The sequence below is a fragment of the Bradyrhizobium sp. U87765 SZCCT0048 genome, from assembly GCF_018131225.1.
GTDB lineage: Bacteria > Pseudomonadota > Alphaproteobacteria > Rhizobiales > Xanthobacteraceae > Bradyrhizobium_A.
In genome coordinates this window covers 1-55996 of record NZ_JAFCMM010000007.1, presented here as the reverse complement: position 1 = coordinate 55996, position 55996 = coordinate 1, and the positions used below count along the sequence as shown (strand labels likewise).

The 55996-nt window shown below is 67.2% G+C and carries 52 protein-coding genes; 25 read left to right on the top strand and 27 right to left on the bottom strand.

Annotation, left to right across the window (positions count from 1 at the left end; genetic code table 11):
• Positions 1–223: 223 nt before the first annotated feature.
• Both JQ639_RS32605 and JQ639_RS32600 read left to right on the top strand, forming a co-directional pair.
• Positions 224–1345, top strand: a complete 1122-nt coding sequence (locus JQ639_RS32605; protein WP_211964204.1) for a branched-chain amino acid ABC transporter substrate-binding protein — start codon at positions 224–226, stop codon at positions 1343–1345.
• A 191-nt stretch (positions 1346–1536) separates the two neighbouring features.
• Positions 1537–2697 (top strand): branched-chain amino acid ABC transporter substrate-binding protein, encoded by a 1161-nt coding sequence (locus JQ639_RS32600; protein WP_211964203.1) that lies wholly within the window; start codon positions 1537–1539, stop codon positions 2695–2697.
• Positions 2698–2794: 97 nt separating this feature from the next.
• Here the strand turns inward: JQ639_RS32600 and JQ639_RS32595 are convergent, their stop codons facing one another.
• Positions 2795–3121, bottom strand: coding sequence for a GrlR family regulatory protein (locus tag JQ639_RS32595; RefSeq protein WP_211964202.1), 327 nt, complete (start codon positions 3119–3121; stop codon positions 2795–2797).
• A gap of 128 nt (positions 3122–3249) precedes the next feature.
• On the bottom strand, positions 3250–3981 hold the full coding sequence (locus JQ639_RS32590; RefSeq protein ID WP_211964201.1) for a cytochrome c biogenesis CcdA family protein: 732 nt from the start codon (positions 3979–3981) through the stop codon (positions 3250–3252).
• A gap of 155 nt (positions 3982–4136) precedes the next feature.
• Here JQ639_RS32590 and JQ639_RS32585 point away from each other — a divergent pair, with 155 nt between their 5' ends.
• Positions 4137–5135, top strand: a complete 999-nt coding sequence (locus JQ639_RS32585) for a P1 family peptidase (protein ID WP_211964200.1) — start codon at positions 4137–4139, stop codon at positions 5133–5135.
• A gap of 208 nt (positions 5136–5343) precedes the next feature.
• Positions 5344–5601 (top strand): hypothetical protein, encoded by a 258-nt coding sequence (locus tag JQ639_RS32580; protein WP_211964199.1) that lies wholly within the window; start codon positions 5344–5346, stop codon positions 5599–5601.
• Positions 5602–5679: 78 nt separating this feature from the next.
• Here the strand turns inward: JQ639_RS32580 and JQ639_RS32575 are convergent, their stop codons facing one another.
• The 3 genes from JQ639_RS32575 to oxlT form a co-directional block, all read right to left on the bottom strand.
• The gene (locus JQ639_RS32575; protein ID WP_211965074.1) at positions 5680–6819 is read right to left on the bottom strand and encodes a porin family protein; all 1140 of its coding nucleotides are present in this window, start codon (positions 6817–6819) and stop codon (positions 5680–5682) included.
• A 164-nt stretch (positions 6820–6983) separates the two neighbouring features.
• Entirely contained in the window at positions 6984–7796 is an 813-nt protein-coding gene (locus JQ639_RS32570) for an EF-hand domain-containing protein (RefSeq protein ID WP_211964197.1), read from the bottom strand.
• 172 nt (positions 7797–7968) lie between these two features.
• Entirely contained in the window at positions 7969–9225 is a 1257-nt protein-coding gene (gene oxlT, locus JQ639_RS32565) for an oxalate/formate MFS antiporter (RefSeq protein ID WP_211964196.1), read from the bottom strand.
• A 274-nt stretch (positions 9226–9499) separates the two neighbouring features.
• Here oxlT and rpe point away from each other — a divergent pair, with 274 nt between their 5' ends.
• Positions 9500–10201 carry a ribulose-phosphate 3-epimerase gene (gene rpe, locus JQ639_RS32560; protein WP_211964194.1) on the top strand — a complete coding sequence of 234 codons (702 nt, stop codon included), beginning with the start codon at positions 9500–9502 and terminating at the stop codon, positions 10199–10201.
• A 146-nt stretch (positions 10202–10347) separates the two neighbouring features.
• A complete protein-coding gene (gene purB / locus JQ639_RS32555; protein WP_211964191.1) occupies positions 10348–11655 on the top strand; it encodes an adenylosuccinate lyase in 1308 nt (435 codons plus the stop codon).
• A 55-nt stretch (positions 11656–11710) separates the two neighbouring features.
• Here purB and JQ639_RS32550 read toward each other — a convergent pair whose 3' ends face one another.
• Positions 11711–12265, bottom strand: a complete 555-nt coding sequence (locus JQ639_RS32550) for a cytochrome b (RefSeq protein WP_211964190.1) — start codon at positions 12263–12265, stop codon at positions 11711–11713.
• A 232-nt stretch (positions 12266–12497) separates the two neighbouring features.
• Between JQ639_RS32550 and murI the strand changes: the two genes are divergently transcribed.
• From murI to JQ639_RS32530, 4 genes are all read left to right on the top strand, one after another.
• On the top strand, positions 12498–13301 hold the full coding sequence (gene murI / locus JQ639_RS32545; protein ID WP_211964188.1) for a glutamate racemase: 804 nt from the start codon (positions 12498–12500) through the stop codon (positions 13299–13301).
• 111 nt (positions 13302–13412) lie between these two features.
• Positions 13413–13805: a cupin domain-containing protein gene (locus JQ639_RS32540; RefSeq protein ID WP_211964186.1), complete on the top strand. Its 393-nt coding sequence runs from the start codon at positions 13413–13415 to the stop codon at positions 13803–13805.
• 287 nt (positions 13806–14092) lie between these two features.
• On the top strand, positions 14093–14710 hold the full coding sequence (gene rpsD / locus JQ639_RS32535) for a 30S ribosomal protein S4 (protein ID WP_211964183.1): 618 nt from the start codon (positions 14093–14095) through the stop codon (positions 14708–14710).
• A 164-nt stretch (positions 14711–14874) separates the two neighbouring features.
• Positions 14875–15945 carry a threonine aldolase family protein gene (locus tag JQ639_RS32530; protein ID WP_211964181.1) on the top strand — a complete coding sequence of 357 codons (1071 nt, stop codon included), beginning with the start codon at positions 14875–14877 and terminating at the stop codon, positions 15943–15945.
• Between the two features lie 22 nt (positions 15946–15967).
• Here JQ639_RS32530 and JQ639_RS32525 read toward each other — a convergent pair whose 3' ends face one another.
• From JQ639_RS32525 to grxD, 5 genes are all read right to left on the bottom strand, one after another.
• Complete coding sequence (locus JQ639_RS32525; RefSeq protein WP_211964179.1) at positions 15968–17233, bottom strand: serine hydrolase domain-containing protein; 1266 nt, start codon at positions 17231–17233, stop codon at positions 15968–15970.
• Between the two features lie 111 nt (positions 17234–17344).
• Complete coding sequence (locus JQ639_RS32520; protein WP_211964177.1) at positions 17345–17599, bottom strand: RDD family protein; 255 nt, start codon at positions 17597–17599, stop codon at positions 17345–17347.
• Positions 17600–17779: 180 nt separating this feature from the next.
• Complete coding sequence (locus JQ639_RS32515) at positions 17780–19045, bottom strand: serine hydrolase domain-containing protein (protein ID WP_211964176.1); 1266 nt, start codon at positions 19043–19045, stop codon at positions 17780–17782.
• Positions 19026–20297: a serine hydrolase domain-containing protein gene (locus JQ639_RS32510; RefSeq protein WP_371745023.1), complete on the bottom strand. Its 1272-nt coding sequence runs from the start codon at positions 20295–20297 to the stop codon at positions 19026–19028. Before JQ639_RS32510 ends, JQ639_RS32515 begins: the two co-directional genes overlap by 20 nt.
• A 424-nt stretch (positions 20298–20721) precedes the next feature.
• Positions 20722–21057 (bottom strand): Grx4 family monothiol glutaredoxin, encoded by a 336-nt coding sequence (grxD, locus tag JQ639_RS32505; protein ID WP_211964174.1) that lies wholly within the window; start codon positions 21055–21057, stop codon positions 20722–20724.
• Positions 21058–21304: 247 nt separating this feature from the next.
• Between grxD and egtB the strand changes: the two genes are divergently transcribed.
• Both egtB and egtD read left to right on the top strand, forming a co-directional pair.
• Entirely contained in the window at positions 21305–22588 is a 1284-nt protein-coding gene (egtB, locus tag JQ639_RS32500) for an ergothioneine biosynthesis protein EgtB (RefSeq protein ID WP_211964173.1), read from the top strand.
• A gap of 97 nt (positions 22589–22685) precedes the next feature.
• The gene (egtD, locus tag JQ639_RS32495; RefSeq protein WP_211964172.1) at positions 22686–23684 is read left to right on the top strand and encodes an L-histidine N(alpha)-methyltransferase; all 999 of its coding nucleotides are present in this window, start codon (positions 22686–22688) and stop codon (positions 23682–23684) included.
• Positions 23685–23868: 184 nt separating this feature from the next.
• On the opposite strand, the gene JQ639_RS32490 is transcribed toward egtD, so the two are convergent.
• On the bottom strand, positions 23869–25059 hold the full coding sequence (locus tag JQ639_RS32490; protein ID WP_211964171.1) for a low temperature requirement protein A: 1191 nt from the start codon (positions 25057–25059) through the stop codon (positions 23869–23871).
• Positions 25060–25093: 34 nt separating this feature from the next.
• Positions 25094–25330 (bottom strand): BolA family protein, encoded by a 237-nt coding sequence (locus JQ639_RS32485; RefSeq protein ID WP_211964169.1) that lies wholly within the window; start codon positions 25328–25330, stop codon positions 25094–25096.
• A 245-nt stretch (positions 25331–25575) separates the two neighbouring features.
• Between JQ639_RS32485 and JQ639_RS32480 the strand changes: the two genes are divergently transcribed.
• The 3 genes from JQ639_RS32480 (at position 25576) to JQ639_RS32470 (ending at position 29202) form a co-directional block, all read left to right on the top strand.
• Complete coding sequence (locus tag JQ639_RS32480; protein ID WP_211964167.1) at positions 25576–25938, top strand: DUF427 domain-containing protein; 363 nt, start codon at positions 25576–25578, stop codon at positions 25936–25938.
• A gap of 156 nt (positions 25939–26094) precedes the next feature.
• Positions 26095–27267: an acyltransferase family protein gene (locus JQ639_RS32475; RefSeq protein WP_211964165.1), complete on the top strand. Its 1173-nt coding sequence runs from the start codon at positions 26095–26097 to the stop codon at positions 27265–27267.
• Between the two features lie 300 nt (positions 27268–27567).
• The gene (locus JQ639_RS32470; protein WP_211964163.1) at positions 27568–29202 is read left to right on the top strand and encodes an AMP-binding protein; all 1635 of its coding nucleotides are present in this window, start codon (positions 27568–27570) and stop codon (positions 29200–29202) included.
• Positions 29203–29223: 21 nt separating this feature from the next.
• Here the strand turns inward: JQ639_RS32470 and JQ639_RS32465 are convergent, their stop codons facing one another.
• Positions 29224–30126 carry a LysR family transcriptional regulator gene (locus tag JQ639_RS32465; RefSeq protein WP_211965072.1) on the bottom strand — a complete coding sequence of 301 codons (903 nt, stop codon included), beginning with the start codon at positions 30124–30126 and terminating at the stop codon, positions 29224–29226.
• A gap of 97 nt (positions 30127–30223) precedes the next feature.
• Here JQ639_RS32465 and JQ639_RS32460 point away from each other — a divergent pair, with 97 nt between their 5' ends.
• The 3 genes from JQ639_RS32460 to JQ639_RS32450 are packed head-to-tail and all read left to right on the top strand — an operon-like array spanning position 30224 to position 33990.
• Positions 30224–31198 carry an NAD(P)H-dependent flavin oxidoreductase gene (locus tag JQ639_RS32460; RefSeq protein ID WP_211964161.1) on the top strand — a complete coding sequence of 325 codons (975 nt, stop codon included), beginning with the start codon at positions 30224–30226 and terminating at the stop codon, positions 31196–31198.
• A gap of 53 nt (positions 31199–31251) precedes the next feature.
• Positions 31252–32451, top strand: coding sequence for an ABC transporter substrate-binding protein (locus JQ639_RS32455; RefSeq protein WP_371745022.1), 1200 nt, complete (start codon positions 31252–31254; stop codon positions 32449–32451).
• Between the two features lie 18 nt (positions 32452–32469).
• Positions 32470–33990 (top strand): acyl-CoA synthetase, encoded by a 1521-nt coding sequence (locus JQ639_RS32450; RefSeq protein ID WP_211964159.1) that lies wholly within the window; start codon positions 32470–32472, stop codon positions 33988–33990.
• 196 nt (positions 33991–34186) lie between these two features.
• Here the strand turns inward: JQ639_RS32450 and purL are convergent, their stop codons facing one another.
• Complete coding sequence (gene purL / locus JQ639_RS32445) at positions 34187–36394, bottom strand: phosphoribosylformylglycinamidine synthase subunit PurL (protein WP_211964158.1); 2208 nt, start codon at positions 36392–36394, stop codon at positions 34187–34189.
• 262 nt (positions 36395–36656) lie between these two features.
• Here purL and JQ639_RS32440 point away from each other — a divergent pair, with 262 nt between their 5' ends.
• On the top strand, positions 36657–37109 hold the full coding sequence (locus tag JQ639_RS32440; RefSeq protein ID WP_211964157.1) for a PaaI family thioesterase: 453 nt from the start codon (positions 36657–36659) through the stop codon (positions 37107–37109).
• A gap of 345 nt (positions 37110–37454) precedes the next feature.
• Here JQ639_RS32440 and purQ read toward each other — a convergent pair whose 3' ends face one another.
• The 4 genes from purQ to purC are packed head-to-tail and all read right to left on the bottom strand — an operon-like array spanning position 37455 to position 39426.
• A complete protein-coding gene (gene purQ, locus JQ639_RS32435) occupies positions 37455–38156 on the bottom strand; it encodes a phosphoribosylformylglycinamidine synthase subunit PurQ (protein WP_211964156.1) in 702 nt (233 codons plus the stop codon).
• Complete coding sequence (locus JQ639_RS32430) at positions 38153–38386, bottom strand: hypothetical protein (RefSeq protein WP_211964155.1); 234 nt, start codon at positions 38384–38386, stop codon at positions 38153–38155. The genes purQ and JQ639_RS32430 overlap by 4 nt, the downstream gene beginning before the upstream one ends.
• Positions 38387–38395: 9 nt before the next feature.
• Entirely contained in the window at positions 38396–38638 is a 243-nt protein-coding gene (gene purS / locus JQ639_RS32425) for a phosphoribosylformylglycinamidine synthase subunit PurS (RefSeq protein ID WP_211964153.1), read from the bottom strand.
• 20 nt (positions 38639–38658) lie between these two features.
• Positions 38659–39426: a phosphoribosylaminoimidazolesuccinocarboxamide synthase gene (gene purC, locus JQ639_RS32420; RefSeq protein WP_211964150.1), complete on the bottom strand. Its 768-nt coding sequence runs from the start codon at positions 39424–39426 to the stop codon at positions 38659–38661.
• Positions 39427–39713: 287 nt separating this feature from the next.
• Between purC and JQ639_RS32415 the strand changes: the two genes are divergently transcribed.
• Entirely contained in the window at positions 39714–40031 is a 318-nt protein-coding gene (locus tag JQ639_RS32415; protein WP_211964148.1) for a DUF1476 domain-containing protein, read from the top strand.
• A 130-nt stretch (positions 40032–40161) separates the two neighbouring features.
• Here the strand turns inward: JQ639_RS32415 and JQ639_RS32410 are convergent, their stop codons facing one another.
• The 3 genes from JQ639_RS32410 to JQ639_RS32400 are packed head-to-tail and all read right to left on the bottom strand — an operon-like array spanning position 40162 to position 43288.
• Positions 40162–41121, bottom strand: coding sequence for an aliphatic sulfonate ABC transporter substrate-binding protein (locus JQ639_RS32410; protein ID WP_211964146.1), 960 nt, complete (start codon positions 41119–41121; stop codon positions 40162–40164).
• 2 nt (positions 41122–41123) lie between these two features.
• On the bottom strand, positions 41124–42242 hold the full coding sequence (locus JQ639_RS32405; RefSeq protein ID WP_211964144.1) for an LLM class flavin-dependent oxidoreductase: 1119 nt from the start codon (positions 42240–42242) through the stop codon (positions 41124–41126).
• A gap of 17 nt (positions 42243–42259) precedes the next feature.
• The gene (locus tag JQ639_RS32400; RefSeq protein WP_249122878.1) at positions 42260–43288 is read right to left on the bottom strand and encodes an ABC transporter substrate-binding protein; all 1029 of its coding nucleotides are present in this window, start codon (positions 43286–43288) and stop codon (positions 42260–42262) included.
• A 183-nt stretch (positions 43289–43471) separates the two neighbouring features.
• Between JQ639_RS32400 and JQ639_RS32395 the strand changes: the two genes are divergently transcribed.
• Complete coding sequence (locus JQ639_RS32395) at positions 43472–44356, top strand: ABC transporter substrate-binding protein (protein ID WP_211964140.1); 885 nt, start codon at positions 43472–43474, stop codon at positions 44354–44356.
• Between the two features lie 184 nt (positions 44357–44540).
• Here JQ639_RS32395 and JQ639_RS32390 read toward each other — a convergent pair whose 3' ends face one another.
• Complete coding sequence (locus JQ639_RS32390) at positions 44541–45728, bottom strand: TrmH family RNA methyltransferase (RefSeq protein ID WP_211964138.1); 1188 nt, start codon at positions 45726–45728, stop codon at positions 44541–44543.
• 237 nt (positions 45729–45965) lie between these two features.
• Here JQ639_RS32390 and JQ639_RS32385 point away from each other — a divergent pair, with 237 nt between their 5' ends.
• Together JQ639_RS32385 and JQ639_RS32380 are read left to right on the top strand one after the other, a co-directional pair.
• Complete coding sequence (locus JQ639_RS32385) at positions 45966–47693, top strand: alpha/beta hydrolase family protein (protein ID WP_249122877.1); 1728 nt, start codon at positions 45966–45968, stop codon at positions 47691–47693.
• Between the two features lie 252 nt (positions 47694–47945).
• A complete protein-coding gene (locus JQ639_RS32380) occupies positions 47946–49163 on the top strand; it encodes an NADP-dependent isocitrate dehydrogenase (protein WP_211964136.1) in 1218 nt (405 codons plus the stop codon).
• Positions 49164–49257: 94 nt separating this feature from the next.
• Here the strand turns inward: JQ639_RS32380 and JQ639_RS32375 are convergent, their stop codons facing one another.
• Both JQ639_RS32375 and JQ639_RS32370 read right to left on the bottom strand, forming a co-directional pair.
• Positions 49258–49650, bottom strand: a complete 393-nt coding sequence (locus JQ639_RS32375) for a VOC family protein (protein ID WP_211964134.1) — start codon at positions 49648–49650, stop codon at positions 49258–49260.
• Positions 49651–49692: 42 nt separating this feature from the next.
• Positions 49693–50118 carry a tautomerase family protein gene (locus JQ639_RS32370; RefSeq protein WP_211964133.1) on the bottom strand — a complete coding sequence of 142 codons (426 nt, stop codon included), beginning with the start codon at positions 50116–50118 and terminating at the stop codon, positions 49693–49695.
• 188 nt (positions 50119–50306) lie between these two features.
• Here JQ639_RS32370 and JQ639_RS32365 point away from each other — a divergent pair, with 188 nt between their 5' ends.
• Entirely contained in the window at positions 50307–50912 is a 606-nt protein-coding gene (locus tag JQ639_RS32365) for a TetR/AcrR family transcriptional regulator (RefSeq protein ID WP_211964131.1), read from the top strand.
• Positions 50913–51093: 181 nt separating this feature from the next.
• Here JQ639_RS32365 and ybaL read toward each other — a convergent pair whose 3' ends face one another.
• Positions 51094–52881 carry a YbaL family putative K(+) efflux transporter gene (gene ybaL, locus JQ639_RS32360; RefSeq protein WP_211964129.1) on the bottom strand — a complete coding sequence of 596 codons (1788 nt, stop codon included), beginning with the start codon at positions 52879–52881 and terminating at the stop codon, positions 51094–51096.
• 443 nt (positions 52882–53324) lie between these two features.
• On the opposite strand from ybaL, the gene JQ639_RS32355 reads away from it, so the two are divergent.
• Complete coding sequence (locus JQ639_RS32355) at positions 53325–54314, top strand: formylglycine-generating enzyme family protein (protein WP_211964128.1); 990 nt, start codon at positions 53325–53327, stop codon at positions 54312–54314.
• Between the two features lie 66 nt (positions 54315–54380).
• Here JQ639_RS32355 and JQ639_RS32350 read toward each other — a convergent pair.
• A partial coding sequence (locus tag JQ639_RS32350; RefSeq protein WP_249158095.1) for a beta strand repeat-containing protein occupies positions 54381–55996 on the bottom strand: 1616 nt, incomplete at its 5' end.

Below are 55996 nucleotides of genomic sequence, written 5' to 3'. Positions count from 1 at the left end.
GACGGCGGCCGTCCGCACCCCGGGCGCCCGTGGCCGTCCGTCGGCAGGCCGCGCCGCTCGCTGTCGTACGCGCGTCATATCGCCGGCCAGTCCCGATAAACTTTGCGGATGACATTGTCGGCAAATCGGCCAACAATCCCGCCGGTTTTGGCGCGCCTTCGGGGCGTGGCAACCGGGTCTTGCCGCCCTCCACAGGCGCGGCAGCGATAGCAAGGAACATTCCATGACATCCCTGAAAGTTCTCGGTCTGACGCTGGGTGCAGCGCTGGCGCTGACGAGTGCGACCGTGCCCGCCGCAATGGCGCAGGACATCACCGTCGCGGTCGCCTCCTCGATGACCGGCGGCGAAGCCGCGTTCGGCCGCCAGATGCGCAACGGCGCCGAGCTCGCGGTCGCCGACATCAATGCCGCCGGCGGCGTGCTCGGCAAACCGCTCAAGCTCGAGATCGGCGACGATGCCTGCGATCCCAAGCAGGCGCGCTCGGTCGCCGAGAAGCTCGCCAGCATGAAGATCCCGTTCGTTGCCGGCCATTACTGCTCGTCGTCGTCGATTCCGGCGTCGGAGGCCTATGCAGAAGGCAACGTGCTGCAGATCACGCCAGGGTCGACCAACCCTCTGTTCACCGAGCGCAAGCTGTGGAACGTGCTGCGCGTCTGCGGCCGCGACGACCAGCAGGGCGCGATCGCCGCCGACTTCCTGGTCAAGAACTACAAGGGCAAGAACATCGCCATCCTCAACGACAAGTCGACCTACGGCAAAGGCCTCGCCGACGAGACCAAGAAGGCGCTGAACAAGGCCGGTGTTCAGGAGAAGATGTTCGAGTCCTACAACAAGGGCGACCGCGACTTCTCCGCCATCGTGTCGCGGCTGAAGCGCGACAACATCGATATCGTCTATGTCGGCGGCTACCACCAGGAAGCCGGCCTGCTGGTGCGGCAGATGCGCGACCAGGGCCTGCAGACGACGCTGATGGGCGGCGACGCACTCAACGACAAGGAGTTCGCCTCGGTCACTGGCCCGGCCGGCGCCGGCACGCTGTTCACGTTCGGCCCCGACCCGCGCAACAAGCCGACCGCCAAGGCGATCGTCGAGAAGTTCAAGGCCAAGGGCATCGATCCGGAAGGCTACACCCTCTACACCTACGCCGCGTTCCAGGTGTGGTCGCAGGCGGTGGCCAAGGCCGGCACCGCCGACCCGAAGAAGGTCGCCGAGGCGATCAAGGCCGGCAGTTGGGACACCGTGATCGGCACGCTGTCGTTCGACGCCAAGGGCGACATCAAGGCGATCGACTATGTCGTCTACAAGTTCGACGACAAGGGCAACTACGCCGAGCTCAAGGGCTGACAATCGCCCCTGCATTTTTGCACTGCACCAGCCCCGGCTCGCGCGAGCCGGGGCTTTTTGCTGCGACGACGTGCCCGCGCCGGCAGCATGCGTGCCGCAAAAATGGCGGTGACTTGGGGGGCAAATCGGTCAAGACTATCGCCAAGCTTCCCGCGCCGTGGGGGACGGGCATCTTGAGCGAGGACAAGCACATGACACACATCACGCCGTTGAAATTCAGAGCTTTCAGACGCGCCGCCGCCGTGCTCGGCGCGACCGTCGCGCTGCTGGCGACCGCCGCCGCGCCGCCGGCGCTGGCGCAGGACATCACCATCGCGGTCGCCGGTCCGATGACCGGCGCCCAGTCGCCGTTCGGTCGCCAGATGAAGAACGGCGCGGAACTCGCCGTCGCCGATATCAATGCCGCCGGCGGCGTGCTCGGCAAGCAGCTCAAGCTCGACGTCGGCGACGATTCCTGCGATCCCAAGCAGGCGCGCTCCCTCGCCGAGAAATACGCCAGCATGAAGGTGCCGTTCGTCGCCGGCCACTTCTGCTCGTCGTCGTCGATCCCGGCCTCGGAAGCCTACGCCGAGGGCAACGTGCTCCAGATCACCCCGGCCTCCACCAACCCGCTGTTCACCGAGCGCAAGCTGTGGAACGTGCTGCGGATGTGCGGCCGCGACGACCAGCAGGGCACCATCGCCGCCGAATTCCTGGCGAAGAACTTCAAGGGCAAGGCCATCGCCATCCTCAACGACAAGTCGACCTACGGCAAAGGCCTCGCCGACGAGACCAAGAAGGCGCTCAACAAGCTCGGTATCCAGGAGAAGATGTTCGAGTCCTACAACCAGGGCGACAAGGACTTCTCGGCGATCGTCACGCGGCTGAAGCGCGACAACATCGACCTCGTCTATGTCGGCGGCTACCATCAGGAGAGCGGCCTCCTGGTGCGGCAGATGCGCGACCAGGGCCTGCAGACGACGCTGATGGGCGGCGACGCGCTCAACGACAAGGAGTTCGCATCCGTCACCGGCCCGGCCGGCGCCGGCACGCTGTTCACCTTCGGCCCTGACCCCCGCGACAAGCCGACCGCGAAAGCGATCGTCGAGAAGTTCAAGGCCAAGGGCATCGATCCGGAAGGCTACACCCTCTACACCTACGCCGCGATCCAGGTGTGGGCGCAGGCCGTCGCCAAGGCCGGGACCACCGATCCGAAGAAGATCGCCGAGGCCATCAAGGGCGGCGCGTGGGACACCGTGCAGGGCAAGCTGTCGTTCGACATCAAGGGCGATATCAAGGCGATCGACTATGTCGTCTACAAGTTCGACGACAAGGGCAACTACACCCAGATCGCTCCGCCGAAAGGCTCGTGAGAAGCGCGCGCCGCCTCCGGCAGCGCATCGTTCCAATCGAAGCCGGCAGCGCCCGCTGCCGGCTTCGTCGCTGTCATCGCGGAGATCGCCCGGGAGCTTAGTCGCTGATCGGCGTGAACACGGCCTTGAGCGGCACGCCCGGAAGTTGCAGGGCGTTGCCCTCGAAATCGACGATGTCGCCATCGACCCGGCCGCGCATCACCACGGTGACGCGGTCGGAGCCGAACAGCGGCGGGAATTGCGGATCCTCGGTGTGCCGAAGCGTCGAGACGCGGGCGAGGATCTCCTCGCCATTGATCGAATAGCTGCCGACGAATGCGAACCCCGAGTTGCCGCCCCGCATCTTGCCGCCGATCGCATGCATGACGCCGCGCCCCTGGCCGTGGCTGGTGTGGAACTCGACCTTGTAAAGCCCGTCCTTCATCGTGCCCCTCGATCTCGCATCGTCCCTCGAAGCCTAAGCCCCAACAGCCGTACGAACAATCGAGCCGAGTGTTACATTCCCCGGAATGTGAATCTGACGAAAACCGCGCTACGGAATTTGTGGCACGGTCAGCCGAAATTGGCGAGCCCGGGGAATGTCTCGAGCAGCCAGATGCTGACGTTCGACACGGCGCCGGTGAGAAAGGCGATGCCCGTCAGCACCAGCAAGGCCCCCATGACGCGCTCGACCATCGCCAGGTGACGCTTCATGCGGGCGAACACGCTGGAGAACTGTTCCACCGCAAACGCCGCCAGAAGGAAGGGAATGCCAAGGCCGGCGGAATAGACCGCCAGCAGCACCGCGCCCTTGCTGACCGTGGTGGCAGACGCGGCGACCGACAGGATCGCCGCCAGGATCGGCCCGATGCACGGCGTCCAGCCGAACGCGAAGGCAAGGCCCATGACATAGGCGCCCCACAGGCCGACCGGCCTGGGGATCGGCAGCCGGCCCTCGCGCATCAGCAGGCCGATCCGCGTCAGTCCAAGGAAGTGCAGGCCCATGATGATGATCACGATGCCGGCAACGATCGACAATTCCGCTGCCCACGCCCGCACCACCGTGCCGATCAGGCTGGCGCTGGCGCCGAGCGCGACGAACACCGTGGAGAAGCCGAGCACGAACACCAGCGCCGACAGCATCACCGCGCGCTTGGACGCCTTCACCTCCTCGACCGCGACATGCTCGATGGTGGCGCCGGTGAGATACACCAGGTAGGGCGGCACCAGCGGCAGCACGCAGGGTGACAGGAAACTGATGAGGCCAGCGACAAGGGCGGCCGGGAATGTGACGTCGGTGATCATGGTGCTTCATGCCCCAGCCTCCCTTGCCGATGCAACCCCTCCACCGGGCCCGCTCAGGCCGTTGTGATCGGGCCGTGATTGCGACAGGTCGCGCGATTGACCCTGCCGCGCCGATACGGTCATCTCCGCCGGCAGAACGATCCGGGAGCGCCGCCATGAACAACCTTCTCACCGACGTCGACGGCGTCCGCGTCGGCCATGCCGACGATGCCCGCCTCGCCTCCGGCGTGACCGCCGTGCTGTTCGACGAACCGGCGGTCGCGGCCATGGACGTGCGCGGCGGCGGCCCCGGCATTCGCGAGGGCGCCCTGCTCGACGTCGCCAACACCGTCGAACGCATCGACGGCATCGCGCTGTCCGGCGGCTCCGCGTTCGGCCTCGAGGCCGGGGGCGGCGTGCAGGCCAGTCTGGCCGCCCGCGGACGCGGTTTCCGCGTCCGCGACGCCACCATCCCGATCGTGCCCGGCGCCATTATCTTCGATCTGCTCAACGGCGGCGACAAGGCGTGGGGACGGTTTGCCCCCTATCGCGATCTCGGCTACGCCGCCGCGGAAGCCGCCGGCAAGTCGTTCGCACTCGGCAGCGTCGGCGCGGGCCTCGGCGCCACGACGTCGACCCTGAAGGGCGGCCTCGGCTCCGCCTCGGCGATCACTTCCGACGGCGTCACGGTGGCGGCGCTCGCCGTCGTCAACGCGGTCGGCACCGTCACCGTCGGCGACGGCCCGTGGTTCTGGGCGGCGCCGTTCGAGATCGGCGGCGAATTCGGCGGCCGCGGCCTGCCCGACCGCTTCACCCCGGACATGCTGCGTATGCGGCTCAAGGGCGCGCCCGCCGCGACCGCGGTCGAGAACACCACGCTCGCCGTCGTCGTCACCGACGCCGATCTGACCAAGCTGCAGGCCAAGCGTCTTGCGGTGATCGCCCACACCGGATTTGCGCGCGCGATCTATCCGGTGCATGCGCCGCTCGACGGCGACGTGGTGTTCGCGGCGGCCACCGGACGCAAGCCGATCGATCCGCTGTATGGCCTCACCGAACTCGGCGCCGTCGCCGCCAACGTGCTTGCCCGTGCGATCGCGCGCGGTGTCCATGAGGCCACCGCGCTGCCGTTCCCGGACCAGCCGCCGGCCTGGCGCGATCGTTTCAGGGGCTGAGTCGGCGTCGGCACATCTCATGCGTAGCCGATGCGCCATCCGCTCGAATACCTAGCCGTGCGTCACCGCGGTGTGGAAACGCCGCCTTTTCGTCATGGTTTTACCAGCGAGGTTTAAGGTTAGTTTTCCGTTTGCGTTGCTGCACGAGTTGTTCGGACTAAAGCTCCACGCCGCACGAGATCGCATCGTGTAACAGTGGAGAAACGTCATGAAGAAAACGCTTTGTCTGGTCGTTCTCGCGTCGGCTCTCATCAGCGCTCCGGCGTTCGCAGGCCCGCGCGGCCTCGGCGTCAACGCGTCCATTCTCACCGGCCGCGGCGGCATCCTGGGCCTGCTCGACGGCCGCGGCGGACTGGCGATCAACGCCACCGTCGGCACCGGCAAGGGTGGCATTCTCGGCGCGGTGCTCGGCCGCGGCGGACTGCTCGGTGGTCTGCTGGGCGGCGGCTGCGGCTGCGGTCACTGACAGGCCGTCCACGGCCGCGCGGGCGCTCCCCCGCCCGCGCGGTTTTCGTGACGTTCCGCCGGCCTCCGGCGAGCCTCGTCACGATCCCTTCGCGCCCCCCGTCGTCGCCACCGCCGCCTTGTCGTTGCCGGCGAATGGCGAGAAGCGCTTGGTCAGCGACGACGTCACGATCACGGCGTTGGCGCGCTCGCCGGAGATCAGCGTTCCCATCGCATAGGTGACGTCGAGCCCGACCGTGAAATCGTTCGGCAGATCATGCGACACGCCGGCCGCGATGGTGCTGGTGCGCTGCACGAACGGCGAATCCAGGTACTCGATCGACGAGTAACCGAGCGCTCCCGACAGCTTCCAGGTATCGGCCGCCTGCCATGACGCGCGCGCCAGCAAATTGGTGTCGATGGTGATCGGCGAGATCGGAAACGTCGTTTCGTTGGCGCGCCGCGACGCCGACAGCTCGACCGTGAACGGTTTCGGCCGCCAGGTAATATTGGCGTCGAACATCGTGCGGTTGACGTTGCTGAAATCAACGTCGTGCCAGCGCCCGAACAGCTGCGAAACCGAGGCGAACGCCGTCAGATCGTCACTGTTGTATTTGGCGAACAGGAACGGCTCGATGCGCTCGTTGTCGCGGCGATAGCCGAAGTCGTCGAACTCCTGGGCGTAATGCCGAACCGACAGGTTGACCGACGTGCCGATCTCGAACTTGTCGCGGACATACGAGACGCCGGGAATCACGGTGCCGCGCAGGTACTGCTGCGGCGCCGGCAGGAAATCCTGGAAGATCGCGTTGGTCTGATTGAGGCTCGACTGCGCGCCCTCCGCGGTGACGAACACCTTGATGGCATCGACCTTGGCCTCGGCCCGGAACGATTGCACGAGATCCTGCGAGCGCAGGTTGTAGGTGCTGGTGTCGGCGATGGTCGTCGTCGAGCTGAGGTTCAGATTGTCGTCGCCGACCATGCCGCGCAGGATGACCTTGCCGGACAGTGCCGGCGTGACCAGGCGATTGGCGTAGTTGGTGGTGCTGGCCTCGGCGGCGACGCCGACGCTGTAGCCCTCGTCCTTGTGGGCAGCGGCGAGCGCGGTATCGGTGCCGATGAAGGCGCTGCCGCCGACGCCGCTGTAGGTCGAGAATTCCGGGTTGGTGTCGTAGCCGCCACGCAGCTTGAGCGTCGCGATGAAATCGTCGGTGGCGACCGCGGAAGACGTGCGCAGCATTCCGACCAGCAACACCGACACCACGACGAACCGACGCTGCACGTTCGTACTCCTCGCATCCGCCGGACCATTACCGGCCCGCGTGGTTACGAAGAGCTAAATTTGGCAACGAAGTACGGGATCGTGCGGAGGGAGGCGGCGTGTGATTACCGCCGCCTCAAAGCTCACGCGTTGACGGACACGCCCTGCGTGGCCGAAGCGGACAGCGCCTTGGCCTGCCGCTGGATCATCTTCTCGATGAAATTGTACGACGAAGCGGCATTGCTGCTCGCGCTCGCGGTGGCCGCCGTCGTGGTCGAGACCTTCGAGCCGTCGGCATAGCTGATGGTGGTGGTGACCGATCCGTCGGCATTGGTGGTCGACGTCGTGGTCGCGCCCTTCGACGATCCCGCCGAGCCGCTGCCGCCTGCGCCGCCATCGGCATCACCGCCGCCCTGCGCTCCGCCCGCCCCCGCTGCGCCGCCGCTGTGCATGTGATGATGGCCGCCGCGATGCCCCGCGCCCTGCAGCGCCGAGGCGAGTTCGCTCTGGCTCACCGAACCATCGCCATTGGTGTCGAGCTTGGCGAACACGCTGTCGGCGGCCGCGATGTTGGTGCCGCCGGCGCCGAGATCGGCTTCGAACTCTGCCTTGCTGATCTGGCCGTTGCCGTCGTTATCGAGCAGCGAGAACAGGTCCTTCAGCGCAGCGGACGGGCTCTGCGACGATTGCGACGCATTGGCGCCGCCGTTCTGCGCGGCCTGCAGCAGCGCCGCGTAGGTGTCCGACGACAGCACGCCGCTCTGGCTGCTGGTGCCCGTCATGGTCGACGTCGCCGATGATGACGCCGTCGATGCAGACGACGACGAGCCAGTCACGGCATCGAGCAGGCTGGAAATCGGCGACGCCGATGCGCCGGCCGCACCCGTGGATCCGCCGCGCTGCAGCGCCGTCAGCAGATTGACGGCACCGGATGCAGCTCCGATAGCACCCAACATGACTCAAACCCCCAACGCATGACCTCAGACGAGAGCGTCCTCGCCAAGCGTCGAGCAAGTCCCATGCCGGCATTGCCGCAGTTGAAAACGCTGGTCTTTTCCCTGCCGGGCGGCGGCGCACGCCCGGCAACTTCTGCCGCGCATGGCAGAACTTGCCGACCGCACTTCCCGCTTAACCGCGCGCGAGATAGCGCCTGCGCATCGGCTTCAGCACGAAGAACGCCAACAGTGCGGTGATCACGTCCATGGCGATGATCAACGCGAACACCGGCAGCCAGCTGCCACCGGCGACATAGATCATTGCCGCCACCGGCCCGCCGAGCACCGAGCCGATGCCCTGCGCCATGTAGAGGAAGCCATAGTTGGTGGTGGCGTGGCGGGTGCCGAAAGTGTCGGTGAGCGTCGAGGGGAACAGCGAGAAGATCTCGCCCCAGCCGAAGAACACGACACCAGAGAGCAGAACGAACATCGCCGCGTTGTCGCGAAACTGCAGCAGCAGGGCGATCGCGGCGGCCTCGAGCAGGAACGCGATCAGCATGGTGGTCTCGCGACCGATGTGGTCGGACACCCAGCCGAAGAACGGCCGCGTCAACCCGTTGGTGATGCGGTCGAAGGTCAGCGCGAACGGCAGCGCCGCAAGCCCGAGCACGAGCGTGTCGGCGACGCCGAACGATTTGCTGAAGGCGGCGAACTGCGAGATCACCATCAGCCCGCCGGTCGACATCATGGTCATCATGGCGAACATCAGCCAGAACACCGGCGTCTTCAGCATCGCCAGCGGCGGCACGTCCGGCGCGCCGGCCGCGGCCGCGGGCGACGCGGTCTCGACCTCGCCGGCGGCGGGCTCGCGCAGGCCGAGCGCCGCCAGCGCCCCGACCGCCCCGAGGATCAGGCCAAAGGTGACGAGCGTCGGCTGGTAGCCGGCGCTCTTGATCATGCCGTCGATCGGAAAGGTGGTGAGGATGGCGCCGAAGCCATAACCGGCGGCGACCACCCCGGTGGCGAGGCCGCGCCGATCCGGGAACCAGCGCACCATCAGGCCGACGATGCCGACATAGACGATGCCGGTGCCGGCCCCGCACAACAGCCCGTACGTCAGATAAAGGCCCCAGATGCCGTGAATCTGGGCAGAGGCGACCCAGCCGAGGCCACTGAGCAAGCAGCCCGCGGTGATCAGCAGCCGCGCGCCGAACCGCTCCACCAGCCAGCCCTGCAGCGGCGACAGCCAGGTCTGGAGCACGATGAGCAGCGAGAAGGTGACCTGGATCGCCGGCAGGTCGGCACCGGTAGCGCCTTGAAAAGGCTTCACAAACAACGTCCAGACATATTGCGGGCTGCTGATCGCCATCATCGCGACGAGCCCGAGACCCAGCTGGATCCAGCGGGTTTTCGGCAGGTCGGCGGCTAGCGGCTGAGTGATCACGCTCATGGGAAACCTCTCGATGGTCGGGGACCTCATGGGTTCCATCGCAAGCCGTGTGCCAGCTGGCATGCGGCATGGCAGGGTGGCGGAATGCCAGACAAAACCCCGCGCGCGGCAATTTCTTCACTCGCCGGCCGGGCCCGCGCGCATTTTTCTGTCCGCAGGGGAATTTCGGGCCCTCGTGGCCCTGCGATCTGTGCATGTCCGCCCGGCCGCGTTTGCCCCTGCCCGTTCCGCATGTTAGGCGGTGCCGTACCGCAAAAACCCCGGAAATCCGTCGATGTCGTCCCAGCCTGCGGCCCGCCCGCTGATCATCGCGCCATCCATCCTGGCGTCCGATTTCTCCCGTCTCGGCGAGGAAGTCCGCGCCGTCGACCAGGCCGGCGCCGACTGGATCCACATGGACGTGATGGACGGGCATTTCGTGCCCAACATTTCGTACGGCCCCGACGTGATCAAGGCGATGCGGCCGCACACCAAGAAGATCTTCGACACCCACCTGATGATCGCGCCTTGCGATCCCTATCTCGAGGCCTTCGCCAAGGCCGGCTCCGACCACATCATCGTCCATGTCGAGGCCGGGCCGCACCTGCACCGCTCGCTGCAGGCGATCCGCGCGCTCGGCAAGAAGGCCGGCGTATCCCTCAACCCGGCGACGCCAGTGTCGAGCATCGAGCATGTCGTCGACATCCTCGATCTCGTGCTGGTGATGTCGGTCAATCCCGGCTTCGGCGGCCAGGCCTTCATTCCCGCGGCGATCGAGAAGGTGCGCCAGGTGCGCGCGCTGACGGCCGGGCGCCCCATCGACATCGAGGTCGACGGTGGCGTCACGCCGCAGACCGTCGGCGCCATCGCCGCCGCCGGCGCCAATGCCTTCGTCGCCGGCTCCGCGGTGTTCAAGGGCGGCACGGTGGAGGCCTACAAGGCCAACATCGCCGCGATCCGCCATGCCGCCGCCGAGGCGCGCGGCGAGGTCGCGTAAGTTGCGTCCCCATGGCGAGGGGCCGGGCGCAAGCCCGCTGTCCACGCCGTGAGACGGAAAGAGGACGTTCTGCACGGGCCTCATCCTTCGAGACGCGGCCTTGCCGCTCCTCAGGATGAGGATCAGACTACACCCAGGAGTTCACCATGATCCCGCGCTATACCCGCCCCGAAATGGCTTCGATCTGGGAGCCGCAGACCCGCTTCAAGATCTGGTTCGAGATCGAGGCACATGCCGCCGACGCCATGGCCGAGATCGGCGTCATTCCGAAGGACGCGGCGAAGACGATCTGGGCGAATGCGAAGGACGCGGTGTTCAATGTCGCGCGCATCGACGAGATCGAGCGCGAGACCAAGCATGACGTCATCGCGTTCCTGACCCATCTCGCCGAGATCGTCGGCCCCGAGGCGCGCTTCGTGCACCAGGGCATGACGTCGTCGGACGTGCTCGACACCTGCCTCAACGTCCAGCTGGTGCGCGCCGCCGACATCCTGATCGCCGACGTCGACAAGGTGCTGGCCGCGCTCAAGACCCGCGCCTTCGAGCACAAGATGACGCCGACCATCGGCCGCTCGCACGGCATCCATGCCGAGCCGGTGACCTTCGGCCTCAAGCTCGCCTACGCCTATGCCGAGTTCTCGCGCGCGCGCGAGCGTCTCGTCGCCGCCCGCAAGGAGGTCGCGACCTGCGCCATCTCCGGCGCGGTCGGCACCTTCGCGCAGATCGATCCGCGCGTGGAGGAGCATGTCGCCAAAGCCATGGGCCTGGCGCCGGAGCCGGTGTCGACCCAGGTGATCCCGCGCGACCGCCACGCGATGTATTTCGCCGTGCTCGGCGTCGTCGCCTCGTCGGTCGAGCGTCTCGCCACCGAGATCCGCCACCTGCAGCGCACTGAAGTCCTGGAAGCCGAGGAGTTCTTCTCCGAGGGCCAGAAGGGCTCGTCCGCGATGCCGCACAAGCGCAACCCGGTGCTGACCGAAAACCTCACCGGCCTGTCGCGCATGGTGCGCGCCTATGTGACGCCGGCGCTGGAGAACGTCGTGCTGTGGCACGAGCGCGATATCTCGCACTCCTCCGCCGAGCGCATGTTCGGCCCCGACGCCACCGTGACGCTGGACTTCGCGCTCAACCGCCTCGCCGGCGTGATCGAGAAGCTGCTGATCTATCCGCAGAACATGCAGAAGAACCTCGACCGCCTCGGCGGCCTCGTGCATTCGCAGCGCGTGCTGCTGGCGCTGACCCAGAAGGGCGCCAGCCGCGAGGAATCGTACAAGCTGGTGCAGCGCAACGCGATGCCGGTGTGGCGCGGCGAAGGCGACTTCAAGACGCTGCTGAAGAACGACGCCGACGTGAAGACGTACCTGTCGGACGCCGACATCGACGAGAAGTTCGACCTCGGCTACCACCTCAAGCACGTCGACACCATCTTCAAGCGGGTGTTCGGCAACGCCTGAGCGCCTTCCGACGGCGGCTCCGCGCCGCCGTCGCAGGAGGGTCTGCGGCCGGCGCCTACGCGCCGGCGCGATCGCCGAGCATGCGCCTGAACACGCCATCGCGCCTGATGAAATGATGGTAGAGCGCCGCCGTGACGTGCAGCACGATCAGCGCCAGCAGCGCATAGGCGAGATAGATGTGCCAGTCCTCGAACAGCGCCGCATTGGCGCGGTTCTCCGAGGTGAACTGCGGCACGCGGAACAGGCCGAACCAACTGGCATAGTCCGGCTTGTGGGCGCCCGAGTGAGCCCAGCCGAGCAGCGCCACCAGCATGGTGATGAGATAGAGCGCGCCATGGTTGACATGCGCAAGCTGCCGCTCCCAGCGCGGCGTGTCGCCGGACCGCTCCGGCGGCGGGCTGACCGCGCGCCAGATCAGCCGCAGCGCCATCAGCAGCAGGATCGCGTAGCCGATGTCGGCGTGGATCGACCGGTGGAAGAAGCGGTCCGGCCGGGCCGCCATATGGTTCATCCACCAGCCATAGGCGAGCATGCCGATGATGGCGAAGCCCAGGATCCAGTGAAAGGCGCGGGCCACGGAACCCCACGCGGCAGTCGTGTTCTTCATCATCGGATCAAATCGCTGCTGAAAAAGGATCGCCGCCCCCGGCGGACAGACGACAAGCCACAGCCCGGAGCAGCCGGCAAGCCGTGGAGCTGGAGCCGTCATTTTGAATCGTTCCAAATCGACGCTTGAAGGCCGCAGAAGGCGGCGGAACAACGGCAGTTCGCCGCCGCGCCGGACAACCCTGCGCCGCGCTATGACAACTGTCTCGTAACCCGGCTTCGGCTACAATGGGCCCGTGTCCAGCGCGCCCCATATCCTCGTGTTCGATTCCGGTCTCGGCGGCCTCACGGTCTACAGGGAGATCGTCAAGGCGCGCCCTGACGCCGCCTATACCTATGTCGCCGACGACGCCTTCTTCCCCTACGGCCATCATACCGAGGACGAGATCGTCGGCCGTGTCGTGCCAGTGGTCGGCGAACTCATCGCCCGGCATGCGCCGGATGTGGTGGTCATCGCCTGCAACACCGCCTCGACCCTGGTGATGCCGCACCTGCGTGCGGCCTATGCGACGCCGTTCGTCGGCACCGTGCCGGCAATTAAGCCGGCCTGCGCCTCGTCCCGCACCCGCCGCGTCTCGGTGCTCGGCACCCGCGGCACCGTCCGCCGCGAATACACCCAGAGCCTGATCCGCGACTTCGCCGGCGACTGCGAGGTCACCCTGGTCGGCGCCGCCCATCTCCCGGCACTGGCCGAAGCCGTCCTGAACGGCGATGCGGTCACCGACGCCGCCATCGCCTCCGAGGTCGCGCCGTGCTTCCGCGACGGGCCGGCCCGCACCGACACCGTGGTGCTGGCCTGCACCCATTTTCCGCTGCTGCTCGACCGCCTGGAGCAGCTGGCGCCGTGGCCCGTGGACTGGATCGACCCTGCCCCGGCCATCGCCCGCCGCACCGCCGACCTGCTGGCGAAGACCGCGCCTGCTGGCGCCACTCGTCCGGCCCTTCCCTCGCGCTTCTTGTTCACCTCCGGCAAGGCGCCCTCGCCTCCGCTCGCGCGGGCGCTGGCGCCGCTGTTCGATCAGGCCGTCGCCGCCGCCTGATCTCCGTGCTCCCCGCTCGACGGGACCGCGCGCCGCGCCTCCGCGGCCTTGCCCGGCAGCGAAACGCGCTGCTAGCCTTCTGCCCGCATGAAATGGCAGGGAGGCACACCAATGCGGAAGACATTGCTGATCGGACTGGCCGTCGTAACGGCCGTGGCGGCGACGAGCATCGCCATGGCGCAGCAGGGCGGCATCAAGCGCACCCCGCTGCAGAAGGTCGAATTCCCCGACGGCTACAACACCGTCACCGGGATCGCCGAGATCCAGCCCGGCGGCACCGCCGGCCGGCACACCCATCCCGGCATCGAGACCGGCTATATCCTGGAGGGCGAAGCCGACCTCGTCATCGAGGGCCAGCCGGACAAGCATCTCAAGGCGGGCGATTCCTATGCCATTCCGGCCGGCGTGGTGCATGACGCCAAGGTCCATGGCGACAAGGCGCTGAAGGTGCTCGGCATCTACATCGTCGACAAGACCAAGCCGCTGGCGACCCCGGCGCCCTGAGGCCGGTTCCCGCGCTCCCAAAGGGGCGATTCCCGGCCGAAAAAGCCGCCAAAGCCGCTGATTTCGCTCGATTTTGGCGGGTTTCGGGACCGGTTTCGGTTGACCCTGTCCGGCTTTTCTCCTAAACACCCCCTGCTCGCGGGCCGTTTCGGCCCGCGAAGCGTTTCGCGACCCGTGGTCCGCTTCCATCGCTTTTGGAGGCCGGCCTGTCGGCACAGGGCTTTCAGCCCGGTGCACAGGAGGGCGCGATCCTCAAAATCCTTGAACCAACGCATCATGAGGACGCGATGACAAAGCGCAGTGAGTCGAAGTACAAAATCGATCGCCGTATGGGCCAGAACATCTGGGGCCGCCCGAAGAGCCCCGTCAACAAGCGCGAATACGGCCCCGGCCAGCACGGCCAGCGCCGCAAGGGCAAGCTCTCCGACTTCGGCGTGCAGCTGCGCGCCAAGCAGAAGCTCAAGGGCTACTACGCCAACATTTCCGAGCGCCAGTTCCACGCGATCTACGTCGAGGCGACCCGTCTGAAGGGCGACTCCGGCGAGAACCTGATCGGCCTGCTCGAGCGCCGCCTCGACACCGTGGTGTACCGCTCCAAGTTCGTCTCCACCATGTTCGCGGCCCGTCAGTTCATCAACCACGGCCACATCAAGGTGAACGGCAAGCGCGTCAACATCGCCAGCTACAAGGTCAAGGTCGGCGACGTCATCGAGGTCAAGGACGCGTCCAAGCAGCTCGCCATCGTGCTCGAGGCCAACCAGCTCGCCGAGCGTGACGTGCCTGATTTCATCGACGTCGATCACAACAAGCAGACCGCGACCTTCGCCCGTATCCCGGGCCTGTCGGAAGTGCCGTTCCCGGTGCAGATGGAACCGCACCTGATCGTCGAATTCTACTCGCGCTAAGCGCGAACGATCCGGATCGAAGCAAGGCCCCGGTTTCGCCGGGGCCTTTTTTCTTGGCTGGCCGGCCGCGCAGTGCGCGCCCCCGCCCGCTTGATCGCTCGGCCGCCTTCACGCTAAGCATGCCGCTGCGCCGCCCCGTCGGCCGCGCAGATGCGAGCATCGCCATGGCCTATACGCCCCTCGCGCAGGATGCGCACCTGCCACCGATCCGCATCAACCTGCTGTCGGATACCCAGACCCGTCCGACGCCCGCGATGCGCGAGGCGATGGCGCGCGCCGAGGTCGGCGACGAGCAGCTCGGTCTCGATCCCACCGTCAACGCCCTGTGCGAACGCGTCGCCGCCCTGCTCGGCAAGGAAGCGGCGGTGTTCATGCCGAGCGGCACCATGTGCAACGTCGCCGCGCTGCTCGCCCACGCCCGCCCCGGCGACGAGGTCATCGCCCACGAGACCGCGCACATCCTGACCAGCGAAGGCGGCGCCCATGCCGCGTTCGGCGGCCTGCAGATCCTGCCGCTGCAGGGCCCGCGCGGCCAGTTCACGACCGCAGCGCTGCAGGCGGCGCTGCGCACGCCGTCGCGCTACGCGCCGCGCCAGCGCGTCGTCAGCGCCGAGCAGACCGCCAACATCGGCGGCGGCACCGTCTGGCCGCACGACGAGCTCGCGGCGGTGGCGCGCCTCGCACAGGCCCAGGGGCTTGCCACCCATCTCGACGGCGCGCGGCTGCTCAACGCCTGCGTCGCCACCGGCATCGCCGCCCACGACATGGCCACGCACTGGGATTCGGCGTGGATCGATTTCACCAAGGGCCTCGGGGCGCCGCTCGGCGCGGCGCTGGCCGGCTCCCGCGACTTCATCGACGAGATCTGGCGCATCAAGCAGCGTCTCGGCGGGGCCATGCGCCAGGCCGGCCTGTGCGCCGCAGGCTGTCTGCATGCGCTCGACCATCACGTCGGCCGCCTCGCCGACGACCATGAGCTCGCCCGCCGCCTCGCCAGCGGCCTTGCGCAGATCCCCGGCTTTCATGTCGAGGCGCCGGAAACCAACCTCGTGTTTTTCGACAGCACCGCGAGCGGCCTGCCGCCGCAACAGCTGATCAACGCGTTGCGCCGGCACGGCATCCTGATGGCCCTGCTCGGCGGCCGCATTCGCGCCTGCACCCATCTCGACGTCACCCGGGCGATGGTCGAGGAGACGCTCGACGTCATCCGCACCCTGGTGCGCGAGGAGACCTGACGCGGCGAGGCGTGAAAACGCCCTACGGTTCGAGCGCCTCGTAGATCATCTTCTTGAGCTCCTGGTGGATGCGGCCGCGCTGCGACGGCGACTGCACCATGAACACCACGAACATGTCGTTCTTCGGGTCGACGAAGAAGTAGGTGCCGCCGGCGCCGTCCCACTTGAACTCGCCGATCGAGCCCGGCGGATCGCGGTCGCCGCGATCGATGCGCACGCCGAAGCCGAGGCCGTAGCCGAAGCCGTCGCCTGGAAAATAGAACGGCCCCTTGCGCACCTGCGTCGCCGGCGCGATGTGGTTGGTGGTCATGTTGCGGAACGCGGCTTCGCTCATGTAGCGACGACCATCGAGTTCGCCGCCATTGGCAAGCATCTGGGCGAAGCGCGCATAGTCGGTGACCGTCGACACCATACCGCTGCCGCCCGCCTCCCATGTCGTCGGCTGGCGAACGTCGCGCTCCAGCGCCGCAACGAACGTCTTGTCGTTGGGCAGGGGTTCGGCGATCAGCGGAAATCTGGCCGGATCGGCGACATAGTAAGCCGTGTCCGTCATGCCGAGCGGATCGAGCAGCATCGCCTTCTCGGTCTCGTACAGCGACTTGCCGCTGATCACCTCGATGACGCGCCCCATCACGTCCATGGAATGGCCGTAGTCCCAGATCGTGCCCGGCTGCACCTCCAGCGGCAGCTTCGCGATACGGTCCGCGAAGGTGGCGTTGGTCAGTTCGGGCCGGAACAGGTTGGCCTCGCGATAGGCCTTGCGCACCAGCGTGTCGCCGTAGAAGCCGTAGGTGATCCCCGACGACTGCCGCAGCAGATCCTCGATGGTGACGGGACGATCCGGTGGCACGAGGTCGAGCTTCGCCGTGCCGTCCGGCTGCCTGGTTTCGACGCCGACTTTGACGTCCGCGAACGAAGGGATGTACTTCGACAGGGGATCATCGAGCTTCATCTTGCCCTGGTCGATCAGCATCACCGCGGTGACCGCGGTGATCGGCTTCGACATCGAGAAGATGCGGAAGATGGTGTCAGGGCTCATCGGCAGCCTGGTGGTGACGTCGCGCACCCCGAAGCTCTTGAGATAGACCGGCTTGCCATGGCGCTGGATCAGCACGATGGCGCCGGGGATCTTGCCCGACGACACCTCGTTGTCGAAATAGCTGTCGATCTTGCCAAGGCCGGCGGCCGAGAAGCCGGCGGTGGAACCGGACGGCGCCTCCGCGAGGACCGGCCCCGCCAGCAGCGCCACCACAACCGTCACGACAAACGAGATCACGCGCCGCCGCATTCGCCGCCGCTCCTCCAGTTGCAACCTCCCGGCCCGCAGGGGGCCGATGCAAAGGATACCGGCGCAGCGAGAGAACGCAAGAAGCGCGCGCCCCGGCGCAGCCGCGCGGCGTCAGCGAATCCCCAGAAGGCGCTGGAAGACGGTGCCGCCGAGATAGCGCGGGAAGACGATGAAGTAGAGAACGATGGCCGCGAACAGCACGAACGCGGGTCCGCCGCTCAGCTTGAAGCCGCCGTCCGTCAGGCCGCCGGTGAGGTAGCCGATCACGAAACCACCGCCGATGAAGACCAGCAGGAAATCGAGGATCGCGGCGAACACCTTGCGCCATGTCGAAACGGGTTTGGTCGTCGTGGTGGTTTCAGTCATGCCTCAGCTCTCCCTGCCCCGATCGCATCAATGCGCCGGCCGCGACCGCGCGCCGTGATGCCGATCGTTCCTCGGACACGATTGGAAACAGGACTCGTCGCGTCCAGCCGCCCGCGAGTGGAGCAGTTGCCCGCCGCCCTGTCATCCGCAATCTCGGCGGCGTGTGCCGGCAACCGGCTGCTACTTCTCGAACGCACCGTAGATCAGGCTTTTGAGCGCCGATTCGATCGGGCCGCGCTGGGTCGGCGTCTGCACCATCAGCAGCACCACCATGTCCTCCTGCCGATCGATCCAGAAATAGGTCCCGGCGGCGCCGCCCCAATCGACCTGGCCGACCGAGCCGGCCCACGGGCTGACACCCGCATCGGTGCGCACGGCAAAGCCGAGACCGAAGCCGAACCCCGCGCCGGGATAGTAGAACAGCCACGGCCTGACGCCGGCCGCGGGCCCGATGCTGTCCGCCAGCATGAAGTCGACCATGCGCGGGCTGAGGTAGCGGCGGCCGTTCAGCGTGCCGCCGTTGAGCAGCATCTGGAAGAAGCGCGCCAGATCCGCCGTGGTCGACACCATGCCGCTGCCGCCGGATTCCCAGCGCTTGCGGATGCGCGGGTTCTCGTGCACCGGATCGCTCGGCAGCGGCTCGGCGACCTTGTCCTGCTGGGCCGGCTCGGTGACATAGAAGCCGGTGCCGGTCATGCCGAGGGGACCGAACAGGCGGTCCTGCTCGAACTCGCGCAGCGACTGGCCGGAGACCACCTCGATGACCCGCGCCAGCACGTCGAAGGAATAGCCGTAGGCCCAGGTCGTGCCCGGCTGATAGGCGAGCGGCAGCTTCGCGATGCGACGGGCAAACTCGGCGTTGTCGAAATCGCCGGCGAGGATGTCGGCATCGATGTGGTTCTGCTTGATCGGGCCGAACACGACATAGTCGTAGACGATGCCGGACGAATGGCGCAGCAGGTCCTGGATGGTGATCGGCCGCTGCGCCGGCACGAGATCGAGCACCGCCTGACCATCGGCGCCGGTGCGCTCGACGCCGACCTTCATGTCGGCGAACTCGGGAATGTACTTCGACAGGGGATCGTCGAGCGACAGCCTGCCCTCCTCGACCAGCATCATCGCCGCCACGGCGGTGATCGGCTTCGACATCGAGTACAGACGGAAGATGGTGTCCGTCGTCATCGGCCGGCGGGTGGTGACGTCGCGTACGCCGAACGTCTTGAGGTAGGCCGGCTTGCCATGGCGCTGGATCATGACGATCGCGCCGGGGATCCTGCCGTCCGTGACCTGCTGGCGGAAATAGGCGGTGATGCGATCGAGCCGCTGCTGCGACAGCCTCAGTCCGTCCGCGCAGGCGCAGCCGGCCCATCCGACGATCAGCGCCGTGGCGACAGCCGCAGCCCGCATCAGGCGGCGCGACGCCGCCTCACTTCTCGAACGCGCCATAGACGATGTTTTTCAGCGCCGAGCGCAGACGGTTACGGTTGACGATGGTCTGCGCCATGAACACAACGAACATGTCTTCCTTCGGATCGATCCAGAACGTCGTGCCGCCGACGCCCGACCACGACATCTCGCCGACGCTGCCGGGCAGCGGTGCGACGCCGACCTCGGTGCGCACCGCAAAGCCGAGCCCGAAGCCGAAGCCCGGCCCCGGCAGATAATACGGCCCGGGCACGATGCCGGGGCCGAGATGGTTGGCGCCCATGAACGCCACCGTCTTCGGGCTGAGATAGCGCTTGCCGTCGAGCGCGCCGCCATTGAGCAGCATGCGGGCGAAGCGGGCGTAATCACCGATGGTCGACACCATGCCGCCACCGCCCGACTCCCACTTCTGCGGCACGCGCGGATCGTTCATCTCGGCATCGTTGCCGATATGGCGGTCGTTCGGAAACGGCTCGGCGACCAGCCCCTGCTTCGCCTTGTCGGTGACGTAGAAGCCGGTGTCCTTCATGCCGAGCGGATCCAGCAGCCGCTCCTTCTCGAATTGATAGAGCGACTTGCCGGACACCACCTCGATCACCCGTCCCAGGATGTCGGTGGAATGGCTGTAGTCCCAGGTCGAGCCCGGCTGGTAGGCGAGCGGCAGCTTCGCAATGCGCTCGGCGAACTCGGCATTGTCGAAATCGCCGGAGAACACATGGGCGTCGACATACATCTTCTTGACCGCGCCGACGCCGAAGAAGCCGTAGGTGATGCCGGAGGTGTGGCGCAGCAGGTCCTGGATCATGATCGGGCGCAGCGGCGCGACGAGATCGACCACCGGCTTGCCATCCTCGCCCTTCTTTTCGACGGCGACCTTCACATTGGCGAAGGCAGGAATGTACTTGCCGAGGGGATCGTCGAGGGAGAGCTTGCCCTCCTCCACCAGCATCATCGCCGCCACCGAGGTGATCGGCTTCGACATCGAGTAGATGCGGTAGATGGTGTCGGCGGTCACCGGCGCCTTCGTCGCCGGGTCGCGCACGCCGACGAGATCGACATAGGCGAGCTTGCCCTTGCGCTCGATCAGCACCGCCGCGCCCGGCAGGCGCTGCGCGGCGATCTCGCCCTTGAGATAGCTGTCGATACGCTGAAGCCGCTCGCGCGACAGACCGGCGGCTTCCGGAGCGAGGCGCGGCGCGACATCCGCCCGCGCGGCCGGGCCGGCCAGCAGGAGCAGCACCGCTGCCAGTGGCAGCAGACCTTTGTACAGCATCGTCATCTGGTGAAGCTCCCCGAATCCCGGTCTGTCGCCCAAGTTTGACCAGAAGTGTATCGACCGTGGATGACGGCGCAAGCAAAGCGGCGAGGCGCCCATCACACGCGCCATGGCGACGTCGCGACCGCGGTGCAGCAACCGTCAGCCGCACCGCAAGCGTATCCGCGCCGCGCAACTTTCACCAAGACCTCGCCGCGCGATCCGTTCGATGGTGCGCGCGACCGGCGCGGCCCGAGGGAGGCCGTGGCCATGCGAGGCAGCGATGGGACGAGGCGACCGCGAACGTCACGCAACGAAGTGCGAGGGGACCGCACATCGGGCGCGGCGGGCCGAAGCCACCGCCCAAAAGCATCGGGCCGCGCCGCGATGGTCGATCGCGACACGGCCCGGACAATGCGACGTCAGACGTCGAAAGCGCGGCTCAGCCCGCAGCCTGATGCAGCGTCACGCCCTTGTCGGTGAACAGCTGCTGCAGCTCGCCGGCCTGGAACATCTCGCGGACGATGTCGCAGCCACCGACGAACTCGCCCTTGACGTAGAGCTGAGGAATGGTCGGCCAGTTCGAATAGTCCTTGATGCCGTTGCGCAGGTCGGACGATTCGAGGACGTTGAGGCCTTTGTAGGGAACGCCGATGTGGTCGAGAATCTGGACCACCTGGCCCGAGAAACCACATTGCGGGAACTGCGGCGTGCCCTTCATGAACAGCACGACGTCGTTCGACTTCACTTCGTTATCGATGAATTGCTCGATGCTCATGATCTCGTCCTTGTGCGCCGGGACCAACGGACCGGCCTACTGACTGATATATGTAGCAAAAACGCCTCCGCCGCCCAAATGTTTTCCCGGCCGCGGGGGCTTCGCATGGCTGCCCCGCCCCCACCTGTCCCCCAAAAGATCGCAGGGCCGCCCCTTCCCTTACCGGCGCCACCTCCTATCTACCGAAACACCTTGCTCCGGAACCGAGCCCCGGCAGCCACGTTCTTCTCCCAAATCGGAGTTCTGCGTGACGAAAGCAGCCACGACCGCCGCCCCGGCCCCCCGCTCGCCCGTTTCCGGCCTGTCCCCGTCGCCCTTCCTCGATGAGGGGGCGTCCGGCCGCTCCCTGGCGGCCAGCCTGATCGAGGCCTTCCGCACCGTCCGGGACGAGACCGAGCGCCGCGCCGCGCCGCTGTCGGCGGAGGACCAGACCGTCCAGTCGATGCCCGACGCCAGCCCGGCCAAGTGGCACCGCGCCCATACCACCTGGTTCTTCGAGCAGTTCCTGCTCGGTGAGCACTGCAAGGGCTACGTGCCGTTTCATCCGGACTACGCCTACCTGTTCAACTCCTATTATGTATCGGCGGGCCCGCGGCACGCCCGCAACCAGCGCGGCCTCCTGACCCGCCCCGGCGTCGAGGATGTCGCGGCCTATCGCCGCCATGTCGACGCCGCCATGGTGCGCTTCCTCGCCAGCGCCGATGACGCGACGCTGGGCAGGATCGCGCCGCTGATGGAGGTCGGGCTGAACCACGAGCAGCAGCACCAGGAGCTGATGCTCACCGACATCCTGCACGTATTCGCCCACAATCCGATTCCGCCCGCCTACCAGCCGGGCTGGACCTTCCCCGCGCCGCGCCGCGACGGCGCCGCCGAAGTCGCGCTGACCGAAGGCATCCACAGCATCGGGCACGCCCCCGACACCTTCCACTTCGACAACGAACGCCCCGTGCACCGTGCCCTCGTCGGCCCGGTGAAGCTTGCCCGCAACCTCGTGACCAACCGTGAGTGGCTCGCCTTCATGGCCGATGGCGGCTACCGCACGCCGACGCTGTGGCTGATGGACGGCTTTGCCGCGGTCACCAGCGAGGAATGGGACGCGCCGGGCCACTGGCGGCAGGTCGACGGCGCCTGGCACATCATGACGCTGGGCGGCCTGCAGCCGGTCGATCCCGACGCGCCGGTCTGCCATGTCAGCTATTATGAGGCGGACGCGTTCGCGCGCTGGGCAGGCAAGCACCTGCCGACCGAGATGGAATGGGAAGTCGCCGCCCGCGCCGGCCAGCTCAACGACGCCTTCGGCATCGTCTGGCAGTGGACACGCAGCGCCTATGCCCCCTACCCGGGCTATCGCGCCATCGAAGGCGCGCTCGGCGAATACAACGGCAAATTCATGGTGAACCAGCTGGTGCTGCGCGGCTCCTCGCTCGCCACGCCCGAGGGCCACAGCCGCGTCACCTATCGCAATTTCTTCTATCCGCACCACCGGTGGCAATTCACCGGGCTGCGGCTTGCCGATTACGTCGTCTGAGGGAGACGCCAGCGCCACGCGGAACGGCGTTCCGGCGGTGCTGCGCACTGAGAAAACGACAACGGCGCCGGCCAGGCGCCATGTGGGAGAGATTGCGATGAACATGCATTCCAGCGCCGCGGCCGCCTGTCCGTTTGCCGGCAAGGACGGCTCCGCCGACACCGCCTTCGCCGACGATGTCGTCGCCGGGCTCGGCCAGCCCGAGCAGAAAGTGCTGTCGCCGAAATACTTCTACGACGCCGCGGGCTCGGCTCTGTTCGAGCAGATCACCGTGCTGCCGGAGTACTATCCGACCCGCACCGAGCTCGGCATTCTCAAGGCGCGCGGCAAGGACATCGCCGCGATCATTCCCGATGGCGCGGCGCTGATCGAGTTCGGCGCCGGCGCCACCACCAAGGTGCGCCTGCTGCTGGAGCGCGGCCGGCTCGGCCGCCGCCTCGGCGCCTATGTCCCCGTCGACATCTCCGGCGAATTCCTCGCCGGCCAGGCGCGCGATCTCCGGCATGACTACCCTGCCCTGACGGTGCTGCCGGTGGTCGCCGACTTCACCACGGCGTTCGCCCTGCCCGCCGAGGTCGCGGCGATGCCCAAGGTCGGCTTCTTCCCGGGCTCGACCCTCGGCAATTTCGAGCCGGACGAGGCCCGCGCCTTTCTTCGCAGCGCCCGCGCGCTGCTCGGCGCCGGCGCCATCCTGATCATCGGCATCGACCTGGAGAAGGACGAGACGCTGTTGCGGGCCGCCTACAACGACGCCGCCGGCGTCACCGCGCGCTTCAACCTCAATCTGCTGGTGCGCATCAACCGCGAGCTCGGCGGCAATTTCGATCTCTCCGGCTTCACCCATCGCGCCGTCTACAACCACGAGCGCCATCGCATTGAGATGCACCTGATCAGCCGCAAGGCGCAGACCGTGCGCGTGCTCGGCCACAGCGTTCCGTTCCGCACCGGCGAGACCATCCACACCGAGAACAGCTACAAATACAGCCTCGACCGCTTCAGTGCGCTGGCGCGCAGCTCGGGCTGGCGCACGCAGCAGTCATGGACCGATCCGGACGCGATGTTCTCGGTGCATGCGCTGCGGGCCGAGGCGGACTGATCGCACGACAGCATGAGACGTTTTTCTCCGTCATGCCCGGGCTTGTCCCGGGCATCCACAACTTAAGGGCACCTCAGTAAGAAAGACGTGGATGGCCGGGACAAGCCCGGCCATGACGAGTTCAACAGCAATTGCCGCGTTTCATGGCTGCTTTCGATTCAGCCTCTCAGGGGAAATTCCGCCCTCAGGTGCGGCCGCCCGGCTCCGCGCCCGTCCCCAGCGAGATCGCCTCCCAGGTCGCGACCACGATCAGCACCACGGTCGTCAGCACCGACAGCACCAGCGGCGACATCAGTTCGCCGCCGGCGGCGAGCGCCAGCAGCGCGGCGATGCCGACGACATGCGACGGCTGCCAGTGGCCGCGGATCGTGCGCTTGAACAGGATGGTGCCGATCAGGAACAGCAGCGGTCCGCCGACCACGCTGAGAATCGTCTTGAGGTCGGTATGGCCTTCCGGATGGGCCAGCACCAGTTCGTCGGCCACCGCCGACATGATGATGCCTGCCACCATCGGCATGTGAAAGTAGGTGTAGGCGAGCCGCGCGATGCGCCCGGGATCGTTGGCGCTGGAGATGCGCTCGGCCCCCGCCTCCGCGCCCTTGTGAAAATAGATCCACCACATCGCGATGCTGCCGACGAACGAGGCGACGAAGGCGGCGATGGTCGGCCCCGACCAGGCGAGATCGGCGAAGGTCGCGCCGGTGACCACGACCGACTCGCCGAGCGCAATGAGGATGAACGCCGACGAGCGCTCGGCCATGTGACCGCCCTCGACATTCCAGTCGTCGATGGTCGAGGCGCCGAGCCAGGGGGTGCGAAAGCGCGACACCGGGCCGAGGTACTCGATCAGCACCGCCAGCGCCCACAGGACCAGCCGCGCCTGCGGGTCGGCGAGGCCGCCCGCGATCCACAGCACGCCGCTGACCGACAGCCACGCCAGGATACGGATGAAATTGCGCCGCATGCCCTGCTCGGAGGCCGGCAGCAGCCACAGCGTCACCGCCGAGCGGCCGACCTGCATGGCGGCAAAAGCGACGCCGAACGCCAGTCCCCGCGCGTCAAACGCCGCCGGCAGCGACGTCGACAGCACGAGGCCGCCGAGCATCAGCAGAAACAGCAGGATGCGCACGGGCGTGCGGTCCGGGTCGAGCCAGTTGGTGACCCAGGAGGTGAAAATCCACACCCACCACACTGCCAGGAACAGCACGGTGACCCGTGCGCCGCCGAGCAGCGAGAAATCCTTCAGCAGGGCATGGGAGATCTGGGTGACCGCGAACACGAACACCAGGTCGAAGAACAGCTCGACCGCGGTGACGCGGCTGTGCTGGTGCGCCTCGCGCACCCGCAGCACCGAGCGGCGTCCACCCTCGTTCATGCCGTGCGGCGGCCTGCGGCCGCTCCGCGCGAGCTCACGCCTCAGGCGTCCCGGTCTGCAGCGCCAGGGCATGCAGAACGCCGCCCATCTGGCCCTTCAGCGACTGGTAGACGATCTGGTGCTGCTGCACCCGCGACTTGCCACGAAACGATTCGGAGATGACGGTCGCGGCATAGTGATCACCGTCCCCCGCAAGGTCACGGATCGTGACCTCAGCGTCGGGAATGGCCGCCTTGATCATGGCCTCGATATCCCGCGCATCCATAGGCATTTCTGAGTACTCCAGCGATCGCCCTGCGGCCCCGTGCCGCGCCTGATCGCAGCCAAATTTAACGCGATCGGCGGGCCCCGTCACGTCTTCCGGACCCCCTCGGAGGTACTATATCCACGGTCTGCGTGGTCGCACCCCGTCCCCGCCCGGGGACGGGACAGCCGCGCCCGGCTTCCAGGATCGTTTCCCTCCTCAAACCGCTCCAGAACCGCCTCCCAAAAAAGCATCAGGACAGGCCTTCCCTCATGAAAGTTCCCGGCCCCGACCATCCCATCACGATCGCGTCAAACCCCAACCATGTCCGGGTCTCCGTCGGCGAAACGGTGGTCGCCGAGACCGGCCGTTCGCTCACCCTGAAAGAGGCGAGCTATCCGGCCGTCGAGTACCTGCCACGCGAGGCCGCCAACATGGCGCTGCTGACGCGCACCAACCACACCACGCACTGCCCCTATAAGGGCGACGCGAGCTATTTCAGCATCACCGTGGACGGCAAGACGCTGGAGAATGCGATCTGGACCTACGAGCAGCCCTATGATGCGGTTCGTGCCATCGCCGGGCATCTCGCCTTCTATCCCGACAAGGTGACGATCCAGCAACTGACCAACTGATCGCGATCGGTCCGCCGCACGTCCTGCCGGCGGATGCCACGTCATCCGCCGGTCATCGGTAATTGTGCCTGGTGCGCACGGGGCTTGCGTTTCGGCTTCCGCACCCGCATGGAGTCCCCTAAGGTCGAACCATCAGGCAGGGGGAAGCGGCAAGCCATGTCCGATCGCAATGCGGCGCTCGATCGCGCACGGACCTTCATCACGGTTCTGGTGCTCGCCAACCACACGGTGGTGGCGTATACCGCGTTCGGCCGCTTCTATCCCAACCACTATCTGTGGTCGACGGCGCCGATCGTCGACGCGCAGAAGTGGATCGGCTTCAACCTGCTGACGCTGTTCAACGACGCCTTCTTCATGTCGTTGATGTTCCTGCTGTCGGGACTGTTCGTGTGGCCGAGCCTGCAGCGCAAGGGCGTCGGGCATTTCCTGCGTGATCGCGCGCTGCGTCTCGGCGTGCCGTTCCTCGCCGCGATCCTGCTGCTGATGCCGATCGCCTACTATGCCTCCTTCAGCCTGACGCCGGCAAAGCTGAGCTTCGGCGAGTTCTGGCTGCAGAATGTGCGCAGCGGCATCTGGTTCGATGGCCCGACCTGGTTCATCTGGTTCCTGCTGCTGCTCGACCTCATCGCGATCCCGGTCGTGCTGCTGGCGCCGGGACTGATCACCGCCATCAATCGCCTGTCGACGGCCTCGACCGCGCGGCCCTGGCTGTTCGTCGGCGCGCTGTTCGTCGCCTCCGCCATCGCCTACGTGCCGATGCTCTTCCACTTCGGCGCGGTGAGCTGGTTCAATTTCGGGCCGCTGCAGGTGCAGGCAAGCCGCGTGGTGCTGTACGGCGTGTTCTTCTTCGCCGGCATGGGCATCGGCGCCGCCGACATCGACAAGGGCCTGCTGGCGCGGGCCGGCCATCTCGCACGCCACTGGTGGGCCTGGGTGGCCATGGCGGCGGTGGCATTCACCGCGCTGACCGTGCTGATCAACTTCCGCCGCATGCGCCTCGGCAATCTTGCCGGCGCGCCGCCGTTCTGGTGGCAGAGCAGCTACGGCGTGGTCTATGCGCTGGCCTGCGTCACCATCAGCGTCGCCATCCTGGCACTGTTCCTGCGCTTCGCGCAGGGTGAGAAGAACCTGCTCGATCCGCTGCGCGCCGACGCCTACGGCATCTACGTCTTTCACTATATCCCCTGCCTGTGGCTGCAATACGCGCTGCTGCCGAGCACCATGCATGTCAGCCTGAAGGTGCTGATCGTGTTCGTCGGCACGCTGGCATCGAGCTGGGCGGTCACCGCCGCGCTGCGCCGCATCCCCGGCGCGACGCGCATCCTGTAGATCGCCTCCTTCAGATCGCATCCCGCAGACAGCGGTGCCATGGCGCGCAGCCGGCGCCGGATGGACGAATATTCCACGCCGTCCATCGTCTGTCCGCGCCGCGAAATTAAGGCTGCCGCGCGCGTCGGCTGACCGATTGCCGCAGCGTTCCCGTCGTCAGCAAGTCGGACTTCACTTCGCCTCCCGCTTCGGCTAGGCACTCCGCAATTCTCCCGTCCGGGCGTCACCGACCGGACGAATTCACGACATCGTCCCGCAGCCGCGTCACGCGGGGCGCCGACCATCAAGGATTGAGCTTCGATGACCAGGCACTGGCTGACCAGCTACGGCACACAGATCCCGGCCGAGATCGATGCGGATGCTCATCCTTCCGTGCTTGCCATGCTCGAGCAGGCGATGACGCGCTATGCCGACAGGCCCGCCTTCCGCTGCTTTGGCCAGACGCTGACCTATGCCGACATCGACCGCCTGTCGCGCGACTTCGCGGCCTTCCTGCAGACGACGCTCGGTGTCCGCAAGGGCGACCGCGTCGCGGTGATGCTGCCGAACCTGCCGGCGTTTCCCCTGGCCATGCTCGGGATCATCCGGGCCGGCGCCATCCAGGTCAACGTCAACCCGCTCTACACGCCGCGCGAGCTCGCCCACCAGCTCAACGATGCCGGGGTGAAGGCCATCGTCGTCTTTGCCGGCGTCTCGGCGACGTTCGCCGAGATCATCGGCCAGACCGGCGTCGAACATGTCATCACCGTCGGCCTGACGGACGGCACCGCGGCGCAGCTCGCCAGTCCGCCGGTCGATGCGCGGCTCGGGAATGCGACCGCGTTCGCGCAGGCACTGACCAAGGGCGCGACGCTTCCCCTGGCGTCCCCGCCGCTCACCGGCGACGACATCCTGTTCCTGCAATACACCGGCGGCACCACCGGGCTTTCCAAGGGCGCAGCGCTGTCGCATCGCAACCTCGTCGCCAACACCGAGCAGTACAGGGCGTTCATGCCCGATGCCCAAAGCCCGGGCGAAGAGATCATCGTCACGGCGCTGCCGCTCTATCACATCTTCGCGCTGATGGTGAATTTCATCACCTACTTCTCGCTCGGCGCGGACAACTGGCTGGTGCCCAATCCGCGCGACATGGCGGGATTCATCGACATCCTGAAACAGGCGCGCCCCACCGTCCTGACCGGCGTCAACACGCTGTTCGCCGGCCTGCTGATGCAGCCCAACATCGGCGAGGTCGATTTCTCCCGTCTCAAGGTCGCGATCGGCGGCGGCGCCGCCGTGCTGCCGACGACGTCGGAGAAGTGGAAGCAGCTCACCGGCAAGGACATCCTCGAAGGCTACGGCCTGTCGGAGACTTCGCCGGTCCTCACCCTCAACCCGATGACGCGCGAAGGCTTTTCCGGCACCGTCGGCCTGCCGTTTCCCTCCACCGACATCAAGCTGCTGGGCGAGAACGACGTCGAGGTCGCCCTCGGCGAAGCCGGCGAGGTCTGCGTGCGCGGGCCGCAGGTGATGCGTGGCTACTGGCAGAAGGACGACGCCAACGCCGCGGCCTTCACCGCCGACGGCTATTTCCGCACCGGCGATGTCGGCGTGTTCGATCGCGACGGCTTCCTGCGGATCGTCGACCGCAAGAAGGACATGATCATCGTCTCCGGCTTCAACGTCTATCCCAACGAGATCGAGGCGGTCGCGACCGCCTGCGCCGGCGTCGCCGAATGCGCCTGCGTCGGCCGCCCCGACGACAGGACCGGCGAAGCGATCGTGCTGTTCGTGGTGAAGATGCCGGGCGCGGCCGTGACCGAGGCCGACGTGATCGCCCACTGCCGGCGCGAACTGACGGCCTACAAGGTGCCGAAGGAAGTGCGCCTGGTCGAGGCGCTGCCGAAATCCAACGTCGGCAAGATCCTGCGCAAGGACCTGCGTCCGCTGGTCTAGCGCGCGTTCTCTTGTGATGGACTAGCCGGGTGTCGCGACGCCGCGCAGGCGGTCGCGGTCGAGGCGCGCGCAGGCGGTGACGAAGTCGATCACCGCCCGCATCGGCGCCAGCTCGACGAGATCGGGATGCGCCAGCAGCCAGATGTCGGAGAGGCCCGCGAGCTTGTTGGGCGCGACGCGGACGAGATCGTCATGGGCGTCGCCGACGATGCACGACATCGCGCAGATGCCGATCCCCGCCCGCACCGCCGCCAGCATGTCGGACTGCGACGAGCAGCGCATCACCACCGTGGCGCGCCGCGCGACATGGTCGCTCCAGCGCCCGAGCTCGGCGTTGGAGGCCTTGTCGGCGAAGCCGATGATGTGGTGGCCGCCCCAGCCGTCGCGGCTCGCGGGCAGCGAATGCCGCGCGACATAGGCACGCGACGCATAGAAGCCGACGCCGAGGCGCGCGATCTTGCGGCCGATCAGGTTCTCGTCGCCCGCCTGAAAGATGCGCAGCACGATATCCGCCTCGCGCCGCCGCACGCTGACCGGAAAGGGATGGGTGACGAACTCGATCTCGACGTCGCGATGGTCGGCGAGAAAGGTCGCCATGTGCGGCATCAGCCAGTAGGCGGCGAGCGTCGGGCCGATCGACAGGCGGACGCGGCCACGCGCCCGCGTGCCGCGCGCCGATACCTCGGCCTCGGCGCGCAGCGCGGCGGCGGCCATCACCTCGGCATGCTCGCGCAGCCGCTCGCCAGGGGGCGTCAGCACCAGCCCGTCGTTGCCGCGGGCGAACAGCTTGGTGCCAAGCTGCGTCTCCAGCGCGGCCACCGCCCGGCTGACCGTCGGGTGGCTGGCGCGCAACCGCCGCGCCGCGCCGAGATAGCTGCCCGCCTCCGCCACCGCCAAGAAGGTGCGGCACTGCTCCCAGTCCATCGCCATTGTACAAATCCGATGCCAACTCTGTTCAAATTCGAACACAGCGGGGGCGTCCGTCAAGGCTAGACTGCGCCGCAACAGACCAGGAGGAACCATGACCCTGCCCGCTTCGCTGCACGGAAAACTCGATCTGCCGGTGGTCGGCTCGCCGCTCTTCATCGTCTCGGGCCCCGAGCTCGTGATCGCCCAGTGCAAGGCCGGCATCGTCGGCTCGTTCCCCGCCCTCAACGCCCGCCCGGTCGAGAAGCTCGACGAATGGCTGAGCCGCATCACCGACGAGCTCGGCGAGTATCAGGCCGCGAACCCGGACAAGAAGGTCGCCCCCTACGCGGTCAACCAGATCTGCCACGCCTCCAACGACCGCCTGATGAAGGACATGGAGACGTGCGTGAAGCACAAGGCGCCGATCATCATCACCTCGCTGCGCCCGCCGGCGGAGATCGTCGAGGCCGCGCACTCCTATGGCGGCGTCGTGTTCCATGACGTCATCAACGTCAAGCACGCCCGCAAGGCCGCCGAACAGGGCGTCGACGGCCTGATCCTGGTGTGCGCCGGCGCCGGCGGTCATGCCGGCACGCTGTCGCCGTTCGCGCTGGTGCGCGAGGTCAAGCAGTGGTTCAAGGGCACCATTCTGGTGTCCGGCGCGATCTCCGACGGCTGGGGCATCGCCTCCGCGCTCGCGCTCGGCGCCGATCTCGCCTACATGGGCACGCGCTTCATCGCCACCGAGGAGGCCAACGCCGACGCCGCCTACAAACAGGCGCTGATCGACTACGCCGCCCACGACACGGTCTACACCAACCTGTTCACCGGCGTGCACGGCAACTATCTGGGACCATCGATCGCCGCCGCCGGCCTCGATCCCGCCAACCTGCCGGTCGCCGACAAGTCGAAGATGAACTTCAGTTCCGGCGGCAACATGAAGGCCAAGGCCTGGCGCGACATCTGGGGCTCGGGCCAGGGCATCGGCCAGATCACCGACGCGCCGCCGGTGGCGGATCTGGTGGCGCGCCTCAAGCGTGAGTTCGGCGAGGCGACCGACGACTTCGGCCGGCGCGCCATCGCCTGACCAGGCCGGCCCGCACAAGCGGGCCGGTTCAATCAAGAAACATCGAGGGAGAACTGACCATGGCAGCCGCTTTGCTGCGAACGATGACGCTCGGCCTGATCGCCGCCTGCGCGATCGCGACCGCCCGCGCCGACAACGGCCCGACCGAGATCCGGATCGGCCAGACCCTGCCCTACAGCGGCCCGCTGTCCGGCTTCGGCGCCATCGGCCGCGTCCAGGAGGCGTACTTCGCCAAGATCAACGCCGAGGGCGGCATCAACGGCCGCAAGGTCAGGTTCATCAGCCTCGACGACGCCTACTCGCCGCCCAAGACCGTGGAGCACACCCGCCGCCTCGTCGAGCAGGACGAGGTGCTGCTGATGTTCGGCGCGCTCGGCACCGCAACCAACAACGCCGTGCACCGCTACCTCAACGGCAAGAAGGTGCCGCAGCTGTTCGTGCTGAGCGGCGCGGCGAAGTGGAACGATCCCAAAGCGTATCCCTGGACCATGCCCGGCATGGCCGCCTACGCCACCGAGGGCGTCGTCTACGCCAAGTATGTGCTGCAGGCCAAACCCAATGCCAAGATCGCGATCCTCGCCCAGAACGACGACTTCGGCCGCGACTATGTCGGCGGCTTCAAGCGCGCGCTCGGCGACAAGGCGGCGTCGCTGATCGTTGCGGAGGCGAGCTACGAGCCGACCGCGCCGACCATCTCCTCGCAGCTCGCGGCCCTGAAGGCGTCCGGCGCCGACGTACTGTTCGGCGTCACGCTCGGCAAGTTCACCTCGCAGATGATCAAGGGGGTCGCCGAGATCAACTGGAAGCCGGACCTGTTCTTCGTGCCGACATCGGCATCCTCGATCACCTTCCTCGAGCCGGCCGGCCTCGACAATGCGGTCGGGCTGATCTCGTCGAGCTATGCCAAGGATGTCGGCGATGCCCAGTGGGCCGAAGCCACCGACGTCCGCGATTATTTCGCCTTCATGAAGCAGCACATGCCCGCGGTCGATCCGCGAAACGGCAACTATGCCACCGGCTACACCAACGCACGGCTGCTGGTGGAGGTGCTCCAGGCCTGCGGCGACGATCTCAGCCGCGACAATGTCCTGCGTCAGGCGACAGCCTTGCGCGAGCAGCAATTGCCGCTGCTGCTGCCGGGGATTACCGTCTCCACGGCGTCGGACGACTATCTGCCGTTCCAGACGCTCCGGCTGCGCCGCTTCGACGGCAAGAGCTGGATCGGCTTCGGCAACCTGATCGACGATCGCTAACGCAAGGGCGCGCACGACATGATCATCAGCGGCGAACGCAGCATCGATACCCCGACCATCCAGGCCCGTATCGCGCGGGCGGCCACCGGCTTCAATAGCCTCGGCCTCAGCGACGGCCGCCCGGTCGCGCTGATGCTGCGCAACGACTTCGCGCTGTTCGAGGTGTCGAGCGCGGCGGCGGCGCTCGGCTCGCCGGTGGTGCCGATCAACTGGCATCTCAAGGCGGACGAGGTCGGCTACATCCTCGCCGACTGCGGCACCGACATCCTGGTCTGCCATGCGGATCTGCTGCCGCAGATTCGTGACGGCCTGCCCAAGCGCTTGCAACTCCTCGTGGTGGCGACGCCACCGGAGATCGCCGCCTGCTACGGCGTGTCGCCGGAGCAGTGCGCGGTGCCCGACGGCTGCGTCGACTGGGACACCTGGCGCGACGGCCATGCGCCGTGGAGCGCGGCGCCGCTGCGCGCCTCGCCGATGTTCTACACCTCCGGCACCACCGGGCGGCCGAAGGGCGTGCGGCGCGCGCCGATGCGGCCCGAGCAAGCCGCGGCCGCCGAGCACATCAGCGGTATCACCTATGGCGTCAAGCCCAACGAAAACCAGATCATCCTGATGAATGGGCCGATGTACCATTCGGCGCCTAATTCCTATGGCATGCTCGCGTTCCGCCACGGCTGCACCATCGTGCTGGAGCCGCGGTTCGATCCAGAAGACCTGCTGCAGCTGATCGAAAAGCATCGCATCACCCACATGCACATGGTGCCGACCATGTTCGTGCGGCTGCTGCGCCTGCCCGACGAGGTCAAGACGCGCTACGACCTGTCGTCGCTACGCTTCGTCGTGCATGGCGCCGCGCCCTGCCCGATCGAGGTCAAGCAGGCGATGATCCGGTGGTGGGGCCCGGTGATCAACGAGTACCTGGGATCAACCGAAACAGGCATTCCGGTGTGGCACAACTCCGCGGAGGCACTGGCCAAGCCCGGCACGGTCGGCCGCGTCATCGAGGGCGGCGTGGTCAGGATCTATCGCCCCGACGGTACGGAATGCGCGGTCGGCGAGCCCGGCGAGATCTACATGCGCCAGACCGCGATCTCCGACTTCGACTATCACGGCAAGACCGGAGCCCGCGCCGCCGCCGGCCGCGACGACCTTGTCAGCGTCGGCGACGTCGGCTTCTTCGATGCCGACGGCTACCTGTTCCTGTGCGACCGCAAGTCCGACATGGTGATCTCCGGCGGAGTCAACATCTATCCGGCCGAGATCGAGAACACGCTGATCGGCATGGACGGCGTGCGCGACTGCGCGGTGTTCGGCATTCCCGACGAGGAGTTCGGCGAGCGACTGTGCGCCTATATCGAGCCGGAGACCGGCGCGGAGCTGACGGCTGCCGCCGTGCAGGATTATCTCAAGCGCCGCCTCGCCAACTTCAAGGTGCCGCGCGAAGTCAACTTCATCGCCGCGCTGCCGCGCGAGGCCAGCGGCAAGATCTTCAAGCGCAAGCTGCGCGCACCGTACTGGGAGGGGCGGACGGGGGCGTGAGGATTGGGCTGATCGGGAAGTTCGATCAATCCGAAACGAAGCGGTCGCTACTTGAATTCGTCATGCCCGGGCTTGTCCCGGGTATCCACGTCTTCAGAGCATGTCAGCACAAAAGACGTGAATGCCCGGCACAAGGCCGGGCATGACGGAGAAAACTGACGCGCTGCGTTCTGACTGCACTCGGACGAAGAAGAATTTACGCCTTGCCCGCCATGTACTCCGGCAGCCAGCGCTCGAACGAGACGTTGAGCTGCTTCACCGGCACTTCGCCCTCGCCGGCGATGGCCAGCGTATCACCGCCGGTGGTGCCGATCTGCAGGTACGGCACCTCGACCGCCTTGAGCTTGGTGAGCACGCCGAGCAGTTCGCTCTGCGGCACGGTGACGATGTAGCGCGCCTGGTCTTCGCCGAACCAGAAGGCGTGCGGCACGAGGCCTTCGGGCGCCGCATCGAGGTTGGCGCCGATGCCGCCGGCGATCGCCATCTCGGCGAGCGCGACCAGGAGACCGCCGTCGGCGATGTCGTGCACGGCGGTCGCCGAACCCGCATGGATCATGCCGCGCACCACGTCGCCGTTGCGCTTCTCGATCGCGAGATCGACCGGCGGCGGAGCGCCCTCCTCGCGACCGCAGACGTCGCGCAGATACGCCGACTGGCCGAGCCAGCCTTCGGTGGCGCCGATCAGCAGGATCGCTTCGCCCTTGGCCTTGAACGCCAGCGTCGCCGACTTGGTGAAGTCGTCGAGCACGCCGACGCCGCCGATCGACGGGGTCGGCAGGATGCCGCGGCCGTTGGTCTCGTTGTAGAGCGAGACGTTGCCGGACACGACCGGGAAGTCGAGCGCGGTGCATGCCGCCGAGATGCCGCGCAGGCAATACACGAACTGGCCCATGATCTCGGGCCGCTCGGGATTGCCGAAATTGAGGTTGTCAGTGATCGCCAGCGGCCGGCCGCCGACGGCGGTGATGTTGCGCCAGGCTTCCGCCACCGCCTGCTTGCCGCCCTCGAACGGATCGGCCTCGCAATAGCGCGGCGTGACATCGACGGTCAGCGCGAGACCCTTGGGGCCGTCGGCGACGCGCACCACCGCGGCATCGCCGCCCGGGCGCTGCAGCGTGTTGCCGATGATGACATGGTCGTACTGCTCCCACACCCAGCGCTTGGAGCAGAGGTCCGGCGTTGCCAAAAGCTTCTCCAGCGCGGCGAGCGGCGCCAGCGGCGCCTTGACGTCGCGGGCATGGATCACCGGCAGCTTCGGGCTCTCGACGAACGGGCGGTCATAGAGCGGCGCCTCGTCACCAAGCTCCTTGATCGGCAGGTCGGCCATGACGGCGCCACCATGCTTGATGACGAAGCGCTTGCTCGGCGTGGTGTAGCCGACGATGGCGAAGTCGAGGCCCCACTTGCGGAAGATCGCTTCCGCTTCCTTTTCCTTCTCGGGCTTGAGAACCATGAGCATGCGCTCCTGGCTTTCCGAGAGCATCATCTCGTAGGCACTCATGCCGGTCTCGCGGGTCGGCACCGCGTCGAGATCGAGGTCGACGCCGAGGTCGCCCTTGGCGCCCATCTCGACCGCCGAACAGGTGAGGCCCGCCGCGCCCATGTCCTGGATCGCGATGACGCAGTCCTTGGCCATGATCTCCAGGCACGCCTCAAGCAGCAGCTTCTCGGCGAAGGGATCGCCGACCTGCACGGTCGGGCGCTTCTCCTCCGACGCGTCGTCGAACTCGGCCGACGCCATGGTGGCGCCGTGGATGCCGTCACGGCCGGTCTTGGAGCCGAGATAGACGATCGGCATGTTCACGCCGGACGCCGCCGCATAGAAGATCTTGTCGGCGTCGGCGAGACCGACCGCCATGGCATTCACGAGGATGTTGCCGTCGTAGCGGGTGTGGAAGCGGGTCTGGCCGCCGACCGTCGGCACGCCGAACGAGTTGCCGTAGCCGCCGACGCCGGCGACGACGCCGGACACCAGATGCCGCGTCCTGGGGTGCGACGGGTCACCGAACGACAGCGCATTGAGGCAGGCGATGGGACGCGCGCCCATGGTGAAGACGTCGCGCAGGATGCCCCCGACGCCGGTGGTCGCGCCCTGGTACGGCTCGATATAGCTGGGGTGGTTGTGGCTCTCCATCTTGAAGACCACCGCCTGGCCGTCGCCGATGTCGATGACGCCGGCGTTCTCGCCCGGTCCCTGGATCACCCACGGCGCCTTGGTCGGCAGCCCGCGCAGGTGCTTGCGCGACGACTTGTACGAGCAGTGCTCGTTCCACATCGCCGAGAAGATGCCGAGCTCGGTGAAGGTCGGCTCGCGCCCGATCAGCTTGAGGATGCGCTCGTACTCGTCGGGCTTGAGGCCGTGGCTGGCGACGAGTTCGGGGGTGATCTTGGGTTCGTTGGACATGCTCTCGCGCGCGCTGGAGGGGTGTCGGGCGTCAGTGTGGATTGTCTACAACTATGCTGACAGTCAACATATTTGGCCCCTGTTTACGGGCATCGGAAGGGCCGGAAAAGGGCTTTCTGCCCCCCGTTTTCCGCGGGCCGGCCAAATCTGGGGATCGGACCGGATCGGGCTGTTTGCACGGGGGCCGGTATCCAGATTATGACCTGCGGCGACCGCCGCGCGCCCCTTCGGGGACCCGGCCCAAGGCCCCAGGGAGAGCCCCTTGAACCTCGTTCCACCGACCCCGTCCCACCGGACCAGCATCACCGCCACCGAGGGCGAGTTCGCCGGCTGGTCGACCTGGAGCCGCGACACCTTCGAATCGCACAACGGCCCGTTCTGGCAGATCGAGGAGAACGGCCGCGTCCGCTGCGCTTTTCGGGTCGAGAAGAAGCATCTCAACGGCCTCGGCCACGTCCATGGCGGCTGCTTCATGACCTTCGCCGACTACTGCCTGTTCGCCTTCGCCCGCCGCGAATTGCAGGGACCTGCGGTGACGGTGGCGTTCAACGCCGAATTCCTCGATGCCGCCCAGGAAGGCGAGCGCATCGAGGCCACCGGCGAAGTCACCCGCGCCGGCGGCTCGCTGATCTTCCTGCGCGGCATGATGACCAGCGACGGCCGCCCGCTGCTGAGCTTTTCGGGAACGATCAAGCGGGTCAAACGGCGCACCTGAAGGTGCACCTTTGCAGGTGAAGCGGCGGGCGTGAGGAGCGCCGGCTCTTCCCCGGCATAGTGATCTGAAGTTCGATGCGTGATCCGTCACCCTGAGGTGGCCATGCGCTGCATGGCCCTCGAAGGGCGACGGCCCGAGCAGCAGCTTGGGGGCCGTTCATCCTTCGAGGCTCGCTTCGCTCGCACCTCAGGATGACGGGCGCACTTCAGGATGACGGGGTGTGCGGCCGGCAGGAGCCACTCAGGACGACAACTCGTCCTCCGCGATCGCCAGCAACTTGCGGGCGCATTTGCGCGCGCATCATCTGGCGCAGCGGGCACCGGGCGCGACGCCCGGCAGCGGAACTCACGCCGCGTGGTCGAAATGCGCCGCGAGGCCCGCGAACAGGCCACGGCCGTCGGTGCAGCCCATGATCTCTTCGACGTGATTCTCCGGATGGGGCATCATGCCGAGCACGTTGCCCTTGTCGGAGACGATGCCGGCGATCGAGGCCGCCGCACCGTTGATGTTGTGGAGATCGCCGACCTCGCCGGAGGCCGAGCAGTAGCGATAGAGCACCCGCCCCTCGCCTTCGAGACGCTTGAGCGTCTCCTCGTCGGCGGCGTAGTTGCCCTCGCCATGCGCCACCGGCACGCGGATCACCTGGCCGGCGTTGTAGCCGCGGGTGAACGCCGTGTCGGAGCGCTCGACACGCAGATGGACATCCTTGCAGATGAACTTCAGGCCGGCGTTGCGCATCAGCACGCCCGGCAGCAGGCCGGACTCGCAGAGAATCTGGAAGCCGTTGCAGACGCCGAGCACGAGGCCGCCCTTCGCCGCATGGGCGCGCACCGCATCCATCACCGGCGCACGCGCCGCGATGGCGCCGCAGCGCAGGTAGTCGCCATAGGAGAAGCCGCCGGGCACGACAACGAGGTCGGTGCCCGCCGGCAGCGCGGTGTCGGCGTGCCACACCATCGCGGGCTCGTGGCCCGCGATCAGCTTGAGCGCCCGCGCCATGTCGCGTTCGCGATTGATGCCGGGGAAAACGAGGACGGCGGATTTCATGACGTGGGCATATCACTCAGTTCGAGGCGGGCTTCGATCCTCTCCAGGCGCGTCTCCTGCCGAGCCAGCGTCTGGTAGACGTTGCCGATATCCTGCTGAACGGCCACGAGGTGTCCCCGCATGGCCTGCAGTTCGTTCTTCATCTCATCGACCTTGTGGTCGATGCGGCCGAGACGCTCCTGCATCTGCTTGAGCGTCTCATAGATCAACTGGTTAGTGATCTCTGCCATGGGAGACCTTCAGCCCACCACCTCGACGCGATAGTTCTCGATCACCGTGTTGGCGAGCAGCTTGTCGGCGGCTTCCTTCAGCGCCGCCTCGGCCTTGGCCGAGTCGGCGCCTGCCAGCTCGATGTCAAACACCTTGCCCTGGCGCACGCTGGCGATGCCATCGACGCCGAGCGACTTCAGCGCGCCCTCGATGGCCTTGCCCTGCGGATCCAGAATGCCGTTCTTCAACGTGACGGTGACACGAGCCTTCATCATTTCAATCCCAGTTGTCTTCAGCCCTTGACCAGCACCGGGCCGGTGCCCGCCGGCCGCTCGTTCTCGCCCATGATGCCGAGACGCTTGGCGACCTCGGTATAGGCTTCGAGCAGGCCGCCGAGATCGCGGCGGAAACGGTCCTTGTCGAGCTTCTCGTTCGACTTGATGTCCCACAGACGGCAGGAGTCCGGCGAGATCTCGTCGGCGACGATGATGCGCATCATCTCGTTCTCGAACAGGCGGCCGCACTCCATCTTGAAGTCGACGAGGCGGATGCCGATGCCGAGGAAGAGGCCAGTGAGGAAATCGTTGACGCGGATGGCGAGCGCCATGATGTCGTCGATCTCCTGGGGCGTCGCCCAGCCGAACGCGGTGATGTGCTCTTCCGACACCATCGGGTCGTTGAGCTGGTCGTTCTTGTAATAGAACTCGATGATCGAGCGCGGCAGCTGCGTGCCTTCCTCGATGCCGAGGCGCTGCGACAGCGAGCCGGCGGCGACGTTGCGCACGACGACCTCGAGCGGCACGATCTCGACTTCGCGGATCAACTGCTCACGCATGTTGAGGCGACGGATGAAATGGGTCGGCACCCCGATGTCGTTGAGGTGCTGGAAGACATATTCGGAGATGCGGTTGTTGAGGACGCCCTTGCCCTCGATCACCTGGTGCTTCTTCGCGTTGAACGCGGTGGCGTCGTCCTTGAAGTGCTGAATCAGGGTTCCGGGTTCCGGTCCTTCGTACAGGACCTTGGCCTTGCCTTCATAAATGCGACGCCGACGGCTCATTGGGATGTACCGTGTGTTGTTGAAGTCCATGGATGAGATAGGCTCCGTGTGAACTAGACCCGCGGCGGAGCTGCCGCGAGGACCCGGAACTCGGGAAACAGAACGAGAACTGGACTTGGGGGCAAACTACCTGATTGCCCCCTGCGATACAATCGACGGCGACCATTTTGCGGCAGTTTTACCGCCTTCGCTGCGACTGATTGCCGGCTGTCTACGCCAGCGACATCTCGCTAATAAGACAAGCGAAATCGGGCCGAAGCGGCCCTACCTGCAACGGGATTCATATCATGACGACGTTCGACGAGCGCAAGGACGGCTTCGAGAAGAAGTTCGTCCATGACGAAGAGCTCAGGTTCAAGGCGGAAGCCCGCCGGAACCGGCTGCTCGGCCAGTGGGCCGCTGAAAAACTTGGCAAAACCGGCGATGACGTCGCCGCCTACGCCAAGGACGTGGTCGCGGCCGACTTCGCCGAGGCCGGCGACGGCGACGTGCTGCGCAAGGTCGCAGCCGACCTCGCCCCGACGGGCGTGACCGAAGCGCAGGTGCGCGCCAAGATGGACGAGCTGCTGCAGCTCGCCGTTACCCAGATCAAGGCCGGCAACTGACCGCCGGTGCGGGCGGGCGATTCGGGCACTCCATGGCCCGCGTCGCCTGCCCGCCTTTACCGACCGCGCGAGCGGAACCGATCATCCCCCGGGACGCACCGCGCCCCGGGGGATGACGTTTGGGGCGCCGTCAGCGGACGTCGACGACGTGGCCGCGGATGTCGGCGGGCTTGGGCAGCAGCTTCTGCGACACCAGCCAGTCGTTGAGGCTGTCGAGCGCCGCGAGTTCCCGCTCGCCGATCACCACCGGCTCGCTGATCTCGTAGTTCGCGACCCGGCTCGCCACCGCCGGACTGAGCTTGAGCTCCTGCACCCACAGCTTCGCCGCTTCCTCGCGGTTGGCCTGCGCCCACCGCGCCGACGCCTGCAGCTCCGCCAGCACCTCGCGGATGATTTCCGGATGGGCCTTGGCGTAGGGCGTGCGCACCGCATAGACCACCGCGTTCTGCGAATTGATCTCCTTGGCGGTGGCCAGCACCCGCGCGTCCTGCTCGAGCAGCGCGATCGGATAGAAGATGCTCCAGGCCGACCAGGCGTCGACATGGCCGTTGTTGAACGCCGCCGCCGAATCCACCGGCGTCAGGAACGCGCGCTTGACGCCGTCCGACGGCACGCCGGCCTTCTCCAGCGCCTTGGTGAGCTGATAGTCGCCGGTGCCGCCACGGTTGACCGCGATGGTCTTGCCGGCGAGATCCTTCAGCGACTGGATCGGCGAGCCGTTCTTGACGATGATGCCGGAGGAATCGCCGAAATCCCACTGATAGGCGAACAGCGAAATCTGCGCGCTGCCGACCACCGAGGAGATCGCCGCGCTCGACGAGCCGACGGTGATGTCGATGGAATCGGCGTTGAGCGCCTCGGCCGCCGGCGCGTAGGCGTTGAACGGGCCTGCCCATACCACCTTGACGTTCTTGGCGGCGAGACGCTGTTCCAGCGTCCCGCGCAGGCGGCTCACCGACAGCGGCTCGGGGCCGCGCAGGAAGCCGATGCGCAGCGTCACCGGATCGGCGGCGTGCGAGGCCGCGGTCATGGCAGACAGAGCGAGCAGCGCGCCGGCAAGGCGCGCCAGCGGGCGGAAACGGATCGTCATCGTCATCCTCGGGCAGCGTTGGCGAAGGGTCCAAGATCGAGGCGCGGCTTGCGCACCGCCTCGCGGTCGAACGGCAGCAGCGGCAGCAACAGGTCGGCGACGCGGTACGTCTCCTCCAGCAGCGGCTGGCCCGACACGATGAAGGTGTCGAAGCCGATGTCGCGGTATTCGAGCAGCCGCGCCGCCACCGTCTCCGGATCGCCGACGATCGCGGTGCCCGGGCCGTTGCGCACGAGGCCGAAGCCGGCCCACAGGTCGGGATAGATCTCCAGCTCGCGGGCGTCCTTCGGCTTGCGGTCGCCGACGATGGCGCGCATGCGCGCCTGTCCCACGGAATCCGAGGTGCGGTTGCGCGCCTGCGCCACCGCGACGGTGGCGTCGTCCATGCGGTCGAGCAGCCACTGCGCCGCCGCCCACGCCTCCTCCTTCGTTTCGCGGACGATGAGGTTGAGGCGGATGCCGAACTTGACGGTGCGGCCCAACGCCCGGGCGCGCTCGCGCACCGCCTTGATCTTCTCGGCCGCCTGCGGCGGCGGCTCGCCCCAGGTGAGATAAGTATCCGCGTGGCGCGCGGCGACGCTCAGCGCCGGCTCCGACGAGCCGCCGAAGAACAGCGGCGGATACGGCTTCTGCACCGCCGGCAGCTTGAGCTGCGCGCCCTTGAGATTGACGAAGCGGCCATCGAAGTCGACGACCTCGCCGGACATCAGCCGCCGCCACACGCCCCAGTATTCGTCGGTCAGGGCGTAACGCTCGTCGTGGTCGAGGGTGATGCCGTAAGGCGGCATCTGCTTGTTCTCGCCGGTGACCATGTTCAGGATCAGCCGGCCGCCGGAGAACTGGTCGAAGGTGGCGGCCTTCTGCGCCAGCATCAGCGGCGCGACGATGCCCGGATGCACGGCGATGATGAACTTCATCCGTTTGGTTACTGGGATCAGCGACGAGCCCAGCACCCAGGCGTCGTGCTCGCCGCCGCCGGTGGCGAGCAGCGCGCCGGTGAAGCCGAGATGATCGACCGCCCGCGCCACCTGCGCGAGATAGTCGTAGTCGATGGTTCGGCGCCCCTTCTCGCTCCAGGGATAAGGGCCGTCCTGCGGGATCAGATACCAGTAGATGTCCATGTCAAAGCTCCTTGCGGTCAGGCCGTCGCGCGCGCCGGCGCTTCGCCGGCGACCAGCGCCAGCGCGAGCGGCAGCGGCCGCGGGTCGATCCAGGCGGCGACGTCGAAATCGTGGGTGATGAAGCCGTGGCGCAGCAAAAAGTCCTTCTGCCGCGCAAGGCCGTCGCGGCGCAGCGGCGACAGGTCGAGGCCGAAGTTGCGGTGCGCGATTTCGCCATAGGCGGCGCGCGCCTCCTCGCTGCTGCGGCCGACCTCCTTGCCGATGATGGCGAACACCTCGTCCGGGTGCTGCGCCGCCCAGTCGGCAGCGCGGATCAGCGTCGCGAGATAGCGCGCGACGAGATCGGGCCGCTCCTCGGCAGTGCGGCGGTCGACCGTCACCGGACGTGGATTGCCGTTGTTGACCCGCACCAGCGGATCGGCATGCCGGCCGAGATCGACCAGCACGCGAAAGCCACGGTCGCGCGCCGAGCCGAGCCCGGGCGCACCCTTGGCGTAGACCGCATCGACCTTGCCGTCGGCGAGCGCCCGCGCCTCGCGCTCATAGAAGCGGCCATTGGCGACGTTGGCGCCGGAGAACGCCGGCTGCTCGCTGGTGATGTCGTGCAGCGTGACGTCGGCGAGCGTCAGGCCGCCGAGATCGAGCGCGGTGACAATGCCGCGCAGCGACATCGCACGGGCGAAGTCGATACGTTCCCCATCCTGACGCGGCACGCCGATCGTATGTCCCTTGAGATCGGCGAGCGTGCGGATGGGAGAATCCTCGCGCACCAGGATCGCCTGGAACTCGTCGACCCAGGTCAGCGCCACCACCACCGTGTCGCGCCCCTCAGACTTCGCCCAGATCGCCGGAATGTTGCCGCCCTCGCGGAATAGCCCCGGCAGGGTGTGGCTGAAATGGGCGATCTGCACCCGCGGATCGTCGGAATCGCGGATCGACGACAGCGCGATCCCCGAGCGCGCGAACTCCTCGCCGAGCCAGCCGAGATCAAGTGCAATGCCGGAGGCGGTCGGAACAGGACAACGCGTGTACCAAAGCTCCGTCAAAGAGATGGATTTTTCCGCGCCGCCGTTTCCCGTATTCAAAGCCGCTGCCGTCATGAGATCTCCTGATGTCACGCAACGAAAGACTACCAACCCGGTAGACAATTTCGATGTGAAAAAATAGTGTCGTCACGATCTTTTTCCGGCAGCGACGCAAGGCCGCCGCCGACAATCAGGAAAATCTCGATGTCTGAAACGCTTCGCATCGGCGTGCACGCCAACAACCCGACGCTGCTTGTCGCGAGCCGCACCGGCGAACTGGAGAAGAAACTTTCACCGCTTGGCGTCAGTGTGGAATGGCATCACATCGCGGCGGGCGCGCGCACGGTGGATCTCGTCGGCGCCAACATTATCCAGGTCGGCGGCACCGGCTCGACGCCGCCGATTTCGGCGCAGGCGCGCGGCCTGCCGCTGGTCTATCTCGCGACATCAGCCGCGCGTCCGGTCGGCGGCATCTATGTCCGCCATGACAGCAAGGCGCAGGCGATCGCCGATCTCGCCGGCCGCCGCATCGCGCTCGGCGTCGGTTCATGGCTGCAGGCGCTGCTCGCCACCGCGCTCGACCGCGCCGGCCTGACCTGGAAGGACATCGTGCCGCTCGACCTCACCGAGACCGAGGCGCGCGCCGCGCTGCTCGCCGGCGACATCGACGCGTGGGTGTCCGGCGGGGCGCTGAAGGACGGCGCCGATCAACTGCGCGTACTCGCCAACACGCAGGACCTCGTGTCCAATCCGTCGGTGTTCTTTGCCCACCGCGATCTCGCCGACCGCCGCCCCGAGGTGCTCGCGGCCGTCGCCGCCGGCCTCGACGCCGTCGACCGCTGGATCGCCACCCATCCGGCGGAAGCCGCCGCGCATCTCGTCGCGGCCGCGCGTGGACCGCTGACGGCAGAGGAGTGGCAGGCCCACATCGCCAAGCGCCCGTGGGGCCTGCAGCCGATCGACGACGCCTTCATCGCCGATCAGCAGCGTGCCGCCGACATCTTCCACCGCTTCGGCCTGCTGCCGCGCGCCATCGACGTTCGCGATGCGGTGCCGCCAGCGCCGATCGCCATCGAGCGCGCGGCCTGAACGTCACGGCCACGGCGACGTCCGGCGACAGACGCCGGGCGTCTCCGCCTGCGGTCGCCCGCACCGCGCGTCGGGTCATCAGGGCTCTCTCCTCATCGAGGGGTCGAGAAAGAACCCTGGTCGCACATCTTTACAGCGCTGCGAACGCGGCGCGAGGTGTCCGGTCGGCACGATTCAGGATGCGTTAACCCTGCGCGTCCGCGGCGAGACGCGCCAGCACCGCCTCGAGATCGGTCTCGATGTCGGCGGCGGCGACATGCATGACACGGTAGTCGCGCTCGCCGAGCCAGATCTTGCGCGCGTCGCGTTCGGCGGCGATCGCCGGCGGATCGTCGGCGTTGACGATCTCGATGACGAGGCGGCGGGGAAACGACACGAAGTCGGGAATATGACGCCCCACCGGCGTCTGGCGCTTGAAGTGGCCGGCGAAGCGTCGGTCGGAGCGCAACGCCTCCCACAGCAGCCGCTCGGCATCGGTGGGATTGCGGCGCAGCAGCCGCGCCAGCCCGCGCAGCGAGCCGCCGTCGTCCGTGGCCTTGCTGCTCTGCTCGGCGATCAGCGCGCGCAGCCGTGTTGCCTGGCTGCCGTCGAGCACGCCGCCCTTGGCCGGGCCCTTGCGCCCCTCGGCGATCGAAAGAATGACGCCATGCAGGGTGTTGATGTCCTGGGTGGTCGGCTCCATGCGGGTGAAGATGTTGCGCAGGTTCACCAGCATGGTGTCGCGCTTCTCCGGCGGCCGCAGGAACTCGACCTTGTCGAGTTCGGCGACGAGGTTGTCGAAGAAGGCGCCGAACTGCTCCTTGCCGGCGCGCGGACTGTCGTCGGGCGTGCCGTGCGGCAGCGCCCCGCCGGTCGACTGCTTGAACCACTCGTAGCCGACCAGCAGCACCGCCTGGGCGAGGTTGAGCGAGGCGAACGCCGGGTTGACCGGGAAGGTAATGATGCGGTCGGCGAGCGCGACCTCCTCGGCCAGCAGGCCATAGCGCTCGCGGCCGAACATGAGGCCCGCGCCGCCGCCGCCGGCGACATGACCGATGATCTCCGCCGCCGCTGCTTCCGGACCGACCACGGGCTTGGCCTGGTCATGGGCGCGTGCGGTGGTGGCGAACACCAGGTTGAGATCGGCGATCGCCGCCTCGACGGTGTCGAACAGTTCGACATGGTCGATGATGTGGTCGGCGCCAGCCGCCGCGCGGCTCGCCGGCACGCTCGGCCAGCCGTCGCGCGGCTTGACGAGGCGCAGCCGGCTGAGGCCGAAATTGCCCATGGCGCGCGCCGCCATGCCGATGTTCTCGCCGAGCTGCGGCTCGACCAGAATGACGACGGGACCGGCGCGGTCCGGCGCGGTGGGGGGTGTCTCGGCTGCCGACATGCCGGCTCACATCCTCGGGGGTCAGGGGTTGGGTCGTTCAGGCCGTCTCGATTGCTCTTTTTGACGAATTTCTCAAGCCCGTCCTGATCGTTGGGGAAAGTTGTTGAATCTGAAGCGGAACTTCAACGGTTGGTTGAGAAACGCCATTGCCCGCACGAATCTTTCGGATACGCTTGGAACCCAACGCAAAGTGAAACCGCAGGCCACCACGGGCCTGCCCGGGGACGGGGACAAAAAATGGGCAGCATGGGACGCCGCTGGGGCTGGCTGGTCGCCGGCGTGGTGCTGATCCTGATCGGCGGGTTGATCGCCCACCTGACCCAGACCGCGGGCGGCATCCGCATCGAGGATGTGCGTTTCGCCGGCGCCAAGGGCAACACCATGAGCGCCCTCGTCTACATCCCGCCGGGCGCCACGGCGCAGACCCCCGCCCCCGGCATTCTCGCCGTGCACGGCTACATCAACTCCCGCGAGACCCAGGACGGCTTCGCCATCGAGTTTGCCCGCCGCGGCTATGTGGTGGTGGCGCTCGACCAGACCGGCCATGGCTACAGCGATCCGCCGGCCTTCGCCAACGGCTTCGGCGGCCCGGACGGCCTCACCTACCTGCGCAGCCTGCCCTATGTCGACAAGGCCAATATCGGCCTCGAGGGCCACTCCATGGGCGGCTGGACCGTGCTGGCCGCCGCGGCGGCGATGCCCGACGCCTACAAGGCGATGGTGCTGGAGGGCTCGTCCACCGGCGCGCCGTTCGCCAAGGACGGCACGCCGGAATGGCCGCGCAACCTCGCGCTGGTGTTCGCCCAGTATGAGGAGTTCTCGACGCTGATGTGGGGCGTCGACCGCGCGAAGAATGTCACCGCGAGCCCGAAGCTGCAGACGCTGTTCGGCAGCGGCGGACCGGTCGAGCCCGGCAGGGTCTATGGCGACGTCGCCACGGGCAACGCGCGCGTGCTCTACACACCGGCGATGACCCATCCGGCCGAGCACATCTCGCACGAGGCGATCGGGTACAGCCTCGACTGGTTCGCGAAAACCCTGCAGGGTGGCACGCCGCGCCCGTCGAGCGACCAGATCTGGCTGCGCAAGGAGATCGGCACGCTGATCGCGCTGCTCGGCTTCGTCGCGCTGCTGCTCGGCGTGTTCGACGCCCTGCTGGCGCTGCCCGGTTTCGCGCCCCTCGCCGCGCCGGCCGGCGGCCCCGCCGCCGGGGAGCCGCCGTCCGACCGCCGCTGGTGGACCGCGTTCTGGCTGTCCGCCCTGATCCCGGTCATCACCTATTATCCGGCGCTCGCGGTCGGCGGCACGGTGGCGACGCCCTCGCAGCTGTGGCCCCAGGGAATCACCAACCAGATCGTGGTGTGGGCGCTGGTCAACGCCGTCATCACCTTTGCCCTGATGCGATTCGCGCCGGAACGGCCGCGCCGCGCCGTGCTGCTGGTTCCGACCGTGCTGATCGCGCTCGGCACGGTCGCGGTCGGCTATCTCGCACTTGTGATCGCCGACCTCGCCTTCAAGATCGATCTCCGCTTCTGGGTGGTCGCGCTCAAGCTGATGAGCCCCCGGCAATGGCTGATGTTCCTGATCTACCTGCCGCCGTTCATCGTGTTCTTCGTGATCGCGCTGCATGTCCTGCATCGCAATTTCAGCCGGCCCGGACTCGGCTGCGTGCGCCATGCCGCGACGCTGGCGCTGGCGCTCGCCAGCGGCTTCATCGTCCTGCTGGTCCTGCAGTACGGCACGCTGTGGCTGACCGGAAAGCTGTTCAATCCGCTGCCGGACGCAGGCTTCGTGCCGCTGGCGACCATCGTCGCCATCCAGTTCGTGCCGCTGCTGGGGGCTGTCGGCGTGGTCGCGGCGCACACCTGGCGGCGGACCGGATCGAGCCTGCCCGGCGCGCTGATCTGCGCCCTGGTGGTGACCTGGTATGTGGTGGCGGGAACGGCGACCCAGGCGGCGTTCTGAGCCGCAGAAACGCGGCGGAGATGCCTATCCTGTGCGCTTCCGCCGGCCGGATTGGGGTGCTATAGCGCGCGCGTTAAGACTCTGGAGCGTGATGACCGGGGCCGGATCGGCTCCGTCCCGCCACACGCGGCGGGCGGTAGCCGGCCGATCATTTCTTCGCGGCGTGCCCGGCGCGCCGCGGAATGATGCCTTCCTGCGATCGCACGCTCCGGTCCCGCCCCAACGCCCCAGCTGAAGAAGGCCCGATCTCCCATGGCGAAAATCAAGGTGACCAACCCCGTCGTCGAACTCGACGGCGACGAGATGACCCGGATCATCTGGCAGTACATCAAGGACAAGCTCATCCTGCCGTTCCTGGATGTGAACCTGATGTATTTCGACCTGGGCATGGAGCACCGCGACGCCACCAACGACCAGGTGACGATCGATGCGGCGAACGCCATCAAGAAGGTCGGCGTCGGCGTCAAGTGCGCCACCATCACCCCGGACGAAGCGCGGGTGAAGGAGTTCGGCCTCAAGGAGATGTGGAAGTCGCCGAACGGCACCATCCGCAACATCCTCGGCGGCGTCATCTTCCGCGAGCCGATCATCTGCAAGAACGTTCCGCGCCTGGTGCCGGGCTGGACCAAGCCGATCATCATCGGCCGCCACGCCTATGGCGACCAGTACCGCGCCACCGACATCAAGTTCCCGGGCAAGGGCACGCTGACGATGAAGTTCGTCGGCGAGGACGGCACCGTGATCGAGCGCGAGGTGTTCAAGTCGCCGGGCGCCGGCGTCGCGATGAGCATGTACAACCTCGACGAGTCCATCAAGGACTTCGCCCGCGCCTCGCTCAACTACGGCAAGATCCGCAATTATCCGGTCTACCTGTCGACCAAGAACACCATCATGAAAGTCTATGATGGTCGCTTCAAGGACATCTTCCAGGAGATCTACGACAGCGAGTTCAAGAAGGACTTCGAGGCCAAGGGCCTTACCTACGAGCACCGCCTGATCGACGACATGGTCGCCTCGGCGCTGAAGTGGTCCGGCGGCTATGTCTGGGCCTGCAAGAACTACGACGGCGACGTGCAGTCCGACACCGTGGCGCAGGGCTACGGCTCGCTCGGCCTGATGACCTCGGTGCTGATGACCCCGGATGGCCAGACCGTGGAGGCGGAAGCTGCCCACGGCACCGTGACCCGCCACTACCGCGAGCACCAGAAGGGCAAGGAGACCTCGACCAACTCCATCGCCTCGATCTTCGCCTGGACGCAGGGCCTGTCCCACCGCGCCAAGCTCGACAACAACGACGAGCTGGCGACGTTCGCCAAGACGCTGGAGAAGGTCTGCGTCGACACCGTCGAGGCCGGCTTCATGACCAAGGACCTCGCGCTGCTGGTCGGCGCCGAGCAGCGCTGGCTGTCGACCACCGGCTTCCTCGACAAGGTCGCCGAGAACCTGACCAAGGCGCTGGCGAAGGCGTAACGCCCTCCCCGCCGCGACGACGAAGGAGAGCCCCGGCGCACCGCGCCGGGGCTTTTTGTTGGGCGTTTTTGTCAGGCATGGGCGTCGGTCGCGATCACGCTGGCGCGTTGAGCATCCACTGCACGCCGAAGCGATCTGTGAACTTGCCGTAGAAGCCCCAGGGCTGCACGCCGAGCGGCGTGGTGACCGTGCCGCCATCGGACAGCCGCGCGAACAGCGCTGCCATGGCGTCGCGATCGTCCAGGGTGAGAAAGTGCGCCGAGCCGCGCATCGGTTCGGCGTCGTGGTTGTCGGAGGCATAGAACAGCACGCCCGGCCCTTCGAACCGCGCATGCATCACCTTGCCGCGCATGCCTTCATCATGCAGCGGGCCGCCGCCATCGCCATGGCGGACCAGCTCGGTGACGCGGCCGAGCCCGCACGCGGTGTAGAACGCCAGCGCCTCCTCGCATGCGGTGGTGAAGAACAGATAGTTGGCGAGCTGCATCGCCCCTCCTCTCGTCTCCGGGTCTGCCGGACCGACGGCGCGCTACGACGCCGCGGCGTGCTGCAATGCGCCGACCAGGTCGTCGTTGGTGTAGGCCTGCCCCGCGATCCCCCATGCGCCGTCCTCGGCATAGACGATGTTGGTCCAGATCCGCTCGCGCGGCAGCCGTCCGCCCGCGGCACGCTCGACCACGTCGGTCGCCCTGGCGATGAAGGCCTGACGCGCCTCGGCGGTGGCCAGCGCGATGCCCGGCAGCTTCAGTTCGACGAACGCCACAGGGGTCGCCTCGCCGCCGGCGAACAGATGGCGCTGCGGCAGCACATTGATGCTGCCGACGACATTCGGCGTCATGAAACGGTTGCCGCGAAGGCCGCCAACGGTCAGCAAGGCATCGGTCAGGCCGGCGAAAGCTTCGGCCTCGGCCGCGGGAGACAGCAGCCCCTCGGGCACGGTCAGGGTGATCGGCATGGACATCCTCATGTTGTCGTCTTGGTGAGTGGGCGCGGCCGGACTATATAAATAGCGACCGCTCTCTATTGATAGAATCTGGTTGCTCTCTATCGCAAGCAAAAAGAGAGCAATCACTCTTTATTGATGCGCCGGACTCGGTTGACCCCGGGCAACGCCCCCCATCTGACGATTCATGTGACGAGACCATGCGCTACAGCAGCGAACACAAGCAGAAGACCCGGGCCAGCATCCTGGCCGCCGCCGGACAGCTGTTCCGGAAGGAAGGCTATGGCGGCTCCGGCATCGACGGCCTGACCAAGGCCGCCGGCGTCACCAACGGCGCGTTCTACGGCCACTTCCGCTCCAAGGGCGACGCCTTCCGCGCCGCGGTCGCGAACGGGCTGGAGGAACTGCGGCTGGCGGTCGGCCAATTGAAAGCGGACGGCGGACCCACCTGGGTAAAAAACTTCGTCGACATCTATCTCGGCGCCAAGCGCACCTGCGATCTCGGCGAGAGCTGCGCGCTGCCGAGCCTGACGCCCGACGTCATCCGCGCCGATGTCGACACCCGGACCACCTATGAGGCCGAGCTGAAGCGCCTGATCGCCGAAGTGGCTGATGGCCTCGGCGGCGCCGAGGCGCAGCGCAGCGATGACGCCATCGCCCTCCTGGCACTTCTCACCGGCGGCGTCACCCTCGCCCGCGCCGTGCCCGACAAGGCGTTCGGCGAACGGATCGCGGCCATCGTGAAACAGCGCGCGCTGGCGATGACGCGGCAGCGGGATACAGCGGCGCGCGACGAGAGAGCTTGACGTCGAGACGTTGGACGATGTGATCCGTCACCCTGAGGCGGCCGCGCTTTGCGCGGCCCTCGAAGGGCGACGGCCGACGCCTGAAACACAAACGCCTGAAAAACAGACGCCTGAAACATATGGGCCGTTCATCCTTCGAGGCTCGCTTCGCTCGCACCTCAGGATAACGGGACACGATCCGCTACGCCGCCGATGCACCTGCGGCCGAAGCCCCGACGGCCGACGTCGCCGGTGATGCCGCGGGCGGCGCGTCCGGCGCACCCGGTGTTGCCGCCGGCCCCGGGACGCGCGCCGCGTTCGCGACCTGTGTGATCATCGCCTTGGCGATCTCGAGTTCGCCCATGATCACCGAGTTGGCGCCATGATGGGTGAGATGGGCGATCTCCTCCTCCGAATGAGCGCGCGCGATGATCGGCAGCGTCGGTGACAGCGCCCGCGCCTTGGCGACGATCTGGCCGCCCTCGAAGGCGTTGGGGATGGCGACCAGCAGCGCGCGCGACGCCGCGACATTGGCCGCCTCCAGCATGCCGCTCCCCGCCGCATTGCCGGTGATGACCTCGATGCCTTCGCTGCGCAGCCGCTCGACCGCGCCCGGCGAATCCTCGATCACCAGCATCGGCGTCCCGGCGCTGCGCAGCGCCGTGCCGACGGCGCGGCCGACACGGCCGTGGCCGACTAGCACGACGTGGTCGGCGAGCGCGCTGGCCGGCAGCGGATCGCGCGGCGTTTCGGGCTTGGCGACGGATTTGGCGGCCGCAGGCTGCGCCGGCGTCTTCGCAGCCTCACGCGCGAGGAAACGATCGAGCACGGCGAAGCACACCGGGTTGAGCAGGATCGAGACGATCGCGCCGGCGAGCACGAGGTCGCGCCCTTCCGCCGGCAACAGCGCGAGGCTGACGCCGAGGCCGGCGAGGATGAAAGAGAACTCGCCGATCTGGGCGAGGCTTGCCGAAATCGTCAACGCAGTCGAGGTCGGGTGGCCGAACAGACGCACGATGAAAAACGCCGCAGCCGACTTGCCGAGCATGATGATCAGCACGGTGGCGATCAGCTCCAGCGGCTCGCGCACCGCGATCGCCGGATCGACCAGCATGCCGACAGAGACGAAGAACAGCACCGCGAAGGCGTCGCGCAGCGGCAGCGTCTCCTGCGCCGCGCGATGGCTGAGCTCGGACTCGCTGAGGATCATGCCGGCGAAGAACGCGCCGAGCGCGAACGACACGTCGAACAGCACGGCGGCGCCGAACGCCACGCCGAGCGAGATCGCGAACACCGCCAGACGAAACAGTTCGCGCGAGCCGGTATGCGCGACGTAATGCAGCATCCACGGAATGACGCGGCGGCCGACCACCAGCATGAACACCACGAAGGCGGCGACCTTGCCGAGCGTCACCGCGAGCGGCCACGCCAGCGCCGACAGGCTCGTGGTCGCGGCCTCACCCTTGAGGATGCCGGCGAGCGCGGGCAGCAGCACCAGCGTCAGCACCATGGCGATGTCCTCGACGATCAGCCAGCCGACGGCAATGCGGCCGCGCTCGGTATCGACGAGGCGGCGCTCCTGCAGCGCGCGCAGCAGCACCACGGTGCTCGCCACCGACAGCGCAAGGCCGAATACGACCCCCGCGCCGATCGACCAGCCCAGCGCATGGGACAGCCCGATGCCGAGCAGGGTCGCGACCGCGATCTGGGCGATGGCGCCGGGAATGGCTATGGCGCGGACCGACAGCAGGTCCTTGAGGGAGAAGTGCAGCCCGACGCCGAACATCAGCAGGATGATGCCGATTTCCGCGAGCTCGTTGGCGAGGTTCTGATCGGCGACATAGCCGGGGGTGAACGGCCCCATGATCACGCCGGCCATCAGGTAACCGACCAGCGGAGAAATCCGGAAGCGCTGCGCAAGTGTGCCGAGCGCGAAAGCGAGCACGAGACCGACGACAATCGTCGACATCAACGGGGTGTCATGATGCATCCATGGCCCTTGAACATTTTCGAAATGTGGGATCGGCCCCCCGCCCGCGCAGAGCGCGACGGAAGCACGAAAGTCGTTATCGCGGCATTTGGCCCGTGCGACAATTGCGCCATGTGCCGCGCTTGAAAATCAGCATCGCTGACAGGTTCGGCCGGTGAACGCGCGCCGCGCTGGCCGGCCAGATTCCGTCACGGGATGACCTGAAAACGCACACAGTTCACCGCGTGGTCGCGCCGTCCGCAACGCGTGCGGACGCGCCCCTTCATCACGCCGACGCGAATGTGGATCGGCCTGCCCCACCTCCTCTCCCACGCTGCCTGTCGCGATCGGTGTCACTGCGACAGTCCGTCGCGACCTGCCGCGAGGCGCAGCCCGATCGAACCCGCCGGCAGGCCGTCGCGACACAAGGAGCGCGCGAAGCCCACGGCAGCAGAGGTCGGCACATGATCGGACAACGGATCGCAACCATGGGCGCCCTCGCGCTCCTGGCCGTCGCGGCCAGCGCGCCCACCGTTGCGGCCAGGGCGAAGCCCCATCGCACGCCCGCGCATTCGTCCACGGAGACGGCGACGAAACCGCCCGCCGCGCCACCGCGCCAGATCCAGCCCTGGGGCGCGACACCGTTGTCGGCGGAGGTCGAGGCGACGCTGAGGCCGAAGGACAGCTTCAAGGAATGTCCGGAGTGCCCGGAGATGGTGGTCGTGCCCAAAGGCAGCTTCATGATGGGCACGCCGGCGAACGAAGTCGACCGCAACAAGGGCGAGGATCCCGTTCACCGCGTCACGCTCACAAGACCCTTCGCGGTCGGGCGCTTCGCGATCTCGTTCGACGAATGGGACGCATGCCTCGCAGATGGCGGCTGCAACGGCCGGCGCGGCGACGATCACGGTTTTGGCCGCGGCCGCATGCCCGCGCACGGCCTCAGCTACACCGACGCACAGGCCTATCTTTCGTGGCTGTCGAAGAAGACCGGGCGGACCTATCGCCTGCCCAGCGAATCCGAACGCGAGTATGTCACCCGTGCCGGCACCACGACGCCGTTCTGGTTCGGCAAGACGGTCGGTCCGCAGGACGCCAACTACGACGCCTCGATCCCCTATGCAGGCGGCCCGCGCGGCGAACGCAGCAAGAGACCCAGGCCCGTGGATTCCTACGCGCCCAATCCGTTCGGGCTCTATCAGGTCCACGGCAACGTCTACGAGTGGACGCAGGACTGCTATAACAAGCGCTATACCGAGGATACGCCCGCCGACGGCGCGCCGTGGCTGGAGGGCGACTGCTCCCGGCGCATGGTGCGCGGCGGTGAATGGGGCTGGTCAGCCAACATCATGCGCTCGGGCGCCCGCAATGACTCGCGCGCCGACTCCGGCGCCGGCCCCTACGGCTTCCGCGTGGTGCGCGATCTCAACGCGCTGCAGCGAGGCAAGCCGTGACGCCGGGCACCACCGCGATCAGTGGCGCGGCTGGCCGCTGTCGCCATGCCGGACGGCCCTCACCTTTCAGGGCTGGCGCGGGTTGACGACGCCGCATGTGCCCGCACCGGGAAAGCAGACCACGACATGGTCGAACCGGCGATCTTCGAAGACCACGCCGGTGCCGGACGAGACGACGTCCACAGTTGCCGGCTCCGGCCGGCCACCGCCCGCCGCAGCGATATCGAACGTCTCACGCACGAAGGTGCTCGCCAGCGTGGAAGCGTCCGAATTCGTCGGCGCGGTCACTGTCCACAGTCCCGCTTTGCGGGCGACGATGGTGTAGTTCGGATTGCTCGACACACCCACGACGTTCAGCACATACGGGCTGCCGGCGACGCTCGAGGTGCTGTTGATATCGAACGAGTTGGTCAGTCCTGTCAGCACCGCGATGCTTTCGCCGTTCTGCAGGCCACTCGCGGAAAGCCCGGGGTTCGCCGGCGAGGTTCCGAACACCGAGGTCCCCCCGAGCGCGGTGACGACGACCGGCGCCGGCAACACCCTCGCGGTGCCGGTTCCGCCGACAACCGTATAGTTGCTGTCGGCCACCGAGAGGCCCGCGGTGTTCAGCGCCTGGAGGCCCGCGCTCACGTTCGGCGACGCCACCGAGCCCGCTCCGCTGAGGCCGATGGACGCCGCCGTCGCGCCCGCCAGGCCATTGGTCAGCGTCAGGCCGCTCGCCGCCACTGCGGTGCGGCCGTCGTAGACCTTCGATCCCGTCAACGTCACCGCCAGGGGATTGATGGTGAAGCTGCCGGACGCCCCGCTCAGCGTGTAGTTGGTGTTGCTCAGCGACAGGCCGGTGACATTCAACGCCTGCGTCCCCGCGCTGACGTTGGCGGACGCCACCGAACCGGTCCCGCCAAGGCCGATGGACGCCGCCGTCGCACCTGCGACGCCATTGGTCAGCGTCAGGCCGTTTGCTGCGACCGCCGTACCGCCGTCATAGACCTTCGATCCCGTCAGCGTCACAGCCAGCGGATTGATGGTGAAGCTGCCGGACGCCCCGCTCAGCGTATAGTTGGTATTGCCGAGCGACAGGCCGGCGAGGTTCAGCGTCTGCGTGCCGGCGCTGACGTTCGCCGAAGTCACCGAGGCGCTGCCCGCGAGCCCGATATTGTCCGAGCCGATCCTGTTGGACGCCGAGAGGCTGCTTGCGGCCACCGTCGTGGTGCCGTCATAGCTGCGCGAGCCGGCCAGCGTCACCGCCAGCGGCGTGATGCTCGCCGTTCCGGAGCCGCCAGTCACGGTGTAGTTGCTGTCGGTCACCGACAGGCCGGTGGTGATAAAGGTCTGCGCGCCGGCACTGACATTGGCGGATGCCACCGAACCCGATCCGGACAGGCCGATCGAGGTCGCGGTTGCGCCCGCGACGCCGTTGGTCAGCGTCAGGCCGCTTGCCGCGAATGCCGTGCCGCCGTCATAAACCTTCGATCCCGTCAGCGTCACCGCCAGCGGATTGATGGTGAAGCTGCCGGACGCCCCGCTCAGCGTGTAGTTGGTATTGCCGAGCGACAGGCCGGCGAGGTTCAGCGTCTGCGTGCCGGCGCTGACATTGGCCGAGGCCACCGCGCCGCTGCCGGTGAGCCCGATGTTGTCGGTCCCGATCCTGTTCGAAGCCGTCAAGCTGCTGGCGGTCACCG

What these genes read in the sequence shown, in the direction of transcription:
- oxlT (WP_211964196.1), bottom strand. Translation starts at nt 9,225, where the DNA reads ATGAGCGTGATCACTCAGCCGCTAGCCGCCGACCTGCCGAAAACCCGC.
- JQ639_RS32385 (WP_249122877.1), top strand. Translation starts at nt 45,966, where the DNA reads ATGGGCAGCATGGGACGCCGCTGGGGCTGGCTGGTCGCCGGCGTGGTG.
- JQ639_RS32525 (WP_211964179.1), bottom strand. Translation starts at nt 17,233, where the DNA reads ATGCGGCGGCGCGTGATCTCGTTTGTCGTGACGGTTGTGGTGGCGCTG.
- JQ639_RS32415 (WP_211964148.1), top strand. Translation starts at nt 39,714, where the DNA reads ATGACGACGTTCGACGAGCGCAAGGACGGCTTCGAGAAGAAGTTCGTC.
- ybaL (WP_211964129.1), bottom strand. Translation starts at nt 52,881, where the DNA reads ATGCATCATGACACCCCGTTGATGTCGACGATTGTCGTCGGTCTCGTG.
- purL (WP_211964158.1), bottom strand. Translation starts at nt 36,394, where the DNA reads ATGTCCAACGAACCCAAGATCACCCCCGAACTCGTCGCCAGCCACGGC.
- JQ639_RS32485 (WP_211964169.1), bottom strand. Translation starts at nt 25,330, where the DNA reads ATGCCTATGGATGCGCGGGATATCGAGGCCATGATCAAGGCGGCCATT.
- rpe (WP_211964194.1), top strand. Translation starts at nt 9,500, where the DNA reads ATGTCGTCCCAGCCTGCGGCCCGCCCGCTGATCATCGCGCCATCCATC.
- purS (WP_211964153.1), bottom strand. Translation starts at nt 38,638, where the DNA reads ATGAAGGCTCGTGTCACCGTCACGTTGAAGAACGGCATTCTGGATCCG.
- JQ639_RS32465 (WP_211965072.1), bottom strand. Translation starts at nt 30,126, where the DNA reads ATGGACTGGGAGCAGTGCCGCACCTTCTTGGCGGTGGCGGAGGCGGGC.
- JQ639_RS32575 (WP_211965074.1), bottom strand. Translation starts at nt 6,819, where the DNA reads ATGCTGCGCACGTCTTCCGCGGTCGCCACCGACGATTTCATCGCGACG.
- JQ639_RS32475 (WP_211964165.1), top strand. Translation starts at nt 26,095, where the DNA reads ATGTCCGATCGCAATGCGGCGCTCGATCGCGCACGGACCTTCATCACG.
- JQ639_RS32605 (WP_211964204.1), top strand. Translation starts at nt 224, where the DNA reads ATGACATCCCTGAAAGTTCTCGGTCTGACGCTGGGTGCAGCGCTGGCG.
- JQ639_RS32540 (WP_211964186.1), top strand. Translation starts at nt 13,413, where the DNA reads ATGCGGAAGACATTGCTGATCGGACTGGCCGTCGTAACGGCCGTGGCG.
- JQ639_RS32550 (WP_211964190.1), bottom strand. Translation starts at nt 12,265, where the DNA reads ATGATGAAGAACACGACTGCCGCGTGGGGTTCCGTGGCCCGCGCCTTT.
- purC (WP_211964150.1), bottom strand. Translation starts at nt 39,426, where the DNA reads ATGAGCCGTCGGCGTCGCATTTATGAAGGCAAGGCCAAGGTCCTGTAC.
- JQ639_RS32395 (WP_211964140.1), top strand. Translation starts at nt 43,472, where the DNA reads ATGTCTGAAACGCTTCGCATCGGCGTGCACGCCAACAACCCGACGCTG.
- JQ639_RS32460 (WP_211964161.1), top strand. Translation starts at nt 30,224, where the DNA reads ATGACCCTGCCCGCTTCGCTGCACGGAAAACTCGATCTGCCGGTGGTC.
- JQ639_RS32380 (WP_211964136.1), top strand. Translation starts at nt 47,946, where the DNA reads ATGGCGAAAATCAAGGTGACCAACCCCGTCGTCGAACTCGACGGCGAC.
- JQ639_RS32515 (WP_211964176.1), bottom strand. Translation starts at nt 19,045, where the DNA reads ATGGCGCGTTCGAGAAGTGAGGCGGCGTCGCGCCGCCTGATGCGGGCT.
- JQ639_RS32520 (WP_211964177.1), bottom strand. Translation starts at nt 17,599, where the DNA reads ATGACTGAAACCACCACGACGACCAAACCCGTTTCGACATGGCGCAAG.
- JQ639_RS32595 (WP_211964202.1), bottom strand. Translation starts at nt 3,121, where the DNA reads ATGAAGGACGGGCTTTACAAGGTCGAGTTCCACACCAGCCACGGCCAG.
- JQ639_RS32490 (WP_211964171.1), bottom strand. Translation starts at nt 25,059, where the DNA reads ATGAACGAGGGTGGACGCCGCTCGGTGCTGCGGGTGCGCGAGGCGCAC.
- JQ639_RS32375 (WP_211964134.1), bottom strand. Translation starts at nt 49,650, where the DNA reads ATGCAGCTCGCCAACTATCTGTTCTTCACCACCGCATGCGAGGAGGCG.
- JQ639_RS32370 (WP_211964133.1), bottom strand. Translation starts at nt 50,118, where the DNA reads ATGCCGATCACCCTGACCGTGCCCGAGGGGCTGCTGTCTCCCGCGGCC.
- JQ639_RS32365 (WP_211964131.1), top strand. Translation starts at nt 50,307, where the DNA reads ATGCGCTACAGCAGCGAACACAAGCAGAAGACCCGGGCCAGCATCCTG.
- JQ639_RS32600 (WP_211964203.1), top strand. Translation starts at nt 1,537, where the DNA reads ATGACACACATCACGCCGTTGAAATTCAGAGCTTTCAGACGCGCCGCC.
- JQ639_RS32580 (WP_211964199.1), top strand. Translation starts at nt 5,344, where the DNA reads ATGAAGAAAACGCTTTGTCTGGTCGTTCTCGCGTCGGCTCTCATCAGC.
- JQ639_RS32530 (WP_211964181.1), top strand. Translation starts at nt 14,875, where the DNA reads ATGGCCTATACGCCCCTCGCGCAGGATGCGCACCTGCCACCGATCCGC.
- purQ (WP_211964156.1), bottom strand. Translation starts at nt 38,156, where the DNA reads ATGAAATCCGCCGTCCTCGTTTTCCCCGGCATCAATCGCGAACGCGAC.
- JQ639_RS32450 (WP_211964159.1), top strand. Translation starts at nt 32,470, where the DNA reads ATGATCATCAGCGGCGAACGCAGCATCGATACCCCGACCATCCAGGCC.
- JQ639_RS32590 (WP_211964201.1), bottom strand. Translation starts at nt 3,981, where the DNA reads ATGATCACCGACGTCACATTCCCGGCCGCCCTTGTCGCTGGCCTCATC.
- grxD (WP_211964174.1), bottom strand. Translation starts at nt 21,057, where the DNA reads ATGAGCATCGAGCAATTCATCGATAACGAAGTGAAGTCGAACGACGTC.
- JQ639_RS32355 (WP_211964128.1), top strand. Translation starts at nt 53,325, where the DNA reads ATGATCGGACAACGGATCGCAACCATGGGCGCCCTCGCGCTCCTGGCC.
- JQ639_RS32585 (WP_211964200.1), top strand. Translation starts at nt 4,137, where the DNA reads ATGAACAACCTTCTCACCGACGTCGACGGCGTCCGCGTCGGCCATGCC.
- JQ639_RS32570 (WP_211964197.1), bottom strand. Translation starts at nt 7,796, where the DNA reads ATGTTGGGTGCTATCGGAGCTGCATCCGGTGCCGTCAATCTGCTGACG.
- egtD (WP_211964172.1), top strand. Translation starts at nt 22,686, where the DNA reads ATGAACATGCATTCCAGCGCCGCGGCCGCCTGTCCGTTTGCCGGCAAG.
- JQ639_RS32510 (WP_371745023.1), bottom strand. Translation starts at nt 20,297, where the DNA reads ATGCTGTACAAAGGTCTGCTGCCACTGGCAGCGGTGCTGCTCCTGCTG.
- rpsD (WP_211964183.1), top strand. Translation starts at nt 14,093, where the DNA reads ATGACAAAGCGCAGTGAGTCGAAGTACAAAATCGATCGCCGTATGGGC.
- JQ639_RS32430 (WP_211964155.1), bottom strand. Translation starts at nt 38,386, where the DNA reads ATGGCAGAGATCACTAACCAGTTGATCTATGAGACGCTCAAGCAGATG.
- purB (WP_211964191.1), top strand. Translation starts at nt 10,348, where the DNA reads ATGATCCCGCGCTATACCCGCCCCGAAATGGCTTCGATCTGGGAGCCG.
- JQ639_RS32480 (WP_211964167.1), top strand. Translation starts at nt 25,576, where the DNA reads ATGAAAGTTCCCGGCCCCGACCATCCCATCACGATCGCGTCAAACCCC.
- JQ639_RS32470 (WP_211964163.1), top strand. Translation starts at nt 27,568, where the DNA reads ATGACCAGGCACTGGCTGACCAGCTACGGCACACAGATCCCGGCCGAG.
- JQ639_RS32410 (WP_211964146.1), bottom strand. Translation starts at nt 41,121, where the DNA reads ATGACGATCCGTTTCCGCCCGCTGGCGCGCCTTGCCGGCGCGCTGCTC.
- JQ639_RS32390 (WP_211964138.1), bottom strand. Translation starts at nt 45,728, where the DNA reads ATGTCGGCAGCCGAGACACCCCCCACCGCGCCGGACCGCGCCGGTCCC.
- JQ639_RS32405 (WP_211964144.1), bottom strand. Translation starts at nt 42,242, where the DNA reads ATGGACATCTACTGGTATCTGATCCCGCAGGACGGCCCTTATCCCTGG.